The following is a 57,132-nucleotide window of genomic DNA, read 5'->3' on the forward strand; positions in this document are numbered from 1 at the left end:
TGGCAATGCCTGGTGCGCCCCGCCACCTCAACCGGTGATGCGCTCGACATGCTTGGCGATACGGACTGGGTGCCGGACATCGTCATAGCCGACCAGCATCTCGACGGCGGCGATCTCGGCACCACAACCATCGCCGAGGTCCGCGATTATCTCAGCCGTGCCGTGCCGGCGCTGATCGTCACCGCCGACGGTTCGGAAAAAATTGCCAAAGCCGCCCGCGCGGCCGGCATCGAGCTGATGCGCAAGCCGCTGAAACCGGCACAACTGCGCGCGCTGCTGGCGCATTTGCTGGCTTGATCCCTCAAAGACACGGGCAGAAGACCGCTAGCGACAAGAAAATGGTGCACTGTCACCGTGTTCCGTCCTAGCTCTGGGGCAAAGACGAATGGCCACTTTAGAACTTAGTTCATCCGAAAGAGACCGAATCGAGAGAGTATTGCAGGCGGCCATCTCAGGCTCGTGGGAAGAATTCAAGTCTCTTCCGGATGAGCCCTTTTCGAGTGACAAATCGATGCTCGAGCAATTCGAAGATTCTTCAAAGAGGATTCGACGAGCCGGAGCGAATTTGGAGAAATCGACGGGCATTGAGTTGCAGGAGGATGGGACGCGTTTCGTCTTAACGAAGTTCAAGTCGAATGATGGAACTAACATTATCCTAACATTGCATAGCACCGACGAATCAGAACTCAGCATCATAAGCATATGGAACTTTTTCCAGGAGCTGGACCTCAAATCGTTTTTCGATAGTTAAAACCGCAGCCGGCTCTCAAAACCCCGCCTGGCCGCGAAACAGCTCGGCACTGTCGAGCTTCGAAACCTCGATGACGGCTTGCGTCCGGCTGTAGACGTTGAGCTTGCGCAGGATCTCGGAGACATGTGCCTTGACCGTGGTCTCGCCGACCTGCAGCTCGTAGGCGATCTGCTTGTTGAGCAAGCCCTGGCGCAGCATCTGCAGCACCCGCAATTGCTGCGGCGTCAGCTTGGCAAGCCGCTGCACCATTTCGGCGCGGTCGGTGCTGTTGGCGTCCGGCGGTTGGCCCTCGTAGGTTTCGGGCACGTAGATCGCACCTTCCATCACCGAGCGGATGGCGGCGGCCAGATCGCTCTTGCGCGCCGATTTCGGGATGAAGCCGGCCGCGCCATAGGACAGCGCCTCGGAAATGATCTTGGGCTCCTCATGCCCCGAAACGATGACCACCGGCAGGCGCGGATAGCGGGTCCGAAGCTGCAGCAGCCCGTCGAAGCCATGCACATCCGGCATGCTGAGGTCGAGCAGCGCGAGATCGAAGGGCTTGGCATCCGCCAGAAGCTCAAATGCCTCGGTGATCGAACGCGCCTCGACAGTGTCGACGTCCGGATAGGCCATTTGCACAGCGCTGTGCAGCGCCTCGCGAAACAGCGGGTGGTCGTCGATGATCAGAAACCGGGCGCGATCGTTGACTGCGGTCATGGCATTCGTTTCGGTTCAGGCAGGATAGAATAGCCCAGTGACCATGGCCAGATTATTGGCAAATAGTACATCGCCATCTCTAGCCGAAAGGCGGCGATGGCAATTTCCGGACCACCATGCCTTGCCCGGTCGGGCAAATCGGCCGAATGTGCAGGAATGAGCGACCTCGTCCTTCATAATTACTACCGCTCCTCCACCTCCTACCGGGTGCGGATCGCGCTGGAGATGAAGGGCCTGACCTACCAATACGTGCCGCATCATCTTCGGCACGGCGAGCATCTCGAGCCCGCCTATCTCTCGGTCAATCCCCAGGGGCTGGTGCCGGCACTGATCCTGGGCGACGGCACGCTGCTGACGCAATCACTGGCAATCATCGAATTTCTGAACGAGACTTGGCCCGAACCGCCGCTTTTGCCCCAGGACGCCCTTGGCCGGGCCCGCGTCAGGATGCTGGCGCAGATGATCGCCTGCGACATCCATCCGGTGAACAATCTGCGTGTGCTGACATCATTGCGCACTCTGTTCGGCGCCGGCGACGAGGACGTCGTCAACTGGTTCCGGCACTGGGTGAACGAAGGCTTCCAGCCACTTGAAAAAATTCTGGCTTCCTCGTCTGAAACCGGGACATTCTGCCACGACGACACGCCGGGGCTGGCCGACATCTGCCTGGTCGCTCAGGTCACCAGCAACGCCCGTTTCGGCGTCGACTTGGCGCCCTACCCGACGATCACACGCATCCACGCCGCCTGCATGGCGCTGCCGGCCTTCCAAAAGGCGGCACCCGAGAACCAGATCGATGCCGAATAGAGCGAGTTGGATAAAAGCATGAGGAATTGCCGATGAAAGCCGTTGTCTTCGAAAAGTTCGGTGAAACGCCGACGATCCAGACTGTTCCCGATCCGGAGCCGGCGTCGGAGGGTGTCGTCATCAAGGTCGAGGCGACCGGTCTTTGCCGCAGCGACTGGCACGGCTGGATGGGCCATGACGACGGCATCAGCCTGCCGCACGTGCCGGGCCACGAGCTTGCCGGCGTCGTGGTGGCGGCCGGTAGCCAAGTGACCCGCTGGAAGGCCGGCGAGCGCGTCACCGTGCCATTCGCCGTCGGCTGCGGCCACTGTTTCGAGTGCAGCTCGGGCAATCATCAGGTCTGCGAACACCAGTCCCAGCCCGGGTTCACCGCCTGGGGCTCGTTCGCCGAATATGTCGCCATCGACCATGCCGACACCAATCTGGTCCGCTTGCCGGACGAGATGGAATTCGCCACCGCCGCCAGCCTCGGCTGCCGCTTCGTCACCTCGTTCCGCGCCATTGTCGACCAGGGCCGGGTGACGCCCGGCGAATGGGTGGCCGTGCATGGCTGCGGCGGCGTTGGCCTGTCGGCGATCATGATCGCCAGCGCCATGGGCGCCAACGTGATCGCCATCGACCTGACCGACGAGAAGCTGGATTTTGCCAGCAAGATCGGCGCCGTGGCGACGATCAACGCCTCGAAGACGCCGAATGTGGTCAAGGCGGTCAAGCAGATCACCAATGGCGGCGCGCATATGTCGATGGACGCGCTTGGCCACCCCACCACCTCGTTCAACTCGATCGCGAACCTGCGCCGGCGCGGCCGCCATGTGCAGGTCGGCCTGATGCTCGGCGATCACGCCAGGCCACAGATCCCGATGGACAAGGTGATCGCCTTCGAGCTCGAAATCCGCGGCAGCCACGGCATGCAGGCCTACCGCTACCAGGCGATGATGGAGATGATCCGCAACGGCAAACTCAAGCCTGAACTGCTGGTCGGCAAGCGGATCAGCCTCGACGAGGCGCCCGCGGCCTTGATGGCGATGGGCACCTTCGAAGGCATCGGCATTGGCGTAGTGACCAGGTTCTAGCCAAGTCGGCTCTCCCTTCTGCCCTTGTTGTGGGAGAAGGTGGATCGGCGCGCAGCGCCGAGACGGGTGAGGGGTGTTGGAAGAAACGCGGCGTGAAATATCGAAGAATTTTAGGCGTTTACGTCTTCAATGGAGTGACCCGGCCAGCACCCCTCATCCGACCGAGCTTCGCTCGGCCACCTTCTCCCAAGGGGAGAAGGAAGAAGGGCTGACGCCTATCTCGCATATTTCTTCGCGCCGACCACGCAAAGCACGACGGCGGCAGTGACCGCTATCATCGCAGGACTGACCTGCTCGTGCAGCAGCACCGCCGCCAGCCCAAGGCCGAAGAAAGGCTGGAGGAGTTGCAGTTGCCCGACCGCAGCGATGCCGCCTTGCGCCAGTCCGCGATACCAGAACACAAAACCGATCAGCATGCTGAACAGCGAGACATAGGCCAAGCCAATCCAGGCGGCCTTGCCAACGGGTTCGAGCGACGGTGGCATGGTGATGAGCGTCAGGGCCAGCATGACCGGCAGCGACAATACGAGCGCCCATGAGATCACCTGCCAGCCACCAAGTTTGCGGGACAGCGTGGCTCCTTCCGCATAGCCCAGTCCGCACAGGATGATTGCGCCCAGCATCAGCATGTCGCCTACCGGCGAGGCCGAGACGCCTTGCGTCACCGCAAAGCCGGCAACGAGGGCGCTGCCAAGGCACGAAAACAGCCAGAAGGCCGGTTTGGGGCGATCGCCGCCGCGAATGACGCCGAAGATCGCGGTCGCCAGCGGCAACAGGCCGACGAAGATGATGGAATGGGCCGAGGTGATGTGCTTGAGCGCCAATGCTGTCAGCAAGGGAAAGCCGACCACGACGCCGAGCGCCACGATGGCCAGCGACAACAGATCCTGCCGCTCCGGGCGCTTCTGGCGAAAAATGAGCAGAAGCGCGAGGCCGAGTATGCCTGCCGTGGCAGCACGGGCGACGGTTAAGAAGGTCGGATCGAAATCCATCACCGCAACACGCGTTGCCGGAAGCGATCCGCTGAAAATCAGCACGCCTACGAATCCGTTGATCCAACCACCCGCCGTCTTGTCCATCGCACGCTCCTGATGCTCTCGCCTCTATCGGGCCGGACGCATGGCGCCACCAGAGACAATGAGGTACAGTTTTGCAAAACTGTCATGGTAGGTTGAGCAGTACGGATGGATGAGCAGGCGACGGCAAGTGAGGGCAGCGGGACGCTTGTCGAAAGCGTCATGGCGACGATCAGGCAGAGGATCGCCGCGCGCAGCCTGACACCGGGAACACGATTGCCTTCGATCCGGGCTTTCGCGAAAACCATGCAGGTTTCCAAATCCACCGTGGTCGAAGCCTATGAGCGTCTTGCGGCGGAAGGCATCATCCGCTCGCGTCCAGGTTCGGGTTTCTATGCCGCCGGACCGCTGGCTCCCTTGTCGCTGGCCGAGATCGGCCCCAGGCTTGACCGTGCCGTCGATCCGCTCTGGGTTTCGCGCCAGTCGCTGGAAGCCGGCGACGGTGTGCTCAAACCCGGCTGCGGCTGGCTGCCTGCATCGTGGATGCCGGAGGCTGGATTGCGCCGGGCATTGCGGACATTGGCACGAGGTGATGATGTCACGCTGACGGATTACGGCACGCCTCTCGGGCTGCCGCCGCTGCGTCATCTGCTCGCACGGCGCATGGCAGGGCACGGCATCGAGGCGTCTCCCGACCAGATCATGCTGACGGAATCGGGAACCCAGGCGATCGACCTCCTCTGCCGGTTCCTGCTCGAGCCGGGCGACACGGTGCTGGTGGACGACCCCTGCTATTTCAACTTCCATGCCCTGTTGCGCGCTCACCGGGCCAAGGTGGTCGGCGTTCCCTATACGCCGTCGGGACCGGATATCGAGCTGTTCGCGCAGGCGCTGACGGAGCACCAGCCGCGTCTCTACATCACCAATTCCGCGCTTCACAATCCGACGGGTGCAATTCTGTCGCCGGTCGTCGCCCATCGATTGCTCAAGCTCGCCGACCAATCGGATCTGACGATCATCGAAGACGATATCTTTGCCGACTTCGAACACACCCCCGCGCCCAGACTGGCGGCGTTCGACGGGCTTGGTCGCGTCGTCCATATCGGCAGCTTCTCAAAAACGCTTTCGGCGTCGGTGCGCTGCGGCTTCATCGCGGCTCCACGCGACTGGATGGATGGGTTGACCGACCTCAAGATCGCCACGTCCTTTGGCAGCGGCAGGCTTGCCTCCGAACTGGTGCTGACGCTGCTGAAGGACGGTCTCTATCGCAAGCACGTGGATTTGTTGCGCACGCGGCTTTCACGCGCCATGGCTGAGACAAGCACGCGGCTGAAGGCGATCGGCATCACGCCGTGGATCGACCAGCCGGCCGGCATGTTCTTGTGGTGCAGCCTACCGGAAGGCGTGGATGCAGCTGAAATGGCCCGCCGCGCCTTGTCGGCCAATATCGTGCTGGCGCCCGGCAATGCGTTCAGCCTGTCTCAAACTGCCAGCCGTTTCCTGCGTTTCAACGTCGCGCAGTCGGCAGACGAGAGAATTTTCAGGACACTCGAGGAGGCGATGTCGCGTTGATTTTCGCTATCACGGAAATGCAGGCCTTGGCGCTTCGCCTCAGGCCCTGCCCCGCTTGCGCCGCTCGTAAAGCATGACGAGCGTTTCGGCCGTCAGCGCCGGCTTCTGCTCACCTTCGATCTCGACGATGTTGGCGGCCTTCATCAGATACTGGCCGGGGCCCTTGTCCTCCACGGACAAAAGCGTGATGCGCAGTCTGATGCGCGCGCCGGCCCTGACCGGCGCCAGGAACCGCACCTTGTCGAAGCCATAGTTGAAGGCGGCTTGCGTGTTTTCGGGCACGATGCCCATGTCGAGCGCCAGCGCGCCGATGATCGACAGCGTCAGATAACCATGCGCGATGGTGGTGCGGAACGGGCTTTGCCGCTTCGCCCGCTCTGGATCGACATGGATCCATTGGCGGTCGCCCGTGCATTCGGCGAACTGGTCGATGCGGCTCTGGTCGACCGTCGTCCAGTCCGACACACCGAGCTCCTGCCCGGTCATCATCCTGAGCTGCTCGTAGGTCGGCGGCGTCCTCGGCCGTGTTTGCGTCATTCTTGCTTTCCCGATCGCCTGCTTTCCCGATCACTTGTCCTGCCTCCCGACCACGAACCGGCCGCCTCTGTCAATTCGCTCCGCGCGTTCCGCTGCGGTATCCTCGGTCGGATCGCGTCAACGCCTGTGTCCAGCGCCGCAAAACAGGCTATCCGGGCCAAGAGAAACTTTGTGCCTCGCCGAGGCCGAGAATCAACAATACGACTTTCAGGAGCCGGATAGGCGGGAGAAAAGTCCGTCTGCTTTGGCTTGGGAATAGCCTACTTCTTGTCGTAGCCGGTGCGGATTTCCTCCATCGCCTCCTTGATGCGGTCGCGCAGGATCTCGACCGATTCGGTGCCGGATTTCCTTGCCAGTTCGGCCACTTCGCCGGCATTCTTCAATGCGGTCTCGAAGGATTTCCTGGCGAACGCCGCTTGCTTGGCCATCAACTCCCGAGGATCGCCCGGCGCTCTGTAGCTCTGCGCCATGTCGGCGATTTCGTGCAGCGTGTCCTGCAGCATCTCGCGTTGTCGGGAGAATAGCGACGACGCGCCGGCGGCACTTGCCCTGGCTGATTTTTCCAGTGCCTCGAGGTTCTTGCGATGATGGTTGAGGATCGCCTCGACGTCTACGTTCGGCAGCTTCAGGTCGCGGCCGAACCTGCCGAACATGTCCATGAAAGAGCCGGGATCCGGTTGCTTTGCCATGGTGGGTTCTCCCCTCTTGTTGCGAATGCAGCGCCCTGAGGAGAAGAATAGGGCACTGGTGCTTCGCGGTCCATTCGAAGGCGCAACACATCGCGGTTCAGCCGACGAGGAACAGCCGTTCCACCGTATAAAGCGCGACGCCGGCAAGGCCGCCGATGACCATGCCGTTGAAGCGGATATATTGCAGGTCCCTGCCGATGTTCATCTCGATCAGCCTGGTGAGTTGGGCAAGGTCCCAGCGCTTGACCTGATCGGCGATGAATTTCGAGACGCCGCTCTTCTGGCTTTCGACGAAGGAAGACAGCGCCACGACGAACCCCTGGTTCATGTCGGCTCTGATCTGCGCGTCGCCGGCAAGATGGCGGCCGACTTCGACGAACATATTGGCGAGATGGGCGCGAATCATCGAATTCGACGCCTTGGCGTCCTGCTCGATGAACAGGCTGAGGCTTTCCCACATGTCGCCGGCCAGCGCCTTCAGTTCCGGCCTGGCGAGGAAATCGCGCTTCAGTTTCTCGGCGCGCTTGGCGTATTGCTTGGATGTCCTTAGCCGCTCGACGAAGGTCAGGACAAAACGGTCGAATTCGGCGCGCATCGGGTGTTCGGGATCGGCCCTCACCTCGTCGAGCAGCGAACCGGCGGAGGCGACGATCTTCTTCAGCAGATAGGCGTCGGCGCGAAACAGGTTGAACAGCGACGGCAGTTCCTCGCGGATTTTCTCGCGCATGCTCGCCAGCGCCTGCTCGTCGCTCAAAAAGCGGCCGACGACCTTGGTGAATTCGTCGAACAGCCTTTGGTGGCGGCGGTCGTCGGTCAGGGCCGACAGCAACTCGGCGGCGAGCGGCGCCAGCGGCACCTTTTCGATCTGCTCCAGCATGCGGCTGGTGACGAAGCCGCGCAGGCCCGATTGCTTGACGGCCGCCAGCGTCTGCGGCACCAGCCGGCCGACGAAATGCGATAGATCGGCGGCGCGGTTGGGGTCGGCCAGCCAGTCGGCGACGAGCGCGGAAAAGTCGACCTCGGCAAGCTTTTCGCGCACCGGCTCGGGCGCCAGGAAATTGACCTCTATGAAGCGGCCGAGATTGTCGGCGATGCGGTTCTGGTTCTCCGGAATGATGGCGGTGTGCGGGATCGGCAGGCCGAGCGGCCGCCTGAACAGCGCTACCACCGCATACCAGTCGGCCAGCCCGCCAATCGTCGCCGCCTCGGCGAAAGCGGCGACGAACCCCAGCCACGGATAGTGGCCCTCGAACGACTTGGCCGCCGCGAAGACGAGGACGCACAGCGCCAGCGCTGCGGTGGCGACGAACTTGGTGCGCCGAAGCGCCGAAAGCTTGGCGTCCGCGTCGGCATCGAACCGGGCGGATGCCAAAGTCGGTGCTGATTGTGACATGGATGAACTGCTCCTGGTCGATCTCGCGGACTTAACTTAGTAATCCGCCCACCCGAATGCGCGCCAGACCAATCGGGGCCATGTTTTGCACGATCCCGTGCGCAAACTTGACAAAAATCTTCACCTATTATGCGATGCTTGTCTGGAATTATTCCAAGGTATAGGCCATATTAGGCCTGAGCTAATGCTTCGTGAGGACAAAATGCGGCTAACACGCCAGACCAACTACGCCATGCGCATCCTGATGTATTGCGCCGCGAATACCGATCGGTTGAGCCGCATCCCAGAGATCGCGGCCGCCTACTCGGTGTCCGAGCTTTTTCTCTTCAAGATCCTGCAGCCTTTGGTCGAGCATGGTCTGGTCGAGACGGTGCGCGGCAGGAACGGCGGCGTCAGGCTCGGCCGCGCGGCCGAATCCATCACGCTGTTCGACGTCGTGCGCGTGACCGAAGAGAGCTTCGCCATGGCCGAATGCTTCGAGAACGATGCCGCCGAATGTCCGCTGGTCGACAGTTGCGCGCTGAATTCGGCGCTGCGCGAGGCGCTCAACGCCTTCTTCGCCGTGCTTGAGCGCTACACAATCGCCGACATGGTGGCGGCGCGCCCGAATGTGCGCCACCTGCTCGGCATCGACATGCTGGTGCAAAGGGCGCCGGCCGCCTGATTCTGGTCGCATCGCGGTTTGGCTAGGTCTGTTGAGATTCAGGTCAGGCCGAGCCGGAGTCGAAGACGGGCGCGAAGCGACCAAACAGGTGGGTTCCGAGAACCGGAACGGAGCGTACGTTTGGGTACGTGAGTACCGGAAGCGCAGGAAATCGCCATTTGCAGGCCGGCATCACCTGAATATCAACAGACCGACTGCGGCAATACGAACGGCATGTCTCCGGCCGGCAGCACGCCTACCCTCAGCCGGCAATCGAACACTTTTTCGATCAGATCGTCGCTCAGCACGTCCTGCGGTGAGCCGGTGGCGGCTAGCCGGCCGCGATGCATGACGAAAATCCGGTCGGCATACATGGCCGTCAAATTGAGGTCGTGCAGGATGGCGACCACGCCGCCGCCCCGTCTGGCGAAGTCGCGAGCGATGTTCATGATGATCAATTGGTGCTTGATGTCGAGGCTGGAAACCGGCTCGTCGAGGAAGAGATAGCGCGGTTTGCCGTCGAGGACCGGCGCCCAGACCTGGCAGAGCACGCGGGCCAACTGCACGCGCTGCTGCTCGCCGCCCGAAAGCTCCTGGTAGAAACGGCCGGCAAAGCCGTCGAGATCGACCCGCGCCAGCGCCCGTTCGGGCAGGCGCTCGTCCTCACCGGGAAGCGCGCCCGAGCGCCCGCCGAGCAGGCCGAGCCTGACGATCTCGCGCACAGTGAAGGGAAAGGACAACGTCGTCGCCTGCGGCAGGACGGCGCGCATCGTCGCGGCCTCGACCGGCCTCATCGCCGACAGGTCACGACCGTTGACGGTGACCTCTCCCGAATAGGCAAGATCACCGGACAACGCCCTCAGGAAGGTCGTCTTGCCCGAACCATTGGGGCCGACGATGGCCGCGACTTCGCCGGGCCGCATGTCGAAATCGACATTGGCGACGATACGCTTACCACCGATCGCCACCGAGACATCCCGCGCTTCGATCATAAAAACCCTCTCACAGGTCGATGACCCCACGCTTGCGCAGCAGGATCCAGAGGAAGAACGGAGCGCCGGCGATCGCGGTGACGATGCCGATCGGCAGCTCGGCCGGCGCCACGATGGTGCGCGCGACAGCATCGGCCAGAAGCAGCAGGCAAGCGCCAAGCAGGGCCGAGGCCGGCAGCAGATAGCGGTTGTCCGGGCCGATAGCCAAGCGCAACAGATGCGGCACCACGATGCCGACAAAGCCGATGCCGCCGCTGACCGCGACAGATGCCCCGACCGCCGCCGAAACGCCGATGATTGCAGTGTATTTCAGCCGCTGCACCGGGATGCCGAGATGACCGGCGGTGGCTTCGCCCAGCGCCAGCGCGTTGAGGCCCCGCGCCAGGAACGGCATCGCCGCCAGCGCCAGCACGATGATCGGCCCGACTGAGCCGATTTTTTGCCAGGTCGCGCCGGCGAGCGAGCCGAGTTGCCAAAAAGTCAAGTCGCGCAACTGCCGGTCGTCGGCCATGAAGATCAGGATACCGGTCAGCGCCATGGCAAGGGCAGCCAGCGCGATGCCGGCAAGCAGCATGGTGGCAACCGAGGTTTGGCCTTGCCGGGTGGCGACCTGATAGAGCACCAATGTCGTCGCCAGCCCGCCGCAGAACGCCGCCAGCGGCAGAGCGAGTGTGCCCAGCACCGACGTTATCGGCGCCAGCACTGTGGCGCCAAGCACGATGACGGCCACCGCGCCGAGGCTCGACCCAGCCGAAACCCCGATGAGACCGGGATCTGCCAGCGGGTTGCGGAACAGCCCTTGCATGACCGCGCCGGAGACGGCAAGCGCGGCGCCGATCAGCACACCGAGGATGATGCGCGGCAGGCGGATATCGTAGACGATCAGGCGGTCGCGGGCGCTCAGCGCCTCATTGCCGGGTGCTGCGCCCAACAGCCAGTCGCCGACGACGCTGACGGCGGAGGCATCGGATGCGCCTGATGTCAGCGACAGCAGGACGGCAACGGCAAGTCCCAGGCATAAAAGCAGAATGACGATGCGCGCCCGCCCCGAACGGTCGCCGTCGGATGCTGTCGCCATGGTGCCCGCACCAGCGATCGATTGATCCACCATTGGAAGCCCGCTCAGTCCGCGGCCTGATCGCCATAAAGCGAGGCGGCAAGGTCGTGGATGACGTCGGCCGTGCGCGGCCCGAAGCCGAGCAGATAGCCGCCATCCATGCGGATCACCTTGCGCGCCGCACCCGCCGGCGTCGACAAGATGGCCGGGTTCGCGAACAATTCGTCATCGGATGCGGCGGGACCGGCATTGTTCATTATCAGGATCACGTCCGGCTTGGCGGTGATAACAGCCTCGTCGGACAATTGCTTGTAGCCGGAATAGCCGTCAACCGCGTTGACACCGCCCGAAAGCTTGATGATGCCGTCGGCGGCAGTCTCGCTGCCGGATGCGAGTATCTTGCCACCCTGCATCGACAGCACGAACAGGACGCGCTTGCGTTCCTTGATCGAAGCGGTCTGCTTTTCGGCGGCCTTCAGCTTGGCATCGATCTCGGCTGCCAGCGCATCGGCCTTGGCGTCCACGCCAAGCGCCTTGCCGACGATATGGATCTTTTCGAGAATGCCTTCATGGTCGTAGCGCTCGGGCACCTCGATGAATGGAATGCTCGTTTTCTTCAGCACGTCGACCGCTTGCTTCGGCCCGCTGCCGTGCAGCGCCAGGATGCCTGACGGATTGACCGACAGGACGCCTTCCGGCGACAGCTGGCGCATGTAGCCGACATCAGGCAGCTTGAGCGCCGCCTCGGGATAACGGCTGGTCGAATCGCGGGCGACCAGCCGATCCTGCTCGCCGAGCGCAAAGACGATCTCGGTGATCGAACCGCCGATGGCCGCTATCTTCGACGGGTCCGCAAAGACCTCCGTGCCTTCGGCGGCACGGGCCGGCAGCAATGCGGCAAAGGCCAGGACAAGGCCGATCGCGGCCCCAAGCGTCGTTCTGAAAACACGCGCCCGTTTAAGCAAAGGAGCCATTGTCGTTGTCCTCAGGCTGCGGTCGGGCTTGGAATGCGCGGCAGGTTCTCTGCCAGAATCCGCCAGTCCTCGCGCTCGCTTTCACCTTCATGGCGCTTACCGAAGAACTGGATGATCATCTTGCCGTCGGCGCCATAGGCTTCGAGAGACGTGACATGGCCATCCTTGGTCGGTTTGCGCACGGCCCAGACCTCATGGATGTGGTCGGTCCGCAGATGCAGGTGGAAGGTCTCGTCCAGCACGTTGATCCATGGCCCCATCGGCTTGATAGACTTGATTGGGCCCGAATGGATCTGGATGCAGCCGCGATTGCCGACAAAGCACATGATCGGCATCTCGCCCTCGGCGGCATGGTGGAACATGGCGCTGACGGCATCGTTGTCGAGCAGCCAGGCGTAATCCTGGCCGACCATGCGCATCGCCTGGCGGCGGTCGAGCTTGAGCGTCTTCAGCATGCCGAAGAACTGGTGCACGTCAGTCAGGCGGCTCCAGCGGTCGCGCAGATCGTCGACATCAGCGGAAGCGTCGGAAGCCTCGGTCTCGTCGGCAAATCCGCCGTCTGAAATTGCGACCGTCGACTCCTGGTTTGGCGATTCGAGCTCGGCCACCAGCTTCTGATAGGCATAGAGGTTGGACGCGGGCCGCAGATGCACCTTGTGCACCGCCTCGCCTGCCGCATCGAAGAACTGCAGGCTGCGCCTGATATCGCCGCCGTCGCGCTTTTCGACGGCAAAGCCGTGCGTCCAGACTTTCGGGAAGATGCGCAGATCGATGTTCTCGCCAAGCACCATGGCATTGTGGTTGCCGGTGACGACTTTGTCGTAGACGCCGATCTTCTCGTGCACAGCGCTTTCGTTGCGCGTCAGCGCCATGACCTCACCGACGGCCTCGAGGCCGGTCAGAAGATCGTTGACGCGCGGCTCGACGCGGACGACGCCGTCGCCGCAATGCGCGGCGACCAGCTCGGCCTCCGAAATGCCAAGCTGGGCAGCGAGATCGCGCTCGCGCGTCTTCGGATTGTCTGCCCGCGCCCGCCGGATCTCGTGCGGAGCGGGTTTTACGCGCTGGTCCATCTCTTAAATACCTACTCTTGCCTACTTGTTGAGGATGAGCTTGCCCTGGCGGGTGATCTTCAGCCGGTAGAGCGCTCCGTGATGCTCGATGCCGATCTCGTGCTCGCCCTGGAACAGCGTGTTGCTGGACAGGGTTCTCACGGTCAACGGAACCCGGTCGAAACGAGCCGAATTGTCGTCGGAACGGCGGACGCGATAGCGAAAGTCATTGGGATTGTGCGTGTTCATCTGGTTCGATCCCTTTCCTGTGCCGGGCGTCTGGCTAGGCGTTGCGTAGATGCCGATTCATTTCTTGACTTGAATAATCATGTTTATTAGTCAGTGCAATACCGGACTAAGTGAGTCAAGATTTAAGACGCCGGACACGACGAAAAATGCCAGCAAGCTTCAAGCCAGCCAGCATCGAACCAGGTATTTTGGAGTTGGGGCATGGGGTTGGCGAATTGGGGACGGCTGGGGCTGGCGAATAGCAGCCCAGGTCCGGCGCATCGAGGTCCGGCGCATCGATCGATGGCAAAGGGCCGGTCTATGGCAACGGGAATGGCCGCATTGCTGGCGGGTGCTGCGGCGATCGCGCTGCTCACGCCGTCAGCCAATGCTCAACAGGCTGCCCAACCGGCAACAGACCAGCAGCAGCCCGAACAAGCGCAGACGCCTGAAGAGGCTGCGCCGGCCCCGGCAGGCGCAACGCTGCTCGACCAGATCCTGGTCATCAGCCGCACCGGCGAGACGGCGATCGATTCCCTGGCTTCGGTCAGTCATGTCGATCAGGAGCAATTGGAACGCCGCATGGCGACGACGCCAAACGAAATGCTGTTTGGTGTGCCTGGTGTAGCGGTCCAGGCGGATGCAAGGCGCGTCAGTTCCAGCATCAATATCCGTGGTTTACAGGATTTCGGCCGCGTCGCGGTGATCGTCGACGGTGCGCGGCAGAATTTCCAGCGCTCCGACCACGGCACGCAATCGACCTTCTACATCGACCCGGAGCTCATCAAATCCGTCGATGTGATCCGCGGCCCGGTCGCCAACACCTACGGCTCGGGCGCCATTGGTGGCGTCGTCTTGTTCGAAACCAAGGACGCGGACGACTATCTTCGCGGCGGCGAGACATGGGCGGCGTCTGCGACCGGACGCTACGAGAGCAATGGCGAAGGCTGGACGACCAGCGCCGCCGGTGCTTACCGTTTCAATGAAAACTGGGATGTCCTCGGCAACATCGTCTATCGCGACTATGACGACTACAAGGATGGCGGCGGCGATACGGTGAACGGCACCGGCTTCGATGTCTTGAGCGGCCTGCTCAAGACGACCATCCGCCCCACTGAAAACAGCGAACTGAAGCTGGGCTGGAATGGCACGAGCGACGGGTGGAACGAGGTCAGCGGCGGCACGGCGGTGAATGATGTCGACCTGAAAGCGAACACCTTCTCGGGCCGCTACAACATCACCGACGAAGACAAGAGCTGGCTCGATCTCCACATCAACGCCTCCTACAACAAGACCGACATGGAAATGACAAGCCTTGTCCCGCAAAACCGGTTTGATCCAGTCACCGGTCTTCCCATCGTCTTGCCGGCGGGTTCGATGTCGACCTTCGATATCGGCACTTCGGGCATCGACATCTGGAACACCTCGCGGTTCGAGACCGCCGGCATTGCGCACGAGCTGACCTACGGTGGCGACTGGGTTGGCGACGACGTCGAGACGGGTGGTGCCGCAGGCGGCGCCAGTTTCTATACCCCTTCGGGAAAGCGAAACGTTTCCGGCGCTTACGTCCAGGACAAGCTCACATGGGACTGGCTCGAAGTCATCGCCGGGCTGCGTTACGACAGCTACAAGCTCGAAAGCGATGTCGGCGAAACCTCCGGCGACCGGCTGTCGCCGCGCATCACCGTCGGCGTCTCGCCATTCGAAACCGCCAGTCTTTCGGGACTGCAATTTTACGGCACCTATGCGGAGGGATATCGCTCCCCGTCGCTGTCGGAAACCCTCATCAGTGGCAATCATCCGGCAGGCGTCAGCTTTCCGTTTCTCCCCAATCCCGATCTGAAGCCTGAAACCGGCAAGACCGTCGAATTCGGCGTCAACTACAAGCAGGACGACATCCTCGAAGCCGGCGACGCGTTTCGTTTCAAGGCGGCCTACTTCAACAACGACGTCGACGACTACATCGACGGTGTAACGCTATCGGCATTCGACCCGACCAGCGGCTGCCCATTCGGCCCCGGCATCCCGATCTGCTTCCAGTACCAGAACTTCGCAAAAGCCAAGATCCGCGGCTTTGAAATGGAAGCTGTCTATGACGCCAGCTGGGGTTTCGCCGGGCTGTCGGCCTCGATCATCGATGGCCACACCATCTCCTATGAAGGCGAGCGGGCAGACCTCGTCACCGTCCCGTCGTCCCAGGTCACCGCCCAACTCGGCTTCCGCTTTCTGGAGGACAAGCTGACCGTCGGCGGCGAGGTGCAGTACAATGGCAAGCCAAAGGGCAACGCAGTGGCCAAGGACTACACGCTGGTCAATGCCTTCGCCAGCTATCAGGCGACCGACAATTTCAAAGTCGACTTCCGCGCCGACAATTTGTTCGACGTGAAATACACCAATCCGTTGAATGCATCGGCCACGAGTGTAATTTACGAGCCCGGCGTCACGCTGAAGCTGGCGGCGACAATGCGATTTGGAGGCTGACGACAATGGCAAGCTTGACGGCATCACTTCGCCTGCTGACCTCGGTGCTGGCAATGCCGCTTGTGATGGGTCCGGCGTGGGCGCAAGAGTCCGCGCCGGCCCCTGGTCTCACGCTTGAACTCAACGGCGCACAACCCTCCGAAAAGGGCTGCCGTTTGACGTTCGTGGTCAACAACACTCTCGGCGCCGATCTCTCGAAAGCGGCGTTCGAGATCGCGCTGTTCAACGAGGCCGGCGTCGTCGACCGGCTGACCGTGCTCGATTTCAAGGACCTGCCGGCGGGCAAGACCAAGGTGACGCGTTTCGATCTTGCCGGCGCCGACTGCGCCAAGGTCAGCCGCGTGCTGATCAACAGCGCGACCGAATGCGCCGGAACCGGCATCGAGCCGGATGCTTGCATGCGCAGGCTGAAGACCGAGACCAAGACCGGCATCGCCTTCGGGGTCTGAGAAGACAGTGGGGCTGGAGCCCGCACTCGGACAGAACATCGTGGCATGGCCGCTGGCCGGACCGTTGCCGCCGAGGGCAAATGATCTTGATTTGACAAGTCCGCACCGGTCGCGGCAGGTCTCGTTGCGAACCATGCAGGAAATCAGTCCCCTCCCCGACGCCAATGGCGAACTGGCGATTGCGCCGACCGAACCGCTTGCGCCGGCCCGGCCGTCAGCCATGAGCCGCAAATGGACGGCGGCGATCATCGCCTCCTGCCTGTTTCATGCCGCGGTGGCGGCAGCTTTTCTCATCACACCTGCCGGCACATTCGATTCCAAGGACGCAATCCAGATGGAAGGCACCGATCAAACCGGCGCCAACGTGGTCGGCAGCGCCTTGGATGGTCAGGTCCCGGGCGCGATGAACGTCACCTTGGTGCCCGACCCGCAGCCGGCCAAACCTGAGGTCAAGCCCGAGCCGCCTGCCGACCGGCCCGCCAGGGAGATGGCCGCGCAGCCCCCCGCGCCCTTGCCGCAGGTCGCCAAACAACCCACCGCCGCCCCAGACATACTGATGGCCGATACCCCGCACCTGGACGAACAGAGCGAGGCTCCAAAGATTGAATCGCCGGCAGAGCCGGCTGCTCCTGCCGAAAGCACCGACGCGCCTCCTACCGATATCGGACAGCCGCCGATCCCGACCCCAAGGCCAAGCGCGACAGCAGGACTTGGCGGAGCGGGCGAAACGAACGAGGCCCGCGGCGCGGCGGATGGCGAGGAACGCGACGCGGTGACTTCCAGCACGGGCAAGAAGCAGGCAGTGGCAGGCAATGCGATAGAATCCCGCTACAGCGGTGAAGTTCAGAAGAAGCTTGCCCGCGCCAACCGCCGTGTTTCGAAATCGATACAAGCGAGCGCTCGCAACAATGCCAGGGTCGTATTCGTTGTCATGGCCGACGGCAGCATCAGCGAAATACAGCTCGCCGAAAGCTCAGGTTCTGCGGAGCTTGATCAATTCGCTTTGACACTGGTGCGCAAGCAAGCGCCGTTCCCTCCCATTCCAACCGAAACTGGCAAGTCAAGTTGGGTATTTAAAGCGCGGATCGGTCCATTTTAACAGCCTGCGCCTCATCGTTGCAGGCAATCCACCAAGCATCATAATCCGCAATCCGAAAGGACAGCCAATGTACATCGCCATGAACCGATTCAAAGTCCAGAACGGCTCTGAGGACGCCTTCGAGGACGTCTGGAAGAACCGTGATTCGAGCCTATCGGAGATGAAAGGTTTCAAGGAATTTCATCTGCTGCGCGGTCCGGTCAACGAGGCCGAAGGTTACACGCTGTTCGCCTCGCACACCGTATGGGCGAGCCATGAGGATTTCGTCGCCTGGACCAAATCCGAGAATTTCCGCGCGGCGCACCGCAATACCGGCACCACCAAGGTGCACTATCTCGGCCATCCGCAGTTCGAAGGCTTTTCGGTCGTCGAGGGCGCGTGACATGGCCTTGCCCGCAGCCGACCCGGCGCGCAGCATTCCCGTGCTGCCCTCGCCCGACATCAAGGCGACGCGCGATTTCTACCGCGACCAGCTCGGTTTCGGCATCGTCGGGCCCGAGATGGACGACTATCTCATCATGCGCCGCAACGAGATGGAGATTCACTTCTGGAAGAGCGACGACCGCAAGCTGCCGGAAGTGTCGTCCTGCTACATCAGAGGCGGCGAGGTGCCGGCGCTGCATGCCGAATTTTCGGCGCGCGGCGTCGAGAAACTCAGCCCTTTCACCGTTCGCCCGTGGAACATGAAGGAATTCTATGTCTGGGACCCGCATGGCAATCTGCTGAGGTTCGGCTGCGCGCCCGAAGAAGTGTGAAGCTTCCGGGCCTGCCGGTTCTCAGGCCTTGCCGAACAATCGTCGCAGCGCCCAAACCAGGCGCTTGGCGAAGCGCTTGCGCAGCCGTCGCAAACGGCTTCGGCGACCAAGAAATGGCATGACACGCGGATCGTCGCCGAGGCTGCCAAACCGCTTGGCGTGCTGCGACAGGAATCCGGGCACAAAACCCCGGCCATTGGCGGCGGCGAGCTGCTCTGCACTGGCCACGACATAGTCGACGATATCATTCGCCATGACCATCTCATGCGCTCGGTATGCCAGCGATTGCTGCACATTGCCGCCGGTGTAGGCGATGTTGGTGGATGCGTTGGCCCCGTGCAGGCGGTAGAGGCCGAGACATTCCGACAGGAGCAGGCTGCCGGCCGCCAGATGCGCACATGTCGCCGCGAGATAGTCGGTCCCTATCCTGGCCTTGAACGGGAACGCCAGAACCGGTTCCAGCGCGGCGCGCCGAAAAACCATCGACGATGTCGGCGCCCACATCCAGCCATAGGCGCCGGGCTTGAAATACGTGATCGGATGGTCCGAAACATAGCCGATCTCCGGCGCCATCGCGCCAAGCTGTTTGCCGGGGATGATGCCGACGCCAGGTCCGTCCAGACTGGAACGCGGCTTTCGCAATTGAATGTAGGTGCCAGCCAGCAAGCTGCGATCGCGGTCGACCAGAAAGACATCGGAACTGGACAGCGATGCCGGGCGCATCGCATTCAAATGGGCCGCAAGGTGCGCCACGAGAAAATTCGGCAACCAGATATCGTCGGCATCGAGAAAAGCCACGAATGGCGCGTCGCCCGCGGCAAAACCATCTCGGAAAGATTCAAGCTGGCCGCCATTTTGCGAACGCGCCAACAGGCTGAAGCGCGGGTCATCGATCGCTTCGAGCAGCCGGCGGATGTGATCGGCCGAGCCGTCGGTCGAAGCGTCGTCGACGATCACGCAGTGCCATTTCTGATAGGTCTGCACCAGGACCGAGCGGATCGCATCCTCGACATAGTCGCGATAATTGTGACAGGTGATGACCACGCCGACACGCGGAAGCTCAAACCGTGATGGCTGCATCTGTTCGGCCTCGCCCCTATCGAGTTGCCCACTTGTTAGTCGACGTGGCTTCTTGTCAACACGCGGCACTTTCGCGGCGAGCGGGCCTTGGGGAATCTTACGCCGCAGCCAGCAGGCTGGCATTGCCGCCCGCAGCCGTGGTGTCGACGCAGACGGCGCGTTCATGCGCGTAGGCCGCCGGGTTGAGCACTTCGCTGACCAGCGGCACGATCGGGCCGGCGCGGTCGGCGATGACTTTCCGCACGATACGCGTGGCCTCGGGCGTGCCCGAAAAGGCGACGACGTCGACCCGCAGCGAGCGTGCCTCGACCGGGTCCGGACGGCCGTCGATGGCCGCAAGCGGCAGACCCTTGCCGGTCAATGCCGAGAGTGCCGCCGGCGCACCCGGTGCGACGGCGAGCACGGCATTGCCGGCCGCCAGCGCCTGGATCGCCTGGGCAAGCAGCGTGTCGGCGTCCGGTCCCAGGCAGAGCACACGGCCACGCGGCGACAGCGACAGCGTGTTGGCCTCGCCGGTCGGTCCGGGCAGATCGACCTGGCCGAAGTCGATGCTGGCGGCGGCGCCGATGGCCGCAGCACCCTTGCCGCGCAGATGCTTCCTCAGCACGGCAACGCGGTCCGCCCGCGTCGACCAGCCGCCAAGCGCTGGGTCTGGCAGATTGTCGGCAAGCTCTGTCGCCGTCACCTTGCAGCCGTCAAGAACAGGCGTGCCCGCCTGCGGTCCTTTGCGGAAGCGCCTGAGATAATGCGGCCCGCCGGCCTTCGGGCCGGTGCCGGAAAGCCCTTCCCCGCCGAACGGCTGCGAACCGACCACGGCGCCGATCTGGTTGCGGTTGACATAGATATTGCCGGCATGGATGCCGTCGACGAAATGCTGGGCGCGGCCTTCGATGCGGGTGTGCAGGCCGAAGGTCAGGCCATAACCCTTGCGGTTGATCGCGGCGATCACCGCATCGATGTCGTCGGCGTCAAAGCTCGCGACATGCAGCACCGGCCCGAACACCTCGCGCTCCATATCCTCGATGCCCTTGACCCGAAAGACATGCGGCGCCACGAAGCGGCCGTTCTTCGGCGCTTCGAGCTTGGCGATCAGCCGGCCCTGCAGACCCATGTCAGTGCAATAGTCGCGGATCGATTTTTGTGCCTCATCGTCGATGACCGGGCCGACATCGGTCGAAATCTGCCAGGGGTCACCGAGGCTAAGCGCTTCCATCGCGCCCTTCAGCATCTCCAGCATCTTCTTCTCGACGTCCTTCTGCACATAGAGCACGCGCAGCGCCGAGCAGCGCTGGCCGGCACTCTGGAAGGCCGAGGCAAGGATGTCGCGCACCGCTTGTTCGGGAAGTGCGGTGGAATCGACGATCATCGCGTTCAATCCGCCGGTCTCGGCGATCAGCATGGCGTCGGGCGCGGCGGTCTCGGCCAACTGTTTTTCGATCAGCTTGGCGACCTCGGTCGAGCCGGTGAAGCAGACGCCGGCGATGCGCGGATCGGCGGTCAGCGGGCCACCGACCGAGGGACCATCGCCGGGCAAAAGCTGGATGACATCCTCCGGCACACCGGCTTCGCGCAGCAATTCGACGGCGCGGAAGGCAATCAGCGGCGTCTGCTCGGCCGGCTTGGCGATCACCGAATTGCCGGTGACGAGTGCTGCCGCGATCTGGCCGGTGAAGATGGCGAGCGGAAAATTCCACGGCGAGATGCAGGCGATCACCCCGCGCGCTTCCGTGCCCGGTTCGGCATTGGCCGCTTCGGCGGCGTAATAGCGCAGGAAATCGACCGCTTCGCGCACTTCGGCGACGCCGTCGGCCAGCGATTTGCCCGCTTCGCGGATAGCGAGCGCGAAGAATTCGACGGCGTTGGCTTCATAGAGATCGGCGGCGCGGTTGAGGATGGCGGCACGCTCGGCAACGGCACGCCTTGCCCATGCCGGCTGCGCCTCCACCGCGATGCGCACGGCGGTCGCGACCTGCTTGGCGCTGGCCTCGCTGACTGTGCCGACCACCTCGTCGGGTTTTGCCGGATTGACCACCGGACGCTGCTTGCCGTAGCCGGCGGCCCGCGTGATCGGCTTGGCGTGCCAGCGGTCCGGGCCGGAAAACTCGGTCTTCGCCTGGTCGATCGCGGCCAGGGTCACCGGATCAGTGATGTCGAATCCCTTCGAATTGCGTCGGCTGGCACCAAAGATCGCCGATGGTCGCGCGATCGCCGGATTGGCGGCGGGACCCTGTTTCTCGACGGTTTCGAGCGGGTCGCGGGCAATATCCTCCGGCTCGACCTCCTCGTCGGTGAGCTGGTGGACGAAGGAGGAGTTAGCGCCGTTCTCCAGCAGCCGGCGGACTAGGTAGGCAAGCAGGTCGGAATGCGCGCCGACCGGCGCATAGATGCGGCAGCGCGTGCCTTCAGCCCGCCGCACCGTCTCGTGCAGCGCTTCGCCCATGCCGTGCAGGCGCTGGAACTCGAAGGAGTCACGATCCCCGGCCATCGACAGGATGGCGGCGACGGTGTGGGCGTTGTGAGTGGCGAATTGCGGATAGATGCGGTCGGTCATCGACAAAAGCTTCTTCGCGCAGGCCAAGTAGGACACATCGGTGTTGGCCTTGCGGGTGAAGACCGGATAGCCGTCGAGCCCGAGCGTCTGCGCCCGCTTGATCTCGGTATCCCAATAGGCGCCCTTGACCAGCCGCACCATGATGGTGCGATCGTATTTCTTCGCCAGCGCATAGAGCCAGTCGATGGTGAAGGCTGCGCGCGGACCATACGCCTGGACGACGACGCCAAAACCGTTCCAGCCGGCAAGCTCCGGCTCGGCCAGCACCCGTTCGATGACGTCGAGCGACAGGTCGAGGCGATCGGCCTCCTCGGCGTCGACGTTGAGGCCCATGCGCGAATGACGCGCCGCCAGCGCCAGCGATAAAAGCCGCGCGGCCATCACAGGCAGCATCTTTTCCTTCTGCGTTATCTCATAGCGCGGGTGCAGCGCCGAAAGCTTGACCGAGATGCCATGGTTCTGGCGGATGTCAGGGCCGTTGGCGCCGGCATCGAGCGAGGAGATGGCGTCGGCATAGGCCTTGAGATAACGCAAGGCATCGGCCTCTGTTCGAGCCGCCTCGCCCAGCATATCGAAAGAATAGAGATAGCCCTTCTGGGTCATCGGCCGGCCGCGCTTGACGGCCTCGGCAATCGTGCGGCCGAGCACGAACTGCTCGCCCATTTCACGCATGGCGGCGGCGACTGCCTTGCGGATGACCGGCTCGCCCAGCCGGCGCACCATGGCGCGCAGCGTGCCTTCGATGCCGCCCTCGCCTTCGTCGAGCACCCGGCCTGTCAGCATCAGCGCCCAGGTCGACGCATTGATGAAGATCGAGCTCGACTCGCCTGAATGCGCCGACCAGTCATGCGGCGCGATCTTATCGGCGATGAGGTCATCCATCGTCTCGGTGTCGGGCACCCGCAGCAGCGCTTCGGCCAAGCACATAAGCGCGACGCCCTCCTTGGTGGAGAGGCCATAGGCGGACAGGAAGACCTCCATCAGCCGTGGATCGGACGAGCCGCGCACCGCCCGCACCAGATCGGCGGCGCGGGCCGAGATCGCCTTTCGGTCTTTCCCCGAAAGCCCCGTCGCCTCGGCCAGCCGCTTCACGGCCTCGTCTTCATCAGGCAAATAATTGGCACGGATCTGCTGGCGGATGGCTTCGAGCGCTGGCATGACGGTCCTGTAGAGCGAGCATCAGGGAGCGGGCCGGCGGTCACCGGGCCGAATGGCGCAAGCTAACATAAACCTTGATCTCAGTCGGTCCAAAGAAATCGACACGGCAGGCCGATTGATCTATCATGATGACTGATCCCCGCCAATTTGACCAGAATTTCAATGACAGAAGACCAATTGGACCGCATCGACAGGAACATCCTGTCGGCGCTAGGCAGCAATGGCCGGCTTTCCATGTCGGAACTCGCGGCAAAAGTCGGGCTGTCGAAGACGCCGGTGCAGGCGCGGGTCAAGCGGCTGGAAAAGGACGGCTTTATCAGGGGCTACCAGGCGATCATCGACCGCGAGCGCATGGGCGAAGGCCATGTCGCTTTCGTCCAGGTGAAACTGTCGGACACCCGCTCAGCCGCGCTCGATGCCTTCAACCGCGCGGTGCAGGCGGTGCCGGAGATCGAGCAGTGCCATATGATGGCGTCGAGCTTCGACTATCTGCTGAAGGTCCGCACCACGGACATCGCCGCCTATCGCCGTGTGCTCGGCGAGCGCATCTCGGCCCTGCCCCACGTCGCCCAGACCTCGACCTTCGTGGCGATGGAGACGGTGAAGGATCGGTAGGCGCGCTGTTGCGGTAACGTCGGCGGGACAGCGCCCCCCGAAAGCGGCGGTGACAGCCAATCTCCCCCCTCGTGGGGGAGATGTCCTGCCGGACAGAGGGGGGCGCGAAGGATCGCTACCGAGTAGCCTTTCTGAGCCGTTCACTCGGCCAGCGTCTTCAGGAACGCCACCACCGCCCCACGCTCGCGGTCCGAAAGCTGCAGTGGGTGGACCTCGGACACACCCTCGACACTGGTCGGCGCCTTCGAATAATGCGCCACCACTTCGTCAAGCGACGAGAACTGCCCGGCATGCATGTAAGGCGGCCGGGTGGCGGCGCCGCGCAGCGACGGTGTCTTGTAGGCGCGGACCAGTTCCGGTCCGACCTTGACCATGAAGCGCAGCTCGCCGCAGGCGCTGGCGTCGCCATCGCGAAAGGCGCCGAAACAGTTGAACGGATCGGCCTCGACTTGGCGTACCGCATCTATGCGGCCGCGATCCGGCGGCAAATTCGCAACCGGCGGCACGCCGGTGTTGTGAAAACTGCTGTCGGTGAAGCGCGGCCCGGTGTGGCATGTCACGCAACTGGCTTTGCCGATGAACAGTTTCAGCCCGAGGATTTCCTCAGGCGAAAAGGCATCGTCGCCTTGCGGCTGTATACCGGTAGCCAAGGCGGCGGCGAACCGGTCGAAGCGCGTCTGCGGCGGCGCGATCGATCGCTCGAAGGCGGCGATCGCCTTGCCGATATTGGCGAAGACGCGGTTGACGGCCTCGGCCTGCGCAGCGGACATGGCGTTCCACGCCGCTTTCTCGGCATCGCTGCCGAGCGGACTGGCATTGGCCGGCACGGTCGAAAGGTCGGGCAGCGGCCCGAAGATGCGCTCATAGCGCTCGCCGAATCGCGCCTTGATATAGTGCGCGTAGGCGGCGCGATTGCCGGCCTGCTCCAGCGGATTTTCCAGCGGCGTCAGCGCCTGTGCCCAAAGACTGTCGCGCCGCCCATCCCAGAAGAACCATGGATCATGCGCGACGCCGGCCAGCGGCATGGTGCGCCGGTTGGTGCGGCCGACGCCGACCGCTTGCGGCAGGTCGTCCTGGAACTGCCGGTCGATCTTGTGGCAGGTCGAGCAGGAAACCTTGCCATCGCCGCTCATCCCGACGTCGAAGAACAGCGTCGAGCCAAGCGCGGCGGCGGCCGGCACATCGGCGAAGCGGTTGGTGGTGTCGGTTTTCAGCGGCGGCAGCGCCGACAGTGCCAGTGAGGCGATGGTCTTCTTTTCGGCATCGGAAAACTCCGGCTTGCCGCAGCCGGCAAGCACGGCCATCGCCAGCAGCGCGAGAAGACGCGAGAATCGGCTCATCTTGCTCCAGCGCTCACAGCAGCACATTGAAGACGACCGTGTCGGATCCGGCCGCCGCGGAAATGGCGAAATGCAATTGCCACAATCCGCTCATCGTGAATTTCACCCCGTCGATGCGATAGCACCCGTCGCCCAGGTAGTCGGTCGCCTGCGGGCTGGTCGGCAGGCCGTGCCTGTGCTGCGGCATGCCCCCGGAAATCGTGATCGCTGCCCCTTCCACCGGGGTTCCCGCGCCTGTCTTGAGGGTCAGCAGCCAGGATTGCAGCTCGCCTTGCCGGATAGCGCCCCGCTCCGGTTCGAAACTGGCCACAAACAGCCCGTGCGCTGTCTTTTTCGAGCGCGCAATCTCGGAGCTGGCAAGCCGAGGCGCTTGCGGCGCCGTCAGATAGACGGCGGCAAGAATGCCAGCCAGCAAGGCGGCCAGACCAAGACCTGCCAAAACATAACGCCATAACGATGCCAAACCGTTTCCTCTTCCGGAAATAACGTCTCGCTGGGCAGATTGCGTCCCGCCGCTCAGTTGAGAAAACACATCTGGCGCAAAATCCGCTGACGCCAAGCATGGCGCTGCCGGCCGCAAAAAGCTACAGCACCGGAATCACGCGGAGAGAGATACATGACAGGAAACGGCGTCGCCTCGATCGGTGAATGCATGCTCGAACTTTCAGGCCAGGCCGGGCCGAACTGGCGCATGGGCTTTGCCGGCGACACGTTCAACACACTGTGGGCGCTGCATGCGCTGAGCGGCGACCGGCCGGCAACCTATGTGTCGGCCTTCGGCGACGACCCGTTCTCGCGCGACCAGATCGGTTTCTTCGGCGAAAATGGCATCGGCATCGGCGCCAGCCCGATCATAGCAGGCGCCCGGCCCGGCCTCTATGCGATCACGTTGACCGGCGCCGAACGCTCCTTCACCTACTGGCGCGGCGATGCGGCCGCAAGGCAGCTTGCCTCCGACCCGGCCGCTTTGGCGAAAAGCCTTGAAAATCAGTCGCTTGTTTACTTTTCCGGAATCACTTTGGCAATTCTGGATGACGCTGCGCGCATGTCCCTGCTGGCGGCGGTGGCCAAGGCGCGCGCCGCCGGCTCGCTTGTCGCCTTCGATCCCAACTACCGGCCACGGTTGTGGCGCCGGCGCGAGGAAGCGCAGGCCGCGATCCTCGATGCGCTTGCAGTCACCGACATCGCACTGCCGACCTTTCCCGACGAGCAGATGCTGTTCGGCGACGCCGCGCCGCAAGCTACCGCCGAACGATTGGGAAAGCTTGTCGGCGAAGTCGTCGTCAAGAATGGCGAGGAGCCGGCACTGATCGCCGCAAGCGGAACCCTGCAACCCGTTCCGGCCGTGCATGTCGCGGCCCCCGTCGACACGACCGGCGCCGGCGATTCCTTCAATGGGGCCTATCTCGCCGCCCGCCTGGCCGGCCATGCGCCGAGCGAGGCCGTGCTGCGCGCACATCGCGTCGCCGCGGCTGTCGTCCAGGTGCGCGGCGCGCTGGCGCCGTTCGAGACGTTAAGGGCAGCGTTCGAAGATTAGCATCAAAACGCAAGCAGACCGGCTGCCGCCAATGGGCGACAACCTTGCAGCCCAAGGCGTGGTTTATCCGCGCTTTTCGATGACGCCATATAGGACGTTGCGGTTTTCGCCAAAGAACACCTGCGCCTCGACGGTGTTGCGGTCGACGCTGGCATTGATGATGTCCCACATATCGGCCTCCGACCGCAGCAGCAGCACCCAGTTCATGAACGTCTCCCGGTAGCCGGCGTCGGGGTTGCCCTCTGCGTAGTTCGCGAACAGGAATGTCCCGTTCGGCTTCAACATCTGCAGGCAAGTCTTCGTGAGCTTCACGGCGACGTTGTGCGCAAGGTAATCGTAGAGGCCAGAGGCGTAGATGAAGTCGAACTTGCCAAGCTTGTGGCCCCTCGTGAGCACGGTTCGTACCGAGCCGTCGATGGCCTCGACCGCGGTGCCCTGGAAGTCGCGGTTGATCAACCCAACGCTCTGAGGATCCTGATCGAGCGCAACCCAGCGCTTGAGACGGCCCTCTCGCAAGGCGACTGAGCGATTGGCCTCCCTTAAATGGCCGGCCGCAATCGCCAGGACCTCGGCTTGCGGTCCATTCTTGGCCGCAATCTCATCGACATACCGGGTTAAAAGATCGCGTCGCTCCCGTGCCGCGATGCACGACGGTACATCCTTGGTGTGGCTATAGAGCGCCTTGCCGATCTCCGAGGCGCTTGCCACGCTCTCGGCCACGTGCGGATCACAATAGATGTAGTCGAGCAACTGCGCGTCGCCAGAATAACCTCTGGGCTTGTCATGGGACCACCGCGTGAGCGGATCCTCGAGAAAGTACTCCAAGATCGGGTGGTTCTGCACTACCGGTATCAATGCTTGCCAAACGTCCGGATGAACCTTGGAACGGGTTGCGTCGAGGTACGACATCAGCCGACGAATGATCTCCGCGGGATCCTTTCGTTGCTCGACTTGCTGGTGTGTCGCGTGGAGAATGAGTGCCAGCTCTACGCGGGCGGTTTCGAACGCTTCGCTGTGAGGACCGAGCTTTCTTCGAGGGAGACTGGCGGCGATCATCTCGGCAGTAATCAGACTTTTGCCATCAAGGATGGTTGCCACCGCAGACTCCATAATTACAACTAGTTAGATATTATCTAGATATTGCGTAAAATTTTATCTTTGCCAAGGCACATCCCCGGCATTTTAGCGGTGTCGTTAATTTCCCGCCAACCATCCTAGCTGTTTGAACGCCTTGTGGTTCGGATTCCCGATACGAGTTAACGAAAACCTATTTGCGCGGCTGCATATTGTTTGCGAGGCGCCGCAATCGCTGTCGCCTGAGGAGTCGGCCGGCGTGGGGGCAGAAGCTAAAAATGAGTTCGGAATACAAAGCCCGGTTCAAATGGGGTTTGTGGTGACGAGCGACTCCGCGTCATCCGCATTGGCCGATATAGCCGATGCGGAACCGTTCGAACCGCGCTACGAGCCGCGGTCCGACGAACTCCGCAAGCTCTACCGAAAGGAATCGCAAGCGACGCGAAGAATGGATTCCAGGCCGGGGCTTTGGATCGCCGTTGCCATCTATCTGCTGTTTTCAGCAACCGATCTGCTGCTGATTCCGGATGTGGCAATCTATACGATCACGGCACGCTTCGTGGTCGGAGTGACTGCGCTCCTGATCTTGGAAGCACAACTTCGCCAGGGAGTCGGAACGGAATGGATTGACGTGACTTGCGCCGGAGCCATCATTTTTGGCTATGTTGGCTGGTTGTGCCCAGCGGTTATGGGTGCGGACAAGGAAAGCGTCTCTTATTATATGGTTTTCGGCACCATCTTCATGATGAGCGCTAATCTATTTTTCACATTTAAATTCAACGTGTCTATTGTAACTTCTGCTATAATATTGGTAATTTTGTATATCGTAAACTATTTTGTGCCATCCACATTAACTTACAAAATGGTATTTGGAACCTTCTATATCTCATGCTTCACATTTACATCTTACGTAAACTGGAAGCTGAACGAGGAGCGCTACAACGTCTTCCTGAATGCCCTCGAAGCCAAAATCCAGCACAAGGAAGCCACCGAGCGCGGACAGGCGTTGTTGAACCTGTCGAGAACCGATCCGCTTACAGGTCTGGAGAATCGGCGGGCGATTGACGAGAAGCTGCGGGACTACTGGAGCGACTGGCAGAGGTCTGGCAGCAGTTTTGTGGCGATCCTCATCGACGTGGACTTCTTCAAAAGGTTCAATGACTTTTACGGGCATCAAGAAGGTGACCGCTGCCTGATTCTTGTCGCCAATGCCCTTGCCGATATGATTAAGCAGCACAATGGCTCAATCGGCCGCTACGGCGGGGAAGAATTCATTGTCCTGGCGCGCATGGAGAAAAGAGAACAGGTCGCAGATATTGTGGAAGCCATTCGAAGCACGGTGGAGAACCTCGCGCTTCCCCACGAGCACCGGAGAGACGGTACCTCGGTTGTAACGGTGAGCGTTGGCGCTGCCTTCACCAGGGTCCAGACCGGCGCCAAGCTGGAAAAAATCATCCACGAGGCCGACCGCGCGCTCTATCTGGCAAAAGCAGGCGGTCGAAATTGTACGTGGCTGTTCGATCCAAACGATCCCCAAAGCAGCGATGAGAGCGAGAATATTGCGGCTTTGCTGAAGATCGCGATCGGCCAGGATCTCGTTTCACTCGTCTATCAGCCTATCCAAAATGTCGCGTCGGGCCGAGTTGAAGCCGTCGAGGCTCTGATGCGCCTCAAAATGCTGGATGGCACGTCGGTTCCGCCGAGCCTCTTCATTCCCGTCGCGGAACGAACTGGCGCTGTCCTGGCGCTCGGGCGCTGGGCAATTAGGACAGTGTGCACTGAGCTTCTGGCGGACGATCACGTCCGTGTCGTCAGCGTCAACGTCTCTCCAATTCAGCTCAAGACGCCCGGCTTCGCAACCTCTGTTGCGGCCATTTTGAGCGAGACCGGCGTAGCCGGCAGCAGGCTGGCCTTCGAAATCACCGAAGGGCTCGAGATGGAGATGCACTCCGACATTCTTCGCTGCATCAGCGACCTAAAGCTGCTAGGGATCAGGATATGGCTTGATGACTTCGGGACCGGCTTCGCGGGCCTCTCATGGCTTCGTCTAATCGATTTCGATACCGTGAAGATTGACCGCTCGTTTCTTCATGATTGCGGCTCCCCCAGAGGCAAGGCAATGCTGCAAGACATTATTGCGCTGGTCCGAAATCGCGGCCATAAAATCCTGGTCGAAGGGGTGGAAACCGACAAGCAGATGGCCTTCATACGTGAATTCGACATAGATGAAATCCAAGGCTTTCATGTCGGCCGCCCTGCTCCCGCCGCGAGCTTTCGAGCGAGACCGGCCACCCACAAACGCCCTTTTCTGGTCGTTAAGTCCGCATGAATAGCGGCAGAGCGATCTGAGTAGCTGCAAGCCGTCGCCGCCGCAGAAGCGCGCTGAAGACCGGGCACTATTTAACTCACAATCGAACTCACTCAGGAGCGGGCGGCGGATCGGTGGCCCTCAGACCGGCCGTCGCCGTCCGCCCGATTCACCGAACAGGCCTGGCTCACGCCTTCGTGCTGGCCTCCCGGAACGCCGCCTCTCCGGCGTCCGATACCTCGACCCATTTCTTGTCGGCCGCTGCGTCGGAGCCGTAGCTGTCGTGCCAGTTCCACCAGTTGTAGGCCGGGGTCTGAGGATAGCCTTCGGGCGAGTCCTCCCAGACCTCCTGCCGGCCCAGCGGCGTGATGTCGAGGTAGTTCCAGGTGCCCCCCATCTGTTCGTCGCCGCGGTTGTTGATGAAGTAGGCGCGGAACACGCGGTCGCCGTCGCGGATGAACACGTTGTGACCATGCCACTCGTCCACGCCGAAATCGGCGTCGAAGCTGTCGGTGATGGTGAACCACGGTATCTCCCAGTCCATCCGCGCCTTCAGCCGCGCGATGTCCGCCTGCGGCGCACGCGAGACGAAGACGAGGGTGGTGTCACGGGCGTTCAGGTGGGCGACATGGGCGACCTGGTCGGCCACCAGGGAGCAGCCGCGGCAGGCATGGTCGGGCCAGCCGAACACTCCCGGCTCGAAGAAGGCGCGGTAGACGATCAGCTGACGCCGACCGTTGAACAGGTCGAGCAGGCTCACCTTTCCGTCAGGCCCCTCGAACGCATACGTCTTCTCCACCGCCATCCACGGCATCCGCCGGCGCTCGGCGGCCAGTGCGTCACGGGCGCGGGTCTGGGCCTTTTCCTTCACGAGCAGATTCTCGCGGGCCGCCTCCCACGCCTGCGGCGACACGACCGGTGGTGTGTGCATGGCAGGCTGTCCGCTCTTCCGTCCGTTTCCGGCTGATGCAGTCATGGCTTTGATACCTCCTGATTTGGGCGAAACCCCGCGCCTCGTTGGCCGAAGCGCGGTTTCATTCGCTGCTTTTCGCTCATGGTTAGGCATGAGGTAGTTTGGCACCGGAGAGCGGACAGCGGGAGTAACAAGTGTGGCGCTATTCCAATGGAGCCGCTGATCCCAGCCGCGGCCTGCGCAGAAGCGGGTGCTCCTGCGCCCACGCTTCAAGACATCGCGACGGCCCAGCACGGCCGCTTTCCGGGGCGCCGCCGGCGATCGACAACGGCGCTCCCGCTGTTACAGACGTAACCAAATTCCGTTCCGCTGAAATCATTCCGTAGCGAGATTCTCCGAGACAACGACGTTCTCGACACGAGAGCCGCGGAGCGCGAAGGAACTTTTTCCCTTTTGTTCACGCACAGCCGAACAGCCCGAAACCACGTGGCACGCTCCCAACCCGCAAACTCAAAATGGGAGACTAAAAATGGCTCACACGAAAACTCGCTCCGGCCGCGGCGCACCCAGCCGCCGCTTGTTTGGGTCAAGGCTGAAAAGCGTAGCAATAATCATCGTTGCCTTCAGGACGTGGCGAGAGAACGTCGCAAGACGCAGGGCCCTAGCGGATTTGACGCCCGATCAGCTGAAGGACATCGGTCATCCGGAGGCCCATGAACCTGTGCTCGACGTCGTTAAGGCCGCTCAGACCACGAACTTGATGTCGATGAGGTAAGATCAGCGCGCCAACTGTCGGCGCGGACGAGCAGGCGCAGCGCTCGCTTCGGCAAGCTCGGCGCGTAGCGAGCGAAGCTGCCGAAGGCACCTCAAGCGGCGGCCAAGTTTCTGCCTCTCGCTTCTTTCGTATCCCGAACAGGCGTCCGGCCGAACAGACGACCATATTCCCGGGTGAACTGCGACACGCTTTCATAGCCGACCGCGAACGCTGCGCTGCTCGCAGTCTTTCCCTCCGACAGCATCAGCCGCCTCGCCTCAATCAGGCGCAACTGTTTCTGGAATTGCAAGGGAGAGAGCGAGGTTACTGCGCGAAAGTGCTGGTGGAATGACGACATACTCATTCCGGCCACAGCCGCCAGGCGCTCGACTGGCAAAGACCGCGCGAACTCTGCCCGAAGCACTGCGACCGCGCGCGCCACTCGCCGCATTTGGCCGTCTGGCCACCCCAGACGACGGATCGCCGACCCGTGCCGCCCGGCCAGCAGCCAATAGTGCATCTCGCGCACAAGCTGGGCCTGTAGCACCGGGACCGATGCCGGGCGATCGAGCAGCCGCATCAAACGCAGGGCCGCGTCGGCAACCTCGGCGTCAGTCGGGTCAACCCGCACGGGCGCGTGGTCGGCCACATGCTGGGCGTCTATTTGCTCACTCAGCTCCGCGATGACCGCCGGATCGAGTTCCAGAACAAGCGAGTAGTAGGGAGCAGCGGCGCTGGCGCGGGTGATCTGGCTCACCGTCGGCACGTCCGCCGTGATCAGCAGCGAATCTCCGGCGGAGAAGGCGAAGCCCTGAGTACCCATCGTGACGTGCTTGCTCCCCTGGACCACCAGACAGGCGAGCGGTCGGGAGATGTCGTAGACCAGACCGCTAGGCGCCGTCGCCCGCACCGTGTTGAGACCCGGTATCGGGGTATGCGCAACGCCGTCTGGGCCGGCATTGGTGTCTGCATGGCGGCGGACGGCATTGAGGAGCGCGGTCATGGACCAAAACTATTCCTTTGCTGCCCGACACGCAAAGCATTTTGGAGGATTAGGCAAAAACGGTCGAGCATCCGGCAACAAAAGCCTGCCCATTGGGCCGATATCGGCGTGGCCACAGCAGTGGTGCAAACAAAGGAGCAGGCCATGACCAAGATCACGCTCATTACTGGCGCCAGCCGCGGGCTCGGGCGCAACACCGCACTCAGCATCGCACGCCGCGGCGGTGACGTTGTCCTCACCTACCATAGCCGGAGTGAAGACGCTCGGGCCGTTGTCGCGGAGATTCAGGCAACGGGTCGCAGGGCAGTCGCCCTGCAACTCGACACCGGTGACGTTGCCACCTTCGCTTCTTTCACTGAGCGCCTGCAGGCGGCATTGCGCGAGACCTGGCAGCGCGAGACGTTCGATCATCTGGTGAACAATGCCGGCCATGGCGACATGGCAATGATCGCAGAGACGACGGAGGCGCAGTTCGACCGGCTGGTCAATGTCCACTTCAAGGGGGTGTTCTTCCTCACCCAAAAGCTGCTGCCGCTGATCGCGGACGGCGGCCGTATCGTGAACCTCTCCTCGGGCCTCACCAGGATGTCCTATCCGGGCTTCGCCGCCTACTCGGCAGTGAAGGGCGCGGTCGAGGTGCTCAGCGTTTACATGGCGAAGGAGTTGGGCGCCCGCGGCATCGCCGTCAACACGGTGGCGCCGGGCGCGATCGAAACTGATTTCCTTGGCGGCGCTGTCCGCGACATGCCCGACCTCAACAAGGTGTTCGCAGATATGATTGCACTCGGCCGCGTCGGCATGCCGGACGACATCGGGCCAATGATCGCCAGCTTGTTATCCGAGGACAATCGCTGGGTGAATGCCCAGCGGATCGAAGTGTCCGGCGGCCAAGCCATTTGACGAAGCAGGTACCACACCGTTGATTGGCGTCAGGCCCGTTGGGAGCGTCTGCTCCTTGGAGCGGACCTGCTGTCTCGGCCAGGCCGTCTGCCTAGACGGCGGACATGATCCCTTTCCGAGCCGAAGGTAGCACCGTAAAATCCGGTACCGGCTTCCGGGTCAGGCGCCAGGCAGCCGGAACCGGTATTCCGTCACATGGTGATAGATCTGGCCCGGCCATAGCGTGGCCTGTGGGAAATATGGCCGGTTCGGCGCGTCCGGCCAGACCTGCGGCTCCAGGCAGAAGCCCGAAAAAGCCTTGTAATGACGTCCTTCGAGTCCCGGCGAAGGTGGCGCCAGATACTGGCCGGTATAGAGCTGGACGCCCGGCTCCGTGGTCCAGAGCTCCATCTCGACGCCGGAATTCGCGCCCTGCGCCCATGACGCCTGCCTGAGCGGCCCGCGCGTCGCGGCAAGGCAGAAATTCTGGTCGTAGGCAAGCTGCTTGCCCTCGCTCTCCATGCGCAGCGGCCGCGCCTGGCGGAAATCGAACGGCGTGTCGTCGACCGGCTTGACGACGCCGGTCGGGATCAGGTCGCCATCGACCGGAAGATAGGCGCCGGCGTTCAGCATCAGCCGGTGGTCGAGAATGTCGCCGGCGCCGCCGTCATCCAGGTTGAAATAGGAATGCTGGGTGAGGTTGCACAGCGTCGGCTCCTCGCAGGTGGCGGTCATCTCGACGCTGAGCGTGCCGGGGATTTTCAGCCGGTAGGTGCAGGTCACGTCGAGCGCGCCGGGAAAGCCCATCGTGCCGTCGGGATCATGCAGGGTCAGGGTGACAAAATCCCTGCCATGCAGCGAAACCTCCCATGGCCGGTGGGAAAAACCTTGCGAGCCGCCATGCAGCGTGTGCTTGTCGAGGAAGTTGCGCTCGGTCTGGTAGCGCTGTCCGGCGATGGTGAAGCGGCCATCGCGGATGCGGTTGGCATAGCGTCCGACGATGGCACCGAAGAAAGCCGTGTCCGTCTCGTAAGGCTCGAAACTGTCATAGCCGAGCACCAGCGGCGCATCGTGCCCGGCCAGGCGCAGATCCTGGATGATGGCGCCCAGCCCGATGATGTTGGCGGTTAGACCGCCGCCGCGGATGGTGAAGCGGCGGACGGCCTCGCCCGTCTGCGTCGTGCCAAAGACCTCGCCGTCCTTCATCGCCATGCCCGAAACGCCAGTTGGTTGATCGATCCCCGCCTGACCTCTCGGGCCGGCTTGGGTCCATTGATGGTCAACAGACCCTGCCCAATCAGAGGCCGAGGCCGCCGATGCAGACATATTTGGTGTCGAGATAATCCTCGATGCCCTGATGTCCGCCTTCCTTGCCGAGGCCCGATTCCTTGACGCCGCCGAACGGCGCCTCAGGCGTGGTGATGAGGCCTTCATTGACCCCGACCATGCCGTATTTTAGCCCTTCCATGACCCGGAAGGCGCGGCCGAGATCGCCCGTGTAGAAATAGCAGGCGAGGCCGAATTCGGTGTCGTTGGCGAGTGCCACGGCTTCCTCTTCGGTTTCGAACTTGAACACCGGTGCTACCGGGCCAAAGATCTCTTCCTTCATGAAGCGCATCTTCGGCGTCGCATCGGCGATCACCGTCGGCTGGAAGAACGAACCGCCCAGCGCATGGCGCTTGCCGCCGGCGACGACCTTGCCGCCCTTGGCGGTGGCATCGGCGATCAGTTCCTCGACTTTTTCGACCGCTTTCTCGTCGATCAGCGGCCCCTGCTGCACGCCGTCCTCGAGGCCGGAACCGACCTTCAGCCCGTTGCTGGCGGCGGCGAGCTTTTCGACGAACTTGTCATAGACGCCAGCCTGAACCAGGAAGCGGTTGGTGCAGACGCAGGTCTGGCCGGAATTGCGGTATTTGGCGGTGATCGCGCCGGCGACGGCACGCTCGATGTCGGCGTCGTCGAAGACGATGAACGGTGCGTTGCCGCCGAGCTCCATCGACACCTTCTTGACGGTGACGGACGATTTCTGGATCAGGATCTTGCCAACCTCGGTCGAGCCGGTGAAGGTGATCTTCTTGACCAACGGGTTGGCGCAGATCTCGTCGCCGATCTCGCCGGCGGCGCCGGTCAGGATGTTGATGACGCCTTTGGGGAAGCCGACTTCCTCGGCGAGAGCACCCCAGGCAAGGCCGGAATAAGGCGTCTGTGACGCCGGCTTGACGACCGCGGTGCAGCCGGCTGCAAGCGCCGGGCCGAGCTTGCGGGCCAGCATCGAGGACGGGAAATTCCACGGCGTGATGGCGGCGATGACGCCGACCGGCTCCTTGGTCACCAGGATGCGGCGGTCCGCCCAGGGCGACGGCACGACATCGCCATAAGTGCGGCGGCCTTCTTCGGCGAACCACAGGATGTAGGACGCGGCCGAACCGATCTCGCCCTTCGATTCGAACAGCGACTTGCCCTGCTCGATGGTCAAGAGCTCGGCCAGCACATCCTGATTGTCCATCATCGCGTCATGCAGCTTGCGCAGCAACTTCGAACGCTCGAGCGCGGTGGTCTTGCGCCATGTCTTGAAGGCGGCGTCGGCAGCTTCGATGGCGCGGCGCGTCTCGACCTTGCCCGACTTCGGCACGGTGCCGATCTTGAGGCCGGTGGCCGGGTTGTTGACATCGACCGTCTGGCCGCTGTCGGCCTGCACCCACTCGCCGTTGATGAGATTGGCCTGGCGCATGAAATGGCTGGTTTTCTGAAGCATGGTCTAGCCTCCGTTCGGCGCGCTGACGGGCCGGTATCTGGATTTCTTTTGTGGGCGTGCGCAATGGCATCGATGCCGGCACACCTGGAGCCACTGCTCTTTACCTAGGGCAAGCCCCGCAATCAATCGCAAGATGGCATATAGGGTTTGGGCCAGCGCAAGGCGAGGCCGATTTGCGCCCAAATTGCTATCCAAACACGTTGCTATCCAAACACGTGGACGACCACCGTCAGCCAGAACGCCGTGGTGACGACGGCGCAGGCGGTGGCGATGGTCATCTGGTTCGATGCCAATGCCTGGCCGGTGTTGAATTGCGTCGCAATCAGGTAGGAATTGACCCCGGATGGCAGCGCGGCCGCCACCACCGCCACCTTCGCCGACAGCGGCGGCAGCCCAAGTAGCCAGACCAGGCCGAGCGCGACGGCCGGCATCAGCAGCAGCTTCAGCGCCGATAGCGCCAGCGCAGGCCGCACGTTGCCGGAGATGCCGAAACGGCACAGGCCAAGCCCCATTGCAAACAGCGCGACCGGTCCGGCGATGTTGGCCAACGCGTCGACCAGCCGGACGGCCAACGCCGGCAGCGGCAAATCGGCGATACGCCACACCCACCCGGCCAGGATGCCGATGATCAACGGATTGGAGAGCATCTTTCGAAAGAAGCGCCGGATGATGCGCAGCGGATGCACATGCTCGTCACCGCGGCCAAAGATTTCAAACAGGATGATCGATGCCATGATCATCGTCGGCAGATGCACGGAAATCAGCAGCGACAGCACTTCGAATCCACTTGGCCCGAATGTGCCGAGGACGAACGGGATGCCGAGCAGGACGAGATTGGAAAAAGCCGACGACACGCCGCCGACGACCCCGGCGCGCGCATCGCGCCCGAACACCCGCGTGGTGACCAGATGGCCTGCAGCCCACGTGACTGCCGCCGCTGTGAAATAGGCTCCCCAGAACGACCAGGGCGCGGCGCCATGGAAATCGGCATTCACCATGGTGCGGAACAGAAGCAGCGGCATCGCCACCCCGACAGCGAATTCGGCGATGGCCTCGCCCGCCTCGGCCTTCAAATAGCCGGTGAGCCCGGCGAGATAGCCGAGCGCGACAAGACCGAAGACAAAAAGGACGGTTTCGATGAGTGGAGACATTTTTCTCCTGATAGGCGAGCCGCGATCGCAGTGCAATCGCCCCCACCTTCCGAAGCGTTCTGTCCTCGCAAACAGCCGGGATTGGTCGTGCCTTGTCTTTCAGCCGGCTTTGCCGTCCCTATATCAGGTCACCGGAACCCACCTGCGGTGACCGGAAAAGGACGTCTGATGCTTCGATTTGTGCTGGCTCTATTGCTGCTCGTCGTTCCCGCCGCGGTCCATGCGACTGAAGCCGGCTGGGCGCTGTTGCGCGACGGCGGACATGTGGTGCTGCTTCGCCATGCCATGGTCACCGGCACTACCGATCCGGCGAGTTTCGACATCGAGAAATGCGCGACCCAGGTCAACCTCTCGGTGCGTGGCAAGCAGCAGGCACGAAAGATCGGCGCGCTGTTCGCCGCCCGCGCCGCGCCCATAGAGCGCATGCTGTCCAGCCGCTATTGCCGCAGCCTCGACACCGCCCGCATCGCTTTCAGAGCGGAGCCCGAACCGTTCGCACCACTTGACCTGCTGAAGACCGACCCGAGCGAGAAAGCCGCCCAGCTCGAGGCGGTCATGACCGAGATTCGCAATTATTCCGGCTCCGACAATGTGGTCATGGTCACCCATCTGGAAAACATAATGGCCCTCACCGGCATCTCGCCGCGCGAAGGCGAAGCCGTGATCGTCGAGCCGCAAGGCGACGGCCTGCGCGTGCTCGGTCGCGTCACCTTCTAATCCGCGCTGGAGCTGGTTGAAGCGTTCGCCAGTGGTGAAAATCTAACGCTTGGTACGCTAACTGGAATGCCGGTTCCGACCATTCTCACACACATCTACCGCCTAAAGCTGCACATCCGCGCCGATAGGCTCAAATGACCAGAGCGGCCTCGTCAGCTGGTCGATGCGGCAGTGAAAACCGCCAATTGAGCGTCGAAAGCACGCTTGAAGGCCGGCCGCGCTTCGCCGCGGCTAAATAGGCGGAGAGGTTCGGATATTCGTCCAGTATCCCCGATCCGTTCAACCTGCGCAGGACCCCCACCATCATGAGGTCGCCGGCGCTGAACGCACCATCGAGCCAGTCGGCATCGCCCAGGTGAGCGGAAAGATCGGCTAGCCGCTTACGGATGCGATCCTCAACCCTAGGCAGACGCTTTTCGTGCCAGGTCTCGTCGCGCTCCAGCAGCACGGCTGTTTCCCGTTCAAGGATCGGCGGCTCCAGCGTGCTAACCGCGGCAAACATCCATGTGATCGCGCGCGCCCGGGCATTCGCATCGTCTGGCAACAGGCCACCATGGCGCTCCGCGATGTGGAACACGATCGCCCCCGACTCGAACAAGGCGAGATCGCCTTCTTCATAGGTCGGAATCTGCCCGAAAGGATGAAGCGCACGATGCGCGGGTTTCTTCATCTCGCTGAACGAAACAAGACGAACGTCGTAAGGTTGATCCACTTCTTCGAGCGCCCAACGAACACGCATGTCACGTGCCTGTCCCCTGCCGCGGTCGGGCGACCGTTCAAAGGCTGTAATGGTGGGGGTCATTGGAAGCTCCGGGTGATTACATGAGGCTGTCGGTTAGGTATTCGGTTCTTGCGCTTTGCGTGCAGAGGACGAACGACCGGCGCGGCTCCCGACAACTTACCTCGTTTTCGTTGACCATGGGATTTCGCGGTCCGAACCTTAGCTGCGCGCTCCCTAGGCCTTTGAGCGCGGTTTATTGTGGCCGGAGGGCTGTTCTACGGCATGTACGCTGAGCTTGGAACGATGGCGCCGACGACAATCCGATCGGATGGTTGCGGAACATCGCCGGGAGGTTCCCGCAACACCTATTGCCCTGACAGAACTGCCACCCCATCTGCGCCCGGCGCATCAGGCCCTTTTCCTGCCCGGAAAAACCGATTAGACAGCGCGCAAACACATGCGGACAGATTCCGCCCGCAACCGAAGGAAAAGCCCTTGTCCACCACGTTCGCCAAAGTCGCCAAGATCATCGCCGACACCAGTGAGATCGATATCGACACGATCACCCCTGAAAGCCACACTATCGACGACCTCGGCATCGACAGCCTCGACTTCCTCGACATCGTCTTTGCCATCGACAAGGAATTCGGCATCAAGGTGCCGCTGGAAAAGTGGACGCAAGAGGTCAATGACGGCAAGGCCTCGACCGACGATTACTTCGTCATGAAGAACCTGTGCGCCAAGATCGACGCCCTGGTCGCGGCCAAGAACGCCTAAAATAGTTCGTCTTCAAGCCTGACCCACAACAGCCGCCCATGAGCCCTCACCACGTCGTCATATCAGGCATCGGCCTTGTCTCTTCGCTGGGAGAAGGTCCGGATGCGCATTGGCGCAAACTTGCCCAGCCGGGCCTGGAACCCGTGCTCGAAGCCGCGCGCTTCTCGCCCTACACCGTCCACCCGCTGCCGGAGATCGACTGGAACCTGCAGATCGCCAAGCGCGGCGACCAGCGGCAGATGGAAACCTGGCAGAGGCTCGGCACCTACGCCGCCGGAATGGCGCTGGACGACGCGGGCATCAAGGGCAATGACGAACTCTGCACGACCATGGACATGGTGGTGGCTGCCGGCGGCGGCGAGCGCGACGAGGCGGTCGACGCCGATATTCTCGCCGCTTCGGAAAGCCGCAACGACCGCGACGTGCTGCTCAACGAGAAACTGACCACCGAGTTGCGGCCGACGCTGTTTCTGGCGCAGCTTTCCAACCTGCTCGCCGGCAACATCTCGATCGTCCACAAGGTGACGGGATCGTCGCGCACCTTCATGGGCGAGGAAGGTGCAGGCGTCGCCGCCGTCGAGACGGCCGCCGCGCGCATCCGCTCCGGGCAATCGACGCACATACTGGTCGGCGGCGCCTTCCAGACCGAACACTCCGACATGCTGCTTGGCTATGAACTGGCCGGCTACCTGCATCGCGGCCCCTGGAAACCGGTCTGGCAGAGGCAAGGCGCCGAAGGCGGCGGCGTGGTGACCGGATCCGGTGGCGCGTTTCTCGTCCTGGAACAGCGCGAACACGCGATCAGCCGCGGGCGAAAGATTTATGCCGAACTCGGCCCGGTCGTATCCGGACGCGCCAAACGCCGGCAGGGCGAGCTCGATGCCGAGATTGCCGCGCTGCTCAGGCAGGCAGCGCTGCCGAACGGCGAGTTGCTGACGATTTCAGGCGCTTCGGGCGCCCATGCCGCTACTGCCGCGGAGAAATCGGTGTTCGGCGCCAATCCGGCGATTGCCGCACGCGGCTTTTCGACGCTGACCGGTCACATGAAGGAAGCGCAGTTTCCCTTCGCCGTGGCGCTGGCGGCATTGGCTGTCGAGCGCAAGGCCGCCTACCCGGCTTTTGACGCCGCCACCGAGAAGCCGTTCAACGGCGTTCCCAGGACCGTCCTTGCAACGGCGATCGGCTATCACCAATTCGAGGGCTTGGCGTTGGTCAACGCCGCCGATTAAAGGTCCAGGACAGTCATGGCCAATCTGAACGACCACATGGGCAGGCCGATCGTCGCCGTCACCGGCATCGGCGTGGTGACGTCGCTGGGCGTCGGCAAGGCCGACAATTGGGCAGCGCTCACAGCGGGTAAGTCCGGCATCCATCCGATCACCCGCTTTCCGGTCGACCATCTGAACACCCGCATCTCCGGCATGGTCGATTTCCTGCCGTCGAGCTCCAAGGGCGCCAGTCTCCTCACCTACGAATTGGCCGAGACCGCCGCGCAGGAAGCCGTGGCCGAAGCCGGCCTTAATTCGGGCGATTTCGGCGGGCCGCTTTTCCTCGCCTCGCCGCCGGTCGAACTCGACTGGAGCGAGCGCTTTTCGCTCTACAATTCCGACAAACACGACATCGGCGCCGAACGGCTGCTTCGCGTGGCGCGCGGCTTGAAAGAACTCGATGTTTTCGAGACCACCCAGTTCGGTTCGATCGCCGACCGGCTCGCCGACCGTTTTGGGACGCGCGGCCTGCCGATCACGCTGTCGACGGCTTGCGCCTCGGGCGCCACCTCGATCCAGCTCGGCGTCGAGGCGATCCGCCGCGGCGAATGCGACAGGGCGCTGTCGATCGGCGCCGACGGTTCGGCGACCGCCGAGGCGCTGATCCGTTTCTCGCTGCTTTCCGCGCTCTCCACCCATAACGACATCCCCGAAAAGGCGTCCAAGCCGTTCTCCAAGGACCGGGACGGTTTTGTCCTCGCTGAGGGTTCTGGCGCGCTGGTATTGGAATCGCTGGAGGCCGCACTGGCTCGCGGCGCGACCATTCTCGGCATCCTGCGCGGCTGCGGCGAGAAGGCCGACGATTTCCATCGCACCCGCTCGAAGCCGGACGGTTCGCCGGCGATCGCTGCGGTTCGCGCCGCCCTCGCCGATGCCGGCCTGAGCGAAGACGAGATCGATTATGTCAACGCCCATGGCACCTCGACGCCGGAAAACGACAAGATGGAGCATCTGTCGCTGTCGACCGTGTTCGGCGAGCGGATCGGCTCGATGCCGATCTCGTCGAACAAGTCGATGATCGGCCACACGCTGTCGGCGGCCGGCGCCGTCGAGGCCGCGTTTTCGCTGATGACCATGCGCGAAAGCGTCATTCCGCCGACCATCAATTACGACAATCCCGATCCGGCGATCGTGCTCGACGTGGTGCCGAACATGAAGCGCAACGCCGAGGTCGGCACGGTGCTGTCGAACTCCTTCGGCTTCGGCGGCCAGAACACCTGCCTTGTCATGGCGCGGGAACCGGTCTAAGCGAGCGCTTTCCGCTCAACAGAACCGACAGGCCTAATGCGCGCATTGCAACTTATCGAGGACCGCCGCCTTGAAACGGTGGACCTGCCGCCTCCGGCGCAGCCTGCGCTGGGCGAAGTGACGCTGCGCATCAAGGCCGTGGCGCTCAACCATATCGACGTCTGGGGCTGGCGCGGCATGGCCTTCGCCAAGCGCAAGCTGCCGCTGGTCGTCGGCGCCGAAGCCTCCGGCGAGGTCGAGGCGGTCGGCCCCGGCGTCTCCAGCCTTGTGCCCGGGCAGCTTGTGTCGATCTATGGCGCGCGCACCTGCGGGCTTTGCCGCGCCTGCCGCGAAGGCCGCGACAATCTTTGCGAGCATGTTTCGGGCGTTCACGGCTTCCATCTCGACGGCTTTGCGCAAGAAAAGATAAACCTACCGGCGCGCCTGCTGGTCCCTGCCCCGCCCGGCGTGACGGACATCGGCGCGGCCGTCGCGCCCGTCACCTTCGGCACGGTCGAGCACATGCTGTTCGATAATGCCAAGCTGCAAGCTGGCGAAACCATCCTCATCCATGCCGGCGGCTCGGGCATCGGTTCCGCCGCGATCCAGCTTGCCAGGAAAATGGGCTGCACCGTGATCACCACGGTCGGCTCAAACGATAAGATCGACAAGGCGAAGGCGCTTGGCGCCGACCATGTCATCAACTATCGCGAGGACCGTTTCGAAGGCGTGGTGCGCAAGCTGACGAAGAAGAAGGGCGTCGATGTCGTCTTCGAGCATGTCGGCGCCGACACCTTTGCTGCCTCGATGCTGTGCCTGAAACGCGGTGGTCGCCTGGTGACCTGCGGCTCGACCTCGGGCGTTTCGACCCAGATCAATCTGATGCAATTGTTCCAGCAGCAGCTGAAGCTGCTCGGCTCCTTTGGCTGCCGCATGGAAAACATGGCGGACGCCATGCAGAAAATGGCGGCGGGGCTGGTTTCTCCGGTTATCGACACAGAAGTCGGCTTCGGCGACATCGAGGCCGCGCTGAAGCGCATGGAAGGCCGCGACGTGTTCGGCAAGATCATCCTGCGCGTCGGTTAGACCATGATGTTGGTCTAGGAATGATCGGCGACGCCTTCAGGAAGCTCCGCAGGGACCTGGCGTTCCGCCATGGCAGGCGGTTGCGCCAGTTCAACTATTGGCTGCTGGCGCGCGCCGCGATGACGATGATTTGGGTGCTGCGCCTGCTGCCGGTCGACAGCGCGCTCAATTTCGCCGACCGCGTCGCCCGCCGCGTTGGGCCTTGGGTTGGGCGCCACAACGTCGCCATCGCCAATCTGCGCAAGGCCTATCCCCAGAAGAGCGACAGCGAGATCCAGGCCATCGCTTCCGACATGTGGGGCAACATGGCTCGCCTCGCCGCGGAATACATCTTTCTCGATGCGCTCTTCGATTACGACCCGAAAGCGACGAAACCGGGCCGCGTCGAGGTCCGCGGCGTCGATCATTTCGTCGAGATCGCCGGCGAGCAAAAACCGCATATCATCTTCACCGGGCATCTCGGCAATTTCGAGCTGCTTCCGGTGGCGGCAGCCACTTTCGGCATGAACATCACGGCGCTGTTTCGCCCTCCCAACAACCCTTACCTTGCCGACTACATCCTCTCGACGCGCCGCTCGACCATGGGATCGCTCCTGCCCTCCTCGACCGGCGCTTCATTCGCGCTTGCCGCTATCCTGGAGAAAGGCGGCAATATCGGTGTGCTGGTCGACCAGAAATTCTCGGGCGGGCTCGAAACGACCTTCTTCGGCCGCCCATGCGAGAGCAACCGGGTTCTGGGCACTCTGGCGCGGCACTATGACTGCGATGTCTATCCGGCGCGCTGCGTGCGCCTGCCGGGCAACCGCTTCCGGCTCGAGATCGAGGACAAGCTGACCTTGCCGCGCACTGCCGGCGGCAGTGTCGACGTCCATGGCACCACCCAGCTGCTCAACGACGTGGTCGAGCGTTGGGTGCGCGAGGATCCCGGCCAGTGGATGTGGTTCCACAAAAGGTGGGAAATCAGCGGCCGGCGCCGAAAGCGTCAACAGGCGAGACAGCGCGGCAAAGCCGCCTGAGCGGAAGCCGCAACATTGCTTTGTGACGGCAGTTATGCTATAGATTTTGGCGTGGTGCTGATTTGCGCCACCGACCCGCCCGGCTCCCGAGGCGGGTTTTTTTGCGGCGTTCCTGATCGGTCAAAGCTTTGCCTCATCGGCCGTAAGTGCGTGCTCTCGCGTGCCGGAGACGATGATCTCCAGGACCTCATGCTCGTCGGTGTTCCTGACGTAGCGATCGCCGACGTTCTCGCCGCGCTTCAGCACCATCACGCGGTCGCCCACAGCGAAGATGTCAACGAGGCGGTGGGAGATGATGATCTGGGCAACGCCCTGCTTTTTCAGTTCCAGCATCGTTTCGAGCAGCCGCTCGGTCGCCATCACCGAGAGATTGGCGGTCGGCTCGTCGAGGATCACCACGCGCGGCTGGAAGGAGATAGCGCGGGCAATCGCCACAGATTGCTGGCGGCCGCCCGACAGGCTCTCGACCTTTTGATAGACGGAATTCACGTCGACCTTGAGCCGCTTCAGCACGCTGTCGGCTTCCGCGTACATTTTCCGTCGATTGACGAAAAGGCCCTTGAGCGGCCAACGCCCAAGAAAGATGTTCTGACCGACATCCATATTCCCGCAAAGAGCGAAGTCCTGGTAGATCATCTCGATGCCGGCGTCGCGGCTTTCGTGCGGGCTCTTGAAGTGCACCGGCTGCCCGGCGACGAAGATCTCGCCGGCGTCGCGCTGGTAGGCGCCGGTCAGGATCTTCATCAGCGTCGACTTGCCGGCCGAGTTGTCGCCGACGAGGCCCAGGATCTCGCCGGGATAGAGCACGAGGTCGACGTTGCGGAGCGCCTGCACCGCACCGAAGGCTTTTTCGATGCCCCGCATTTCTACGATCGGTGCAGGCCTGGTCGCGTCACGCATGGGTGGTTTCCGCCGTTCTTGTGCGCCGCGCGAGGCGCGCCCGCAGGCGGCCGAAGATGTTGGCCTGGCGCACCCAGATGTCGATCAGCACCGCCACGATCAGGATGCCGCCGATGAAGACGTTGATCCAGTGCTGCGGCATGGCGAAGCCCTGGACGTTGAGCTGCAGCAGCGCCCGGATCAGGGTGATCACCGCCGCCCCGGCGAGCGCCCCGATCACGGTGCCGTAGCCGCCGAAGATCGAACCGCCGCCGATGATCACCGAGGCGATGGCGTCGAGCTCGCGGAACTGGCCAGCCACCGGGTTGAAGCTGCGGAAGTAGGCGACGTTGATGATCCCGGCCATTGTCGCGCAGAGCGCCGCCAGCATGAGCGCGAGGAACCGCACCCGATTGGTGTTGATCCCGGCATAAGCGGCGGCGCGAATGTTGCCGCCGGTCGCATAGACCTTCTGCCCGAGCGGCATGTAGGCGAGCACGACGCCGGCAACGAGGGCGACGAACAGCATCCAGATGGTCTGGACGCTCACCACCTCGGCGACCGAGCGCAGGAGCCCGTCCGGCAGCGAGATGCGGTAGTGCAGCAGGATGTCGTTCACCTTGCGGCCAAGCAGGTTGTAGCCCTCGGGCCAGCCGGTGAGCTGCTGCCCGGCGACGAACCAGGCGGCAAGGCCGCGGGCGATGTAGAACATGCCGAGCGTGGCGATGAAGGCCGGCAGCTTGAAGCCGACGGTGACGATCGCGTTGACGAGGCCGGCGCACATGCCCGCGAGCAGGCCCATCGCCACGGCGGTCACGGGGTCGGCGCCGAGGACCTTGAGAAAATAGGCGGCGGTGCTGCCGGCGAGGGCAAGCACCGCCCCGACGGAGAGGTCGATATCGCCGGCGGCGATGACGTAGGTGAGCCCGATGGTGATCAGCGCAAGCTCGGTGTAGTTGAGCAGGATCGCGAAGCTATTGGACAGGTTCCACCAGTAGTCCGGCCGGAGCGCGAGGCCGGTCAGCCACAGGAGCACGGCCAGGATGACGGCGAGCGCGTCGCGCCGGGCGAGGAACTTGCCGAACCCGGTGGCCGACAGCGCCATGTCGGTCGCCATCGCGCCCTTGGTCTGCACCCCCTCGATCGCGATGCTGCCGATCTCGTAGGCCGGTGGCGGCGGCCGGCCGCGGAGCCAGGCCCAGAGGCGCCCTGCCACCTGGCGCCGGATCAGATAGGGCTCGATGAGCACCGCGACGATGAGCAGCAGCCCGAGGAACACCGGCACCGCGCCGACCGGCAGCGAGAAGACGGCGTTGACCGTGATCTCCTCGTCGCCGATCTTGATGATGCGCTTGATCGGCCAGCCCTCGCGCAACACCTTGTCGAGCAGCACCACCAGCAGGGCGCCAAGGCAGGATCCGGCGACCCGGCCGCGGCCGCCGAGGATCGAGGCGCCGCCGATGATCACGGCGGCAATGACGATCAGCTCACCGCTGACGCCGTAGAGGGGCGTCACGCCCTTGTCCTGGGCCGCCGACAGCAGACCGGCAAGCGCCGCGCAGAGCGAGGAGATCAGGTAGGCTCGGATGCGCACCCAGTTGGTCGCGATGCCGGCATAGGACGCCGCCTGCTCGTTGCCGCCGGTGGCGAAGGTCTCGTAGCCCCAGCGCGTCTTGGCGAGCACATAGGCGCCGATCACGGCGACAATAACGAAGATCACGATCTGGTTGTTGAAACCCAGGACGTTGGTCTCGCCGAGGTGGAAGAACAACGGATGCTCGCTCGCCTTGGCGGGATAGTAGATCGACTGGCCGTGGGTCAGCGCCAGCACGAAGCCGCGGCCGATGAAGAGGATGGTCAGCGTGGCGATGAACGCCGGCACCTTCAGGATGGTGACGAGCACGCCGTTGACCAGCCCGATCAGCGTGCCGAGCAGCAGGCAGAGGATCACCGACGTGACGACGCCGAGATCAAGAAAGCTCGGCGCGAACAGCCTGGCGAAGACGACGGCGACGAGGCCGTAGGTGGAGCCGACCGAAAGATCGAGGTCCTTGTTGACGATGACGAAGGTCACGCCGACTGCGATGATGGCAACGCGCGAGGTGTCGCGGAGCAGCGAGTGAAACGCCCCTGTTGACCCGAAGAACGCGGGATTGACGAGAGCGCCGCCCAGATAGAGCAGCAAAAGCAAGGCAACGAGCCCCACCTCCCAGCCGCCGACAATCTGGGACGGCGCACGGCCGAGCGATGTGGTCGCGGTAAGCGCCATGGTCTCTTCTGGTCGATTTCCCTGCTGCCGCATTGCGGGAGAGCTTGCGCCCTCCCGCAGTGATTTCAGACGTTCCGAGCGGACTCAGTTCTCGAAGCGCTTGCCGACGTCCTCGACGGTCTCTTTCGTCACCAGTTGGGCGCGTGTGTCGAGGTTGGCCGCCGCGATGCCGCGATCGATCTCCAGATAGAGCTGCATGACCGGCCAGAAGCCCTGCAAGAAGGGCTGCTGCCCGAGCGCGCCGGTCAGATCGCCGCTCTTCATCGCATCCTGCTGGGCCGGGCCGAGGTCGAAACCGTAGGCGCAGATCTTGCCGGTCATTCCGGTCTGAGCAACGGCCTTGGCAAGCGCCGGCGTGAACACGTTGTTGCCGGCGAACGCGCCAACGACGTCGCCGCGCGATTCGAACAGCGTCACGATGCCGTTCACCGGGTCGTTCGGATTGGTGTCGATACCGGTGTTCTCCGGACCCGCGTCGACCTTGAAGGCATCAAGCTTGCCGGCATCCTGCAAGCCCTTGACGATGGCGTTGAAAGCCGAAGTGACGCGATTGTTCACCTCGATGTTGCCCATTGCGGTCGACGACGGCAGGACGATCGAACCCTTCTCGATACCCTTGTCCGCGAGGCACTTGACGAGCGCCTCGCCGGCGATTGCTGCAGCCGAGGCGTCCTGGCCGGTGTGGCCGATGCTGCTGCGGTTGAGGATCGTGCCGTCAAAGGAATTGGTCGTGGCGATCGGTATGCCCTTCGCCTCTGCGGCCTTGACGATGTCGTTATAGGCGCCGACCTGGGGCGTTGTCATGATCAGCCCGTCGATCGTCGGGTCCTGCACGATCTGGTTCAGGATTTCGATCTCGCGGGCAGGGTCGTCGGTCGGCGATTCCGAGCCGAGCAGCAGGACCTTGGCGCCGATTAGATTGCCGGCGACGGTGGCGCCGACGTAGACCGGATCGAAGAAGCCATTGCCGGCAGTGTGTGTCACGATAGCGAAAGTGAGGTGACCATCGGCCGAATGGAAGTCCTTGGTACCGGGGGCCTCCTTTGCGGCTTCTTCGAAGCTGTAGCCGCCGACCGCCTTATCGACGCCGCCCGATTGTGCGTAGGCATTCGATAGGCCGAGCGATAACGCCGCGGCACACGCCGCGAGCGAGAAAATGCGTTTCATGATTTTCCTCCCTTGCAACCAACGGTCGGAAGCCGTTCGGGCGCATTTATTCAGGGATTCCGAATGCTTCCTCCCACCCCTCATATTCTGCCCAAAGCCCGCCCACGTAAATAGTGCTCCCACTTTCACCGACGAATTGGTTCAGCGCGGAAAGCAGGCGTCGCTTCACACGAAGCACCCTCTCCGAGTTCTTGTAGGGCCGCGAGCGTGCAGCCAGTTAGTTGGTCACGACGATCCGTGTGTTGCGGAAGCCGGCTTGCCGCACCATCGAATAGAAGGCGGCGGCATTGGAGGGATGCAGCCGCACGCAGCCATGCGACGCCGGGCGCCCGAGAGACTTCACCGCGCCCGTGCCATGGATGGCATAGCCGCCGCGGTAGAATACCGAATGAGGCATCGGCGACATGTCGTATTTGCGCGAATACCACATCCGTGCCGTTCGTTGCGGCCGGTAGGTGCCGCGCGGCGTGATATAACCTTGGCGCGCCGTGGATACGCGCCATCGGTAAACCGCCTGACCGTATCTTACAGTCATCGTCTGCGATGACACGTCGATCCTTGCAACCAGCTTGGCTGCCCAGCCCTCGACCGAAGAACCGAACAGCATCGTTACCAGTAACGCTGCCATGAGAACGGTCTTTTTCATGCGATCAAACCCCTTTGATTACCCTTGCCTGCCTGCCTTCATGCTATTCTTCTTCCTTTGGCAAGTGAATGAGGTAACCACACACCTCTGACGAATTCACCAATCCAAAGCAGCGAATTTGAACGATTTCCCGCGATAGTTGCTACAACGACACGCAACTAAGGCGCGACCTGCCAACGGGCTTGCCAAAGCGCATCGTTGGCTGCTCAATTCGCCGAATGAACGAGCTTCTCCTGAAAGCGGTCGATGATCGGATCGACGACCTGGTCGCACTGACCGCCGACCTGATCCGCTTTCCAACCATCAATCCGCCTGGCGAAGCCTACCGGCCATGCGCCGAATACGTTGGTGCGCGGCTGAAGAAGCGCGGTTTCGAAGTCGAATTCATCCGCGCCGAAGGCACGCCCGGCGACACTGACCGCTATCCGCGCGTCAATGTCGTCGCCCGCTTCGATGGCCGCTCGCCCGGCGCCTGCGTGCATTTCAACTCGCATATCGACGTGGTCGAAGCCGGCGACGGCTGGAGCCTCGATCCCTTCGCCGGCATCGTCAGGGACGGCAAGGTCTATGGCCGCGGCGCCTGCGACATGAAGGGGGGCTTGGCCGCCTCGATCATCGCCGTCGAAGCCTTCATGGAGGTCTTCCCCGACTTTCCAGGCGCCATCGAAATATCAGGCACGGTCGATGAGGAGTCCGGCGGCTTTGGCGGCGTCGCCCATCTGGCCAGGCTCGGCTATTTCTCCAAGCCGAAGGTCGATCACGTCATAATCCCCGAGCCGTTGAACAAGGATCGCATCTGCCTTGGCCATCGCGGGGTGTGGTGGGCGGAGATCGAAACCAAGGGCGAGATCGCGCACGGCTCGATGCCGTTCCTCGGTGATAATGCGGTGCGCCATATGGGCGCCGTGCTGGGGGCTTTCGAGGACGAGCTGTTCCCGGCGCTCGACCGCAAGGTGACAAGCATGCCGGTCGTGCCCGACGGCGCAAAGCGCTCGACCATGAACATCAACTCGATCCATGGCGGCCAGACGGAGGATTTCCGGCCCGGCCTGCCCTCGCCCAACGTGCCCGATTCGTGCCGGCTGACCATCGACCGCCGCTTCCTGCTCGAAGAGGATTTGGGCACGGTCAAAAGCGAGGTGACCAATATCCTCGACCGGCTGAAGCGCGAGCGGAAAAAATTCGACTACGAAATCCGCGACCTGATGGAGGTGCTGCCGCTGATGACCGAGCGCGATGCGCCGGTGGTCAAGGCGGTGGCGCAAGGCATCATGGAGATATTCGACCGCGAGCCCGACTACGTGATTTCGCCCGGCACCTACGACCAGAAGCACATTGCCCGCATCGGCCACATCTATGACTGTATCGCCTATGGCCCGGGCATTCTCGACCTCGCCCATAGGCCCGACGAATGGGTCGGGATATCAGACATGGTAGAATCCGCCAAGGTGATGGCGATCGGGCTGAACATACTGCTCAGGAGCGCACGGTAATCCGGCAGCGACGGGGCAAGCTTCAATTGCTTGAGTCGGCGGCTAACGGAAAAACATTCCTGCTGGCGCCGCCGGAAAGCACGAAACGCAATTTACTCCTCGGCGAAATCACGCTTCTATCCACCGGGTTTTGAACATTTTTTTGAGCATATCGGGAGCTGCACGATGAAATTATGGAAAACCATTCTCACCGCTGCGGGCCTGGTTCTGGCCGCCGGAACATCGGCATTTGCCGCGCGGACCGATCTGGTCATCGGCATTCCGCTCGAACCCCCGCATCTCGATCCGACAGCGGGTGCCGCGGCGGCGATCGATGAAGTGCTTTACGCCAACGTGTTCGAGGGGTTGACCCGCATCGGCTCGAACGGCGAGGTGCTGCCGGATCTCGCCGACAGCTGGACCATTTCCGATGACGGCAAGGCCTACACCTTCAAGCTCCACACCGGCGTGAAATTCCATGACGGCACCGATTTCAACGCCGACGACGTGAAATTCTCGCTCGACCGCGCCAGTGCCGACAACTCCGTCAACGCGCAAAAGGGCCTGTTCGCCGCCATCGATACGGTCGAGGTGGTCGATCCGGCGACGGTCAAGATCACGCTGAAGAACCCGCAAAGCTCCTTCCTCTACAATATGGGCTGGGGCGACGCGGTTATCGTCGCGCCTGAGACAGCCGACACCAACAAGGAAAAGCCTGTTGGCACCGGACCGTTCAAGTTCCAGAGCTGGGCCAAAGGCTCATCGATCACGCTGATCAAATCCGACACTTACTGGGGTGCCCCGGTTGCTCTCGACAAAGCCGAATTCCGTATCGTCACGGATGCCGCGGCCGCCGTGCCGGCGCTGCTTTCCGGCGATGTTCAGGCCTTCCCTTTCTTCGATCCCGACAGCGTCGCGCAGATCCAGGGCGACCCGCGCTTCAAGGTGGTGATCGGCGCGACCGAGGGTGAGACCATCCTTTCGATAAACAACAAGAAGTCGCCGTTCGACAAGCTGCGGGTCAGGCAGGCGATTTCGTTTGCGCTCGACCGCAAGGCGATCATCGACGGCGCCTCGGCCGGCCTTGGCGTGCCGATCGGCTCGCACATGTCGCCCGCCAACAAGGCCTATGTCGACCTCACCGGCCTCTATCCGCACAATGTCGACAAGGCCAGGGAACTGCTGAAGGAAGCCGGCCTGGAGAGCGGCTTCAAGGCGACGCTGAAACTGCCGCCGCCTTCCTATGCGCGGCTTGGCGGCGAGATCATCGCGTCGCAGCTTCGCGATGTCGGCATCGATCTGCAGATCGTGCCCGTGGAATGGGCGCAGTGGCTGGACCAGGTCTTCACCAAAAAGGACTATGACCTGACCATCGTGTCCCACACCGAGCCCAACGACATCGATATCTATTCGCGCAAGGATTATTACTTCAACTACGACAATCCGACCTTCGACAAGATCATCGCCGATCTGAACCTCACCTCCGATGAGGCCAAGCGCATGACGCTGCTCGGCGAGGCGCAGAAGATACTGGCCGACGACGCCGTGGTCGGCTTCCTCTACGAACTGCCGAAAGCCGGCGTCTGGGACGCCAAGCTGGAAGGTTTTTGGGAAAACGCACCGATCCAGGCCAACGATCTGACCAAGGTGAAGTGGACGGAGTGAGGCAGCTGACAGAAAGGCGAAACTTGCACTCCGTCGCACCCCCCTCTGTCCTGCCGGACATCTCCCCCTCAAGGGGGGAGATCGAGCCCTCATCGCGGCTTTCGCTAACCATCAGCGTTGCAAGGCCAGCGCCGGCATGGAAACTGCCAATCTCCCCCCTTGAGGGGGAGATGTCCGGCAGGACAGAGGGGGGTCCGGCGCGACAGCCCGACCGCTCGATCGCTTCCGTTCCGCCCCCATGACCGCCTATCTCCTCAAGCGTCTTGCCATCGCCCTCATCACGCTGGTTCTGGCCTCCATGGTGGTCTTCGCCGTGCTGGAGATCATTCCCGGCGACCCGGCGCGGCTGATGCTTGGCATGAACGCCAGCGCCGACCAAGTCGATTTGCTGCGCAACCAGATGGGTCTCAACGCGCCCCTTGCCTCGCGCTATCTGCACTGGGCCGGTGGCTTGCTGAGCCTCGATTTCGGCCGTTCCTACACCTATTCGGTGCCGGTCATCGATCTGGTCCGCGAGCGCGTCGTTGTCTCCCTGCCGCTGGCGCTGATCGCGCTGGCGCTGTCCACTATCATTGCCATTCCGGTCGGGCTGTTTTCCGCCGGCCGGCACGGACGGGCCGGGGACACGATTGCGATGGGTGCCGCCCAGCTTGGCGTCGCCGTGCCGAACTTCTGGTTTGCGCTGATGCTGATCTACCTGTTTGCCGTCTGGCTGCGGCTGGTGCCGGCGGGTGGCTTTCCGGGGTGGAGCGCGGGCGTCTGGCCAGCACTGAAATCGCTGTTCCTGCCGGCGATCGCGCTCGCCCTGCCGCAAGCGGCGATCCTCGCCCGCGTCACCCGCTCGGCGCTGATCGAAGTGCTGAACGAGGACTATATCCGCACCGCCCGCGCCAAGGGCCTGCCCTATCGCGCGGTGCTTTGGCGGCACGCGCTGCGCAACGCCATGATCCCGGTGCTGACCATTCTCGGCCTGCAATTCGCCTTTCTGCTCGCCGGCACCATCATCATCGAGAACGTCTTTTACCTGCCGGGCCTTGGCCGGCTGGTGTTCCAGGCGATCACCCAGCGCGACCTGATCGTCGTTGAAAGCGTCGTCATGCTGCTGGTCGCCGCCGTCATCGCCGTCAACCTGCTTGTCGATCTCTCCTATGCGGTCGTCGATCCGCGCCTGAGAAGCCGCCAATGACGCTGCGCTTCGACATCCCGGAAGAAAATTTTGCCGACATCCTGGCCAAGGCCTTCACCAACCGCTCGTTTCTCGCCGGCTTCGTCATCACCGCACTGGTGGCAGTGATTGCCATCGTCTCGTTTTTCTGGACGCCTTTTGACGTCACCAGGCTGATCATCGCCGACAAGACCCAGGCACCCTCGCCGGCGCACTGGTTCGGCACCGACCATTTCGGCCGCGACATTCTTTCCATGATTATGGTCGGCGCGCGCAATTCGATAGCCGTGGCGTTGGTGGCGGTCGGCATTGGCATGGGCATCGGCGTGCCGCTCGGCGCCTTTGCCGCGGCGCGCGGCGGCATCGTCGACGAAGCGGTGATGCGGCTGAACGATCTCGTCTTCGCCTTCCCTGCCCTGCTCTCGGCGATCATGATCACCGCCATTTTCGGGCCGGGCGCGCTCAACGCCATCATCGCCATCGGCATCTTCAACATCCCGGTCTTTGCCCGCGTCGCCCGGGCTGGTGCGCTGGCGATCTGGCCGCGCGAATTCATCCTCGCCGCGCGCGCCGCCGGCAAGGGCAGAACGCTGATCACGCTGGAGCATGTGCTGCCCAACATCGTCACATTGCTCCTGGTTCAAGGCACCATCCAGTTCGCGCTCGGCATCCTGGCCGAAGCCGGGCTTTCCTATGTCGGGCTGGGCACACAGCCGCCAATGCCGAGTTGGGGGCGGATGCTGTTCGATGCGCAGACCCGCATGGTGGCGGCGCCGTGGATGGCGATCTTTCCAGGCATGGCGATCGTCGTCACCGTGCTTGGCCTGAACCTGCTCGGCGACGGTATTGCCGACATCCTCGATCCCAAATCGCGGCGGCAGCGATGAGCTTGCTCGAAATCGAGAAACTGTCGCTGAGCATCGGCAACACACCGATCCTGAGGGATGTCGAGCTCTCCGTCGCGCCCGGCGAGGTGATGGGGCTGGTCGGCGAATCCGGCTCGGGCAAGTCGATAACGGCGCTGACGGTGATGCAGCTTCTGCCCTGGGCGGCGCGCGCCACGGGGCGTGTCATCTTCGACGGCATCGACATCCTTGCGGCCAGCGAAGATCAGATGTGCGCGCTGCGCGGCGACGATATCGGCATGGTTTTCCAGGAGCCGATGACGGCACTGAATCCGGTCAAGACCATTGGCGAGCAAGTCGCCGAAGGCATCCGCTGGCACACCAGGGCAAGCCGAGCCGACGCCGAGGACCACGCGCGAAAAATGCTCGACCGGGTCGGCCTGCCAGCGGCGCAGTTTCCTTTGTCACGCTATCCGCACGAGCTTTCCGGCGGCCAGCGCCAGCGCGTCGTCATCGCCATTGCCTGCGCGCTGAAACCCAAGCTGCTGATCGCCGACGAGCCGACGACGGCGCTCGACGTCGTGCTGCAGGCGCAGATCCTCGACCTGTTGCGCGACCTGGTCGCGGAAAACCGCATGGGCCTGCTCTTGATCTCGCACGACCTTGCGGTGGTGACCGAGATGGCGGATCGCATCACCATCCTGCGCCATGGCGAAGTGATGGAGGCCGGCGACACGGCGCGCACTTTGTCGGAGCAGCTCCATCCCTATACGCGACAACTGGCGCAGGCCTCTATGCATGTCCCGGCGCGCGCCAGGACACATGAGGTCGGCCCGGACAACCCCCTGCTCCAGGGTGCCAAACCCCTGCTTCAGGTAGACAGCGTGACGCGGGACTATCCGGGACGTCGAAAATCGCTGCTGAAGCGGGCGGCCCCGATCCGCGCCGTCGACGATGTCTCGTTCTCGATTGATCCCGGCCAGTCAGTGGCTCTGGTCGGACGTTCGGGCTGCGGCAAGTCCACGCTTGCCCGCATGGTCCTGGCGCTGGACGGGCCGACATCGGGAACGATCCGGTTTCGGGGGCAGGTCATCACCGGCAAGAGCGAGGCTGAGCTCAAGCCGGCGCGCCGCGACATGCAGGTGGTGTTCCAGGACCCTTACGGCTCTTTCGACCCGCGCCTGAAGGTCGAAAAGCTGGTCGCCGAGCCACTGCACGTCCTGGAGAAGAAGCCGACGAATGCCGAGCGGCGCGAGATGGTGGCAAAGGCCTTGCACGAGGTCGGCCTCAGCCCACGCGACATGGACAAATATCCCCACGAATTTTCAGGCGGCCAGCGCCAACGCCTGTCGATCGCCCGCGCTATCATCACCCGTCCCAAACTGGTCGTCGCCGACGAGCCGGTCTCGGCCCTCGATGTCTCTATCCGCGCCCAGGTTCTCGACCTGTTCGCCGAGCTCAACCAGAAGCTCGGCATCGCCTACGTCTTCATCACTCACGATCTGACCGTCGCCCGCGCCATCACCGACGCGGTGATGGTCATGCACGACGGCAAGATCGTCGAGCGCGGCAGGACGAGCGAGGTTCTCGACCATCCGCAGTCCGAAGCCGCCAAGGCGCTGGTCGCTGCCGCTCCGGACCTGCACCGGGCAATAGCGCGCCGGTTACAGGAACAAGGGTGAGCGGCGGGCCGCTTCAGGCTTGCGTTTGCGGCTTCACCGCATCGGCAGGGCTGATGTCGAGCAGGTCGAGCGTGCGGCGCAAGAGCTTCATCTCGTTCCCGGCAAGTTGTGAATCGGCCTTGGCGATCTCGGCCATGTGGCGGGCAAGCAGCTTGCGCCGCTCGACGTCGAGGTCACGGAACTGCGCGATGGCTTGCGAGCTGTTGGTCTCGTAGCCGAACTCGTTGAGATATTCGATGACGCTGTCGATGCTGGCTTCCGGAATGCCGAAGGCTTCCCGGCAGATGCGCCTGAGCGCGACCATTTCGCTCTCGCTGACCGAGCCGTCGGCGAGAATCATACGAAACAGCATGAGCAGTTCCGCCGACAGCACAGGATCGTCCGCAACCTTGCGCACGCCGGGGTCGCCGTCGAAGATCAAGCGTATCTGGTCCAGTAAAGCGAATGCCATCAGCGTCCCTTTCCGATTCGTCAAATGCATGTCGCTCAAAAGTGCGCAGCGGTTTTGAGATAACGACATGCATAAAACAAAAGAGCCAAGCGCGTCGCGGCGCGCTTGGCATAGGTAGCGCGGAATCGGCCTTGCGCAAACGGGTCGGCTGGGTTCGAACGGGGCAATCGCTTCAGGTTTTTAATTCGCCTCCTCATCCTTTTCCGGGCATTGGCGCTGCCCTTCACCTGCCTGCCGGCATCCTCTCCCCGTATAGCGACGGGGAGAGGGGCGCTCTCGTCACCGGTTTCGCCAATCACCAGCGTCGCAGGAAGGGCGCCGAAGCTGCGGCCAGCCCCTTCTCCTGCCCGGCAGGGCGATGAGGGGCGGCGCCAAGATCGACAATTGGTGGTCTCCGTCACAATTTGGAAACTATCATCCGTCTCCAGGGATTGCCCTCGTGATCGAAAGCGCCGCATCCTTCTGGCCACTCCCCGTCAAGCTGCTGGCTGACCCGGCGAACCCGCTGCGCACGCTGATTGGTGTGTGACGGCGCGCCTGATAGTATGCGGTTGTACGAATCATGTTGGAGGAGCCACACATGAATCTCAGTGCGCCTACGCAGCTTATTTTCATCATATCCCTTGTTATCGCCATTCTCGGCCTTCTTGCCGCTTTTGGCGTCCTTGCGTTCATTCCCATACCCGCGGTTTGG

51 protein-coding genes and 1 pseudogene (2 of these 52 cut by a window edge) are annotated in these 57,132 nt (G+C 62.8%); 26 read left to right on the forward strand and 26 right to left on the reverse strand.

The genetic code is table 11. The features are described 5' to 3' along the window. Positions 1-297, forward strand: partial view of an ATP-binding response regulator gene (locus tag RPG13_RS23015; protein WP_337126071.1) — the 3' end only. Its footprint begins 1,044 nt before the window's first position; the window shows 297 of its 1,341 coding nt (coding positions 1,045-1,341); its start codon lies beyond the left edge, outside the window; it ends in the stop codon at positions 295-297. Between the two features lie 469 nt (positions 298-766). Here the strand turns inward: RPG13_RS23015 and RPG13_RS23020 are convergent, their stop codons facing one another. Then, the gene (locus RPG13_RS23020; protein WP_126106185.1) at positions 767-1,450 is read right to left on the reverse strand and encodes a response regulator; all 684 of its coding nucleotides are present in this window, start codon (positions 1,448-1,450) and stop codon (positions 767-769) included. Between the two features lie 156 nt (positions 1,451-1,606). On the opposite strand from RPG13_RS23020, the gene maiA reads away from it, so the two are divergent. Further along, positions 1,607-2,257, forward strand: coding sequence for a maleylacetoacetate isomerase (gene maiA / locus RPG13_RS23025; RefSeq protein WP_337126072.1), 651 nt, complete (start codon positions 1,607-1,609; stop codon positions 2,255-2,257). A 32-nt stretch (positions 2,258-2,289) separates the two neighbouring features. Beyond that, a complete protein-coding gene (locus RPG13_RS23030; protein WP_337126073.1) occupies positions 2,290-3,330 on the forward strand; it encodes a zinc-dependent alcohol dehydrogenase family protein in 1,041 nt (346 codons plus the stop codon). A gap of 215 nt (positions 3,331-3,545) precedes the next feature. Here the strand turns inward: RPG13_RS23030 and RPG13_RS23035 are convergent, their stop codons facing one another. Beyond that, a complete protein-coding gene (locus RPG13_RS23035) occupies positions 3,546-4,409 on the reverse strand; it encodes a DMT family transporter (protein WP_337126074.1) in 864 nt (287 codons plus the stop codon). A 105-nt stretch (positions 4,410-4,514) separates the two neighbouring features. On the opposite strand from RPG13_RS23035, the gene RPG13_RS23040 reads away from it, so the two are divergent. Continuing rightward, positions 4,515-5,918 carry an aminotransferase-like domain-containing protein gene (locus tag RPG13_RS23040; protein ID WP_292623687.1) on the forward strand — a complete coding sequence of 468 codons (1,404 nt, stop codon included), beginning with the start codon at positions 4,515-4,517 and terminating at the stop codon, positions 5,916-5,918. Between the two features lie 39 nt (positions 5,919-5,957). Here RPG13_RS23040 and RPG13_RS23045 read toward each other — a convergent pair whose 3' ends face one another. The 3 genes from RPG13_RS23045 to RPG13_RS23055 all read right to left on the reverse strand — a co-directional run bounded on the left by RPG13_RS23045 (position 5,958) and on the right by RPG13_RS23055 (position 8,537). Beyond that, the gene (locus RPG13_RS23045) at positions 5,958-6,455 is read right to left on the reverse strand and encodes a MaoC family dehydratase (RefSeq protein ID WP_095486635.1); all 498 of its coding nucleotides are present in this window, start codon (positions 6,453-6,455) and stop codon (positions 5,958-5,960) included. Positions 6,456-6,715: 260 nt separating this feature from the next. After that, positions 6,716-7,144 (reverse strand): phasin family protein, encoded by a 429-nt coding sequence (locus RPG13_RS23050; RefSeq protein WP_095486636.1) that lies wholly within the window; start codon positions 7,142-7,144, stop codon positions 6,716-6,718. Positions 7,145-7,241: 97 nt separating this feature from the next. Continuing rightward, on the reverse strand, positions 7,242-8,537 hold the full coding sequence (locus tag RPG13_RS23055; RefSeq protein WP_337126075.1) for a DUF445 domain-containing protein: 1,296 nt from the start codon (positions 8,535-8,537) through the stop codon (positions 7,242-7,244). Positions 8,538-8,739: 202 nt separating this feature from the next. On the opposite strand from RPG13_RS23055, the gene rirA reads away from it, so the two are divergent. Further along, entirely contained in the window at positions 8,740-9,201 is a 462-nt protein-coding gene (gene rirA / locus RPG13_RS23060; RefSeq protein ID WP_126106178.1) for an iron-responsive transcriptional regulator RirA, read from the forward strand. 182 nt (positions 9,202-9,383) lie between these two features. Here the strand turns inward: rirA and RPG13_RS23065 are convergent, their stop codons facing one another. The 5 genes from RPG13_RS23065 to hemP are packed head-to-tail and all read right to left on the reverse strand — an operon-like array spanning position 9,384 to position 13,504. Next, positions 9,384-10,172, reverse strand: coding sequence for a heme ABC transporter ATP-binding protein (locus RPG13_RS23065; RefSeq protein ID WP_128286495.1), 789 nt, complete (start codon positions 10,170-10,172; stop codon positions 9,384-9,386). Between the two features lie 10 nt (positions 10,173-10,182). Then, positions 10,183-11,283: a FecCD family ABC transporter permease gene (locus RPG13_RS23070; protein WP_337126076.1), complete on the reverse strand. Its 1,101-nt coding sequence runs from the start codon at positions 11,281-11,283 to the stop codon at positions 10,183-10,185. Between the two features lie 11 nt (positions 11,284-11,294). Next, entirely contained in the window at positions 11,295-12,203 is a 909-nt protein-coding gene (locus tag RPG13_RS23075; RefSeq protein WP_337126077.1) for a heme/hemin ABC transporter substrate-binding protein, read from the reverse strand. Positions 12,204-12,214: 11 nt separating this feature from the next. Further along, positions 12,215-13,276, reverse strand: coding sequence for a hemin-degrading factor (locus RPG13_RS23080; protein ID WP_337126078.1), 1,062 nt, complete (start codon positions 13,274-13,276; stop codon positions 12,215-12,217). A 21-nt stretch (positions 13,277-13,297) separates the two neighbouring features. After that, a complete protein-coding gene (hemP, locus tag RPG13_RS23085; protein WP_095494491.1) occupies positions 13,298-13,504 on the reverse strand; it encodes a hemin uptake protein HemP in 207 nt (68 codons plus the stop codon). Between the two features lie 312 nt (positions 13,505-13,816). Here hemP and RPG13_RS23090 point away from each other — a divergent pair, with 312 nt between their 5' ends. The 5 genes from RPG13_RS23090 to RPG13_RS23110 all read left to right on the forward strand — a co-directional run bounded on the left by RPG13_RS23090 (position 13,817) and on the right by RPG13_RS23110 (position 18,267). Next, positions 13,817-15,964: a TonB-dependent hemoglobin/transferrin/lactoferrin family receptor gene (locus RPG13_RS23090; RefSeq protein WP_337126079.1), complete on the forward strand. Its 2,148-nt coding sequence runs from the start codon at positions 13,817-13,819 to the stop codon at positions 15,962-15,964. Between the two features lie 5 nt (positions 15,965-15,969). Continuing rightward, entirely contained in the window at positions 15,970-16,413 is a 444-nt protein-coding gene (locus RPG13_RS23095) for a hypothetical protein (RefSeq protein WP_126106173.1), read from the forward strand. 40 nt (positions 16,414-16,453) lie between these two features. Further along, complete coding sequence (locus RPG13_RS23100; protein ID WP_337126080.1) at positions 16,454-17,512, forward strand: TonB family protein; 1,059 nt, start codon at positions 16,454-16,456, stop codon at positions 17,510-17,512. A 67-nt stretch (positions 17,513-17,579) separates the two neighbouring features. Next, on the forward strand, positions 17,580-17,894 hold the full coding sequence (locus RPG13_RS23105; RefSeq protein WP_126106172.1) for an antibiotic biosynthesis monooxygenase family protein: 315 nt from the start codon (positions 17,580-17,582) through the stop codon (positions 17,892-17,894). Between the two features lies 1 nt (position 17,895). After that, positions 17,896-18,267 (forward strand): bleomycin resistance protein, encoded by a 372-nt coding sequence (locus RPG13_RS23110; RefSeq protein WP_126106171.1) that lies wholly within the window; start codon positions 17,896-17,898, stop codon positions 18,265-18,267. Positions 18,268-18,288: 21 nt separating this feature from the next. On the opposite strand, the gene RPG13_RS23115 is transcribed toward RPG13_RS23110, so the two are convergent. Further along, positions 18,289-19,347 (reverse strand): glycosyltransferase, encoded by a 1,059-nt coding sequence (locus RPG13_RS23115; protein ID WP_292500084.1) that lies wholly within the window; start codon positions 19,345-19,347, stop codon positions 18,289-18,291. A 97-nt stretch (positions 19,348-19,444) separates the two neighbouring features. Then, positions 19,445-23,056 (reverse strand): bifunctional proline dehydrogenase/L-glutamate gamma-semialdehyde dehydrogenase PutA, encoded by a 3,612-nt coding sequence (gene putA, locus RPG13_RS23120; protein ID WP_337126081.1) that lies wholly within the window; start codon positions 23,054-23,056, stop codon positions 19,445-19,447. Between the two features lie 162 nt (positions 23,057-23,218). On the opposite strand from putA, the gene RPG13_RS23125 reads away from it, so the two are divergent. Beyond that, a complete protein-coding gene (locus tag RPG13_RS23125) occupies positions 23,219-23,671 on the forward strand; it encodes an Lrp/AsnC family transcriptional regulator (protein ID WP_023676441.1) in 453 nt (150 codons plus the stop codon). Positions 23,672-23,811: 140 nt separating this feature from the next. Here RPG13_RS23125 and RPG13_RS23130 read toward each other — a convergent pair whose 3' ends face one another. Together RPG13_RS23130 and RPG13_RS23135 are read right to left on the reverse strand one after the other, a co-directional pair. Continuing rightward, positions 23,812-25,011 carry a cytochrome-c peroxidase gene (locus RPG13_RS23130; protein ID WP_292623709.1) on the reverse strand — a complete coding sequence of 400 codons (1,200 nt, stop codon included), beginning with the start codon at positions 25,009-25,011 and terminating at the stop codon, positions 23,812-23,814. A gap of 13 nt (positions 25,012-25,024) precedes the next feature. Continuing rightward, positions 25,025-25,474, reverse strand: a complete 450-nt coding sequence (locus RPG13_RS23135) for a FixH family protein (RefSeq protein ID WP_127204484.1) — start codon at positions 25,472-25,474, stop codon at positions 25,025-25,027. Positions 25,475-25,627: 153 nt separating this feature from the next. Here RPG13_RS23135 and RPG13_RS23140 point away from each other — a divergent pair, with 153 nt between their 5' ends. Next, positions 25,628-26,548 carry a sugar kinase gene (locus tag RPG13_RS23140; protein WP_337126082.1) on the forward strand — a complete coding sequence of 307 codons (921 nt, stop codon included), beginning with the start codon at positions 25,628-25,630 and terminating at the stop codon, positions 26,546-26,548. A 63-nt stretch (positions 26,549-26,611) separates the two neighbouring features. Here the strand turns inward: RPG13_RS23140 and RPG13_RS23145 are convergent, their stop codons facing one another. Then, a complete protein-coding gene (locus tag RPG13_RS23145) occupies positions 26,612-27,646 on the reverse strand; it encodes a class I SAM-dependent methyltransferase (RefSeq protein WP_337126083.1) in 1,035 nt (344 codons plus the stop codon). Between the two features lie 283 nt (positions 27,647-27,929). Here RPG13_RS23145 and RPG13_RS23150 point away from each other — a divergent pair, with 283 nt between their 5' ends. Further along, entirely contained in the window at positions 27,930-29,951 is a 2,022-nt protein-coding gene (locus RPG13_RS23150) for a putative bifunctional diguanylate cyclase/phosphodiesterase (RefSeq protein WP_337127047.1), read from the forward strand. A 166-nt stretch (positions 29,952-30,117) separates the two neighbouring features. Here RPG13_RS23150 and RPG13_RS23155 read toward each other — a convergent pair whose 3' ends face one another. Together RPG13_RS23155 and RPG13_RS23165 are read right to left on the reverse strand one after the other, a co-directional pair. Then, on the reverse strand, positions 30,118-30,906 hold the full coding sequence (locus RPG13_RS23155; RefSeq protein WP_337126084.1) for a DUF899 domain-containing protein: 789 nt from the start codon (positions 30,904-30,906) through the stop codon (positions 30,118-30,120). A gap of 803 nt (positions 30,907-31,709) precedes the next feature. Then, positions 31,710-32,600, reverse strand: a complete 891-nt coding sequence (locus RPG13_RS23165; RefSeq protein ID WP_127294216.1) for an AraC family transcriptional regulator — start codon at positions 32,598-32,600, stop codon at positions 31,710-31,712. A 144-nt stretch (positions 32,601-32,744) separates the two neighbouring features. Here RPG13_RS23165 and RPG13_RS23170 point away from each other — a divergent pair, with 144 nt between their 5' ends. Further along, complete coding sequence (locus RPG13_RS23170; protein ID WP_095486747.1) at positions 32,745-33,500, forward strand: SDR family oxidoreductase; 756 nt, start codon at positions 32,745-32,747, stop codon at positions 33,498-33,500. Between the two features lie 159 nt (positions 33,501-33,659). On the opposite strand, the gene RPG13_RS23175 is transcribed toward RPG13_RS23170, so the two are convergent. The 3 genes from RPG13_RS23175 to RPG13_RS23185 form a co-directional block, all read right to left on the reverse strand. After that, positions 33,660-34,691: an aldose epimerase family protein gene (locus RPG13_RS23175; protein WP_337126085.1), complete on the reverse strand. Its 1,032-nt coding sequence runs from the start codon at positions 34,689-34,691 to the stop codon at positions 33,660-33,662. An 85-nt stretch (positions 34,692-34,776) separates the two neighbouring features. Next, positions 34,777-36,234 (reverse strand): NAD-dependent succinate-semialdehyde dehydrogenase, encoded by a 1,458-nt coding sequence (locus tag RPG13_RS23180; RefSeq protein ID WP_127204668.1) that lies wholly within the window; start codon positions 36,232-36,234, stop codon positions 34,777-34,779. A gap of 203 nt (positions 36,235-36,437) precedes the next feature. Then, positions 36,438-37,385 carry an AEC family transporter gene (locus RPG13_RS23185; RefSeq protein ID WP_127294448.1) on the reverse strand — a complete coding sequence of 316 codons (948 nt, stop codon included), beginning with the start codon at positions 37,383-37,385 and terminating at the stop codon, positions 36,438-36,440. Between the two features lie 168 nt (positions 37,386-37,553). Between RPG13_RS23185 and RPG13_RS23190 the strand changes: the two genes are divergently transcribed. Beyond that, positions 37,554-38,102: a histidine phosphatase family protein gene (locus RPG13_RS23190; protein ID WP_128242632.1), complete on the forward strand. Its 549-nt coding sequence runs from the start codon at positions 37,554-37,556 to the stop codon at positions 38,100-38,102. Positions 38,103-38,254: 152 nt separating this feature from the next. Here the strand turns inward: RPG13_RS23190 and RPG13_RS23195 are convergent. Beyond that, a pseudogene (locus RPG13_RS23195) lies at positions 38,255-38,904 on the reverse strand (glutathione S-transferase family protein). Positions 38,905-39,318: 414 nt separating this feature from the next. Here RPG13_RS23195 and RPG13_RS23200 point away from each other — a divergent pair. The 5 genes from RPG13_RS23200 to RPG13_RS23220 are packed head-to-tail and all read left to right on the forward strand — an operon-like array spanning position 39,319 to position 44,197. After that, a complete protein-coding gene (locus RPG13_RS23200) occupies positions 39,319-39,600 on the forward strand; it encodes an acyl carrier protein (protein WP_095486660.1) in 282 nt (93 codons plus the stop codon). 38 nt (positions 39,601-39,638) lie between these two features. Further along, a complete protein-coding gene (locus tag RPG13_RS23205) occupies positions 39,639-40,829 on the forward strand; it encodes a beta-ketoacyl-ACP synthase (RefSeq protein WP_095486661.1) in 1,191 nt (396 codons plus the stop codon). Positions 40,830-40,844: 15 nt separating this feature from the next. Beyond that, a complete protein-coding gene (locus RPG13_RS23210; protein ID WP_337126086.1) occupies positions 40,845-42,116 on the forward strand; it encodes a beta-ketoacyl-ACP synthase in 1,272 nt (423 codons plus the stop codon). Positions 42,117-42,152: 36 nt separating this feature from the next. Then, positions 42,153-43,181 (forward strand): zinc-binding dehydrogenase, encoded by a 1,029-nt coding sequence (locus RPG13_RS23215; protein ID WP_127294440.1) that lies wholly within the window; start codon positions 42,153-42,155, stop codon positions 43,179-43,181. A gap of 20 nt (positions 43,182-43,201) precedes the next feature. Then, a complete protein-coding gene (locus RPG13_RS23220) occupies positions 43,202-44,197 on the forward strand; it encodes a lipid A biosynthesis lauroyl acyltransferase (RefSeq protein WP_337126087.1) in 996 nt (331 codons plus the stop codon). Between the two features lie 120 nt (positions 44,198-44,317). Here RPG13_RS23220 and RPG13_RS23225 read toward each other — a convergent pair whose 3' ends face one another. The 4 genes from RPG13_RS23225 to RPG13_RS23240 form a co-directional block, all read right to left on the reverse strand. Next, a complete protein-coding gene (locus RPG13_RS23225; protein ID WP_337126088.1) occupies positions 44,318-45,097 on the reverse strand; it encodes an ATP-binding cassette domain-containing protein in 780 nt (259 codons plus the stop codon). Then, positions 45,090-47,345, reverse strand: a complete 2,256-nt coding sequence (locus tag RPG13_RS23230) for an ABC transporter permease (protein ID WP_337126089.1) — start codon at positions 47,343-47,345, stop codon at positions 45,090-45,092. Before RPG13_RS23230 ends, RPG13_RS23225 begins: the two co-directional genes overlap by 8 nt. A gap of 84 nt (positions 47,346-47,429) precedes the next feature. Further along, the gene (locus RPG13_RS23235; RefSeq protein WP_337126090.1) at positions 47,430-48,512 is read right to left on the reverse strand and encodes a substrate-binding domain-containing protein; all 1,083 of its coding nucleotides are present in this window, start codon (positions 48,510-48,512) and stop codon (positions 47,430-47,432) included. A 217-nt stretch (positions 48,513-48,729) separates the two neighbouring features. Next, complete coding sequence (locus tag RPG13_RS23240; RefSeq protein WP_126106138.1) at positions 48,730-49,158, reverse strand: L,D-transpeptidase; 429 nt, start codon at positions 49,156-49,158, stop codon at positions 48,730-48,732. A gap of 218 nt (positions 49,159-49,376) precedes the next feature. On the opposite strand from RPG13_RS23240, the gene RPG13_RS23245 reads away from it, so the two are divergent. The 5 genes from RPG13_RS23245 (at position 49,377) to RPG13_RS23265 (ending at position 55,987) form a co-directional block, all read left to right on the forward strand. Then, positions 49,377-50,651 (forward strand): acetylornithine deacetylase/succinyl-diaminopimelate desuccinylase family protein, encoded by a 1,275-nt coding sequence (locus RPG13_RS23245; RefSeq protein ID WP_126106137.1) that lies wholly within the window; start codon positions 49,377-49,379, stop codon positions 50,649-50,651. A gap of 165 nt (positions 50,652-50,816) precedes the next feature. Continuing rightward, positions 50,817-52,295 carry an ABC transporter substrate-binding protein gene (locus tag RPG13_RS23250; RefSeq protein ID WP_337126091.1) on the forward strand — a complete coding sequence of 493 codons (1,479 nt, stop codon included), beginning with the start codon at positions 50,817-50,819 and terminating at the stop codon, positions 52,293-52,295. Between the two features lie 238 nt (positions 52,296-52,533). Further along, a complete protein-coding gene (locus RPG13_RS23255; RefSeq protein WP_095486671.1) occupies positions 52,534-53,481 on the forward strand; it encodes an ABC transporter permease in 948 nt (315 codons plus the stop codon). Further along, positions 53,478-54,347, forward strand: coding sequence for an ABC transporter permease (locus RPG13_RS23260; protein ID WP_292222851.1), 870 nt, complete (start codon positions 53,478-53,480; stop codon positions 54,345-54,347). Before RPG13_RS23255 ends, RPG13_RS23260 begins: the two co-directional genes overlap by 4 nt. After that, a complete protein-coding gene (locus tag RPG13_RS23265) occupies positions 54,344-55,987 on the forward strand; it encodes an ABC transporter ATP-binding protein (protein WP_337126092.1) in 1,644 nt (547 codons plus the stop codon). The genes RPG13_RS23260 and RPG13_RS23265 overlap by 4 nt, the downstream gene beginning before the upstream one ends. A gap of 13 nt (positions 55,988-56,000) precedes the next feature. On the opposite strand, the gene RPG13_RS23270 is transcribed toward RPG13_RS23265, so the two are convergent. Beyond that, on the reverse strand, positions 56,001-56,438 hold the full coding sequence (locus RPG13_RS23270) for a TerB family tellurite resistance protein (protein WP_095486750.1): 438 nt from the start codon (positions 56,436-56,438) through the stop codon (positions 56,001-56,003). A 580-nt stretch (positions 56,439-57,018) separates the two neighbouring features. On the opposite strand from RPG13_RS23270, the gene RPG13_RS23275 reads away from it, so the two are divergent. Beyond that, on the forward strand, positions 57,019-57,132 hold the 5' portion of the coding sequence (locus RPG13_RS23275; protein WP_095486751.1) for a hypothetical protein. The gene runs 57 nt beyond the window's last position; the window shows 114 of its 171 coding nt (coding positions 1-114); its start codon is at positions 57,019-57,021; its stop codon lies off the right edge, out of view.

Source organism: Mesorhizobium sp. ISC15, from assembly GCF_037162615.1.
Taxonomy (GTDB): domain Bacteria; phylum Pseudomonadota; class Alphaproteobacteria; order Rhizobiales; family Rhizobiaceae; genus Mesorhizobium; species Mesorhizobium mediterraneum.

Coding starts and splice junctions, on each gene's coding strand:
- RPG13_RS23170 (WP_095486747.1), top strand. CDS start 32,745: ATGACCAAGATCACGCTCATTACTGGCGCCAGCCGCGGGCTCGGGCGC.
- RPG13_RS23230 (WP_337126089.1), bottom strand. CDS start 47,345: ATGGCGCTTACCGCGACCACATCGCTCGGCCGTGCGCCGTCCCAGATT.
- RPG13_RS23225 (WP_337126088.1), bottom strand. CDS start 45,097: ATGCGTGACGCGACCAGGCCTGCACCGATCGTAGAAATGCGGGGCATC.
- RPG13_RS23040 (WP_292623687.1), top strand. CDS start 4,515: ATGGATGAGCAGGCGACGGCAAGTGAGGGCAGCGGGACGCTTGTCGAA.
- RPG13_RS23125 (WP_023676441.1), top strand. CDS start 23,219: ATGACAGAAGACCAATTGGACCGCATCGACAGGAACATCCTGTCGGCG.
- RPG13_RS23130 (WP_292623709.1), bottom strand. CDS start 25,011: ATGAGCCGATTCTCGCGTCTTCTCGCGCTGCTGGCGATGGCCGTGCTT.
- RPG13_RS23105 (WP_126106172.1), top strand. CDS start 17,580: ATGTACATCGCCATGAACCGATTCAAAGTCCAGAACGGCTCTGAGGAC.
- RPG13_RS23265 (WP_337126092.1), top strand. CDS start 54,344: ATGAGCTTGCTCGAAATCGAGAAACTGTCGCTGAGCATCGGCAACACA.
- RPG13_RS23080 (WP_337126078.1), bottom strand. CDS start 13,276: ATGGACCAGCGCGTAAAACCCGCTCCGCACGAGATCCGGCGGGCGCGG.
- maiA (WP_337126072.1), top strand. CDS start 1,607: ATGAGCGACCTCGTCCTTCATAATTACTACCGCTCCTCCACCTCCTAC.
- RPG13_RS23210 (WP_337126086.1), top strand. CDS start 40,845: ATGGCCAATCTGAACGACCACATGGGCAGGCCGATCGTCGCCGTCACC.
- RPG13_RS23245 (WP_126106137.1), top strand. CDS start 49,377: ATGAACGAGCTTCTCCTGAAAGCGGTCGATGATCGGATCGACGACCTG.
- RPG13_RS23035 (WP_337126074.1), bottom strand. CDS start 4,409: ATGGACAAGACGGCGGGTGGTTGGATCAACGGATTCGTAGGCGTGCTG.
- RPG13_RS23045 (WP_095486635.1), bottom strand. CDS start 6,455: ATGACGCAAACACGGCCGAGGACGCCGCCGACCTACGAGCAGCTCAGG.
- RPG13_RS23075 (WP_337126077.1), bottom strand. CDS start 12,203: ATGGCTCCTTTGCTTAAACGGGCGCGTGTTTTCAGAACGACGCTTGGG.
- RPG13_RS23220 (WP_337126087.1), top strand. CDS start 43,202: ATGATCGGCGACGCCTTCAGGAAGCTCCGCAGGGACCTGGCGTTCCGC.
- RPG13_RS23030 (WP_337126073.1), top strand. CDS start 2,290: ATGAAAGCCGTTGTCTTCGAAAAGTTCGGTGAAACGCCGACGATCCAG.
- RPG13_RS23250 (WP_337126091.1), top strand. CDS start 50,817: ATGAAATTATGGAAAACCATTCTCACCGCTGCGGGCCTGGTTCTGGCC.
- RPG13_RS23165 (WP_127294216.1), bottom strand. CDS start 32,600: ATGACCGCGCTCCTCAATGCCGTCCGCCGCCATGCAGACACCAATGCC.
- hemP (WP_095494491.1), bottom strand. CDS start 13,504: ATGAACACGCACAATCCCAATGACTTTCGCTATCGCGTCCGCCGTTCC.
- RPG13_RS23065 (WP_128286495.1), bottom strand. CDS start 10,172: ATGATCGAAGCGCGGGATGTCTCGGTGGCGATCGGTGGTAAGCGTATC.
- RPG13_RS23185 (WP_127294448.1), bottom strand. CDS start 37,385: ATGTCTCCACTCATCGAAACCGTCCTTTTTGTCTTCGGTCTTGTCGCG.
- RPG13_RS23190 (WP_128242632.1), top strand. CDS start 37,554: ATGCTTCGATTTGTGCTGGCTCTATTGCTGCTCGTCGTTCCCGCCGCG.
- RPG13_RS23020 (WP_126106185.1), bottom strand. CDS start 1,450: ATGACCGCAGTCAACGATCGCGCCCGGTTTCTGATCATCGACGACCAC.
- RPG13_RS23215 (WP_127294440.1), top strand. CDS start 42,153: ATGCGCGCATTGCAACTTATCGAGGACCGCCGCCTTGAAACGGTGGAC.
- rirA (WP_126106178.1), top strand. CDS start 8,740: ATGCGGCTAACACGCCAGACCAACTACGCCATGCGCATCCTGATGTAT.
- RPG13_RS23180 (WP_127204668.1), bottom strand. CDS start 36,234: ATGCTTCAGAAAACCAGCCATTTCATGCGCCAGGCCAATCTCATCAAC.
- RPG13_RS23050 (WP_095486636.1), bottom strand. CDS start 7,144: ATGGCAAAGCAACCGGATCCCGGCTCTTTCATGGACATGTTCGGCAGG.
- RPG13_RS23070 (WP_337126076.1), bottom strand. CDS start 11,283: ATGGTGGATCAATCGATCGCTGGTGCGGGCACCATGGCGACAGCATCC.
- RPG13_RS23155 (WP_337126084.1), bottom strand. CDS start 30,906: ATGACTGCATCAGCCGGAAACGGACGGAAGAGCGGACAGCCTGCCATG.
- RPG13_RS23235 (WP_337126090.1), bottom strand. CDS start 48,512: ATGAAACGCATTTTCTCGCTCGCGGCGTGTGCCGCGGCGTTATCGCTC.
- RPG13_RS23175 (WP_337126085.1), bottom strand. CDS start 34,691: ATGGCGATGAAGGACGGCGAGGTCTTTGGCACGACGCAGACGGGCGAG.
- RPG13_RS23115 (WP_292500084.1), bottom strand. CDS start 19,347: ATGCAGCCATCACGGTTTGAGCTTCCGCGTGTCGGCGTGGTCATCACC.
- RPG13_RS23090 (WP_337126079.1), top strand. CDS start 13,817: ATGGCCGCATTGCTGGCGGGTGCTGCGGCGATCGCGCTGCTCACGCCG.
- RPG13_RS23110 (WP_126106171.1), top strand. CDS start 17,896: ATGGCCTTGCCCGCAGCCGACCCGGCGCGCAGCATTCCCGTGCTGCCC.
- RPG13_RS23240 (WP_126106138.1), bottom strand. CDS start 49,158: ATGAAAAAGACCGTTCTCATGGCAGCGTTACTGGTAACGATGCTGTTC.
- RPG13_RS23095 (WP_126106173.1), top strand. CDS start 15,970: ATGGCAAGCTTGACGGCATCACTTCGCCTGCTGACCTCGGTGCTGGCA.
- putA (WP_337126081.1), bottom strand. CDS start 23,056: ATGCCAGCGCTCGAAGCCATCCGCCAGCAGATCCGTGCCAATTATTTG.
- RPG13_RS23055 (WP_337126075.1), bottom strand. CDS start 8,537: ATGTCACAATCAGCACCGACTTTGGCATCCGCCCGGTTCGATGCCGAC.
- RPG13_RS23270 (WP_095486750.1), bottom strand. CDS start 56,438: ATGGCATTCGCTTTACTGGACCAGATACGCTTGATCTTCGACGGCGAC.
- RPG13_RS23255 (WP_095486671.1), top strand. CDS start 52,534: ATGACCGCCTATCTCCTCAAGCGTCTTGCCATCGCCCTCATCACGCTG.
- RPG13_RS23140 (WP_337126082.1), top strand. CDS start 25,628: ATGACAGGAAACGGCGTCGCCTCGATCGGTGAATGCATGCTCGAACTT.
- RPG13_RS23150 (WP_337127047.1), top strand. CDS start 27,930: ATGGGGTTTGTGGTGACGAGCGACTCCGCGTCATCCGCATTGGCCGAT.
- RPG13_RS23205 (WP_095486661.1), top strand. CDS start 39,639: ATGAGCCCTCACCACGTCGTCATATCAGGCATCGGCCTTGTCTCTTCG.
- RPG13_RS23260 (WP_292222851.1), top strand. CDS start 53,478: ATGACGCTGCGCTTCGACATCCCGGAAGAAAATTTTGCCGACATCCTG.